The sequence below is a fragment of the Arthrobacter sp. 2RAF6 genome, from assembly GCF_052115205.1.
Lineage (GTDB): Bacteria > Actinomycetota > Actinomycetes > Actinomycetales > Micrococcaceae > Arthrobacter.
Genome location: NZ_JBFRGF010000026.1, coordinates 1 through 57,671, shown reverse-complemented (window position 1 = coordinate 57,671; position 57,671 = coordinate 1). Strand labels below are relative to the sequence as shown.

At 63.5% G+C, this 57,671-nt stretch carries 50 protein-coding genes and 5 pseudogenes (1 of these 55 running past the window's edge); 29 read left to right on the top strand and 26 right to left on the bottom strand.

All coding sequences use genetic code 11. From position 1 onward, the window contains the following. Positions 1-32 carry the 3' end of a S53 family peptidase gene (locus tag AB4Z38_RS17400; protein WP_441430866.1) on the top strand. 1,198 nt of this gene lie to the left of the window's left edge, so the window shows 32 of its 1,230 coding nt (coding positions 1,199-1,230); the start codon falls outside the window, past its left edge; the stop codon is at positions 30-32. A 50-nt stretch (positions 33-82) separates the two neighbouring features. Here the strand turns inward: AB4Z38_RS17400 and AB4Z38_RS17395 are convergent. After that, positions 83-289, bottom strand: a pseudogene (locus AB4Z38_RS17395) (flagellar basal body rod C-terminal domain-containing protein); the annotation flags it as partial. A gap of 326 nt (positions 290-615) precedes the next feature. Here AB4Z38_RS17395 and AB4Z38_RS17390 point away from each other — a divergent pair. Beyond that, on the top strand, positions 616-2,181 hold the full coding sequence (locus AB4Z38_RS17390) for an APC family permease (protein ID WP_441430865.1): 1,566 nt from the start codon (positions 616-618) through the stop codon (positions 2,179-2,181). A gap of 105 nt (positions 2,182-2,286) precedes the next feature. Here the strand turns inward: AB4Z38_RS17390 and AB4Z38_RS17385 are convergent, their stop codons facing one another. Continuing rightward, positions 2,287-2,832 (bottom strand): AMIN-like domain-containing (lipo)protein, encoded by a 546-nt coding sequence (locus AB4Z38_RS17385; protein WP_441430864.1) that lies wholly within the window; start codon positions 2,830-2,832, stop codon positions 2,287-2,289. Positions 2,833-3,198: 366 nt separating this feature from the next. Between AB4Z38_RS17385 and AB4Z38_RS17380 the strand changes: the two are divergent. Continuing rightward, a pseudogene (locus tag AB4Z38_RS17380) lies at positions 3,199-4,757 on the top strand (HNH endonuclease). Between the two features lie 138 nt (positions 4,758-4,895). On the opposite strand, the gene AB4Z38_RS17375 reads toward AB4Z38_RS17380, so the two are convergent. From AB4Z38_RS17375 to AB4Z38_RS17335, 9 genes are all read right to left on the bottom strand, one after another. Further along, positions 4,896-5,198 carry a DUF4193 domain-containing protein gene (locus tag AB4Z38_RS17375; RefSeq protein ID WP_028266109.1) on the bottom strand — a complete coding sequence of 101 codons (303 nt, stop codon included), beginning with the start codon at positions 5,196-5,198 and terminating at the stop codon, positions 4,896-4,898. Positions 5,199-5,341: 143 nt separating this feature from the next. Next, complete coding sequence (locus tag AB4Z38_RS17370) at positions 5,342-5,518, bottom strand: hypothetical protein (protein WP_441430863.1); 177 nt, start codon at positions 5,516-5,518, stop codon at positions 5,342-5,344. A 56-nt stretch (positions 5,519-5,574) separates the two neighbouring features. After that, positions 5,575-6,426, bottom strand: a complete 852-nt coding sequence (locus AB4Z38_RS17365) for a DUF6454 family protein (RefSeq protein WP_441430862.1) — start codon at positions 6,424-6,426, stop codon at positions 5,575-5,577. Beyond that, complete coding sequence (locus AB4Z38_RS17360; protein ID WP_441430861.1) at positions 6,407-7,954, bottom strand: inositol monophosphatase family protein; 1,548 nt, start codon at positions 7,952-7,954, stop codon at positions 6,407-6,409. The genes AB4Z38_RS17365 and AB4Z38_RS17360 overlap by 20 nt, the downstream gene beginning before the upstream one ends. Beyond that, positions 7,951-9,012: an ABC transporter ATP-binding protein gene (locus tag AB4Z38_RS17355; protein ID WP_441430860.1), complete on the bottom strand. Its 1,062-nt coding sequence runs from the start codon at positions 9,010-9,012 to the stop codon at positions 7,951-7,953. The genes AB4Z38_RS17360 and AB4Z38_RS17355 overlap by 4 nt, the downstream gene beginning before the upstream one ends. A gap of 49 nt (positions 9,013-9,061) precedes the next feature. Continuing rightward, positions 9,062-9,925, bottom strand: a complete 864-nt coding sequence (locus tag AB4Z38_RS17350) for an ABC transporter permease (RefSeq protein WP_441430859.1) — start codon at positions 9,923-9,925, stop codon at positions 9,062-9,064. Further along, positions 9,925-10,887 carry an ABC transporter permease gene (locus AB4Z38_RS17345; protein ID WP_441430858.1) on the bottom strand — a complete coding sequence of 321 codons (963 nt, stop codon included), beginning with the start codon at positions 10,885-10,887 and terminating at the stop codon, positions 9,925-9,927. The genes AB4Z38_RS17350 and AB4Z38_RS17345 overlap by 1 nt, the downstream gene beginning before the upstream one ends. After that, positions 10,884-12,044 (bottom strand): extracellular solute-binding protein, encoded by a 1,161-nt coding sequence (locus tag AB4Z38_RS17340; RefSeq protein WP_441430857.1) that lies wholly within the window; start codon positions 12,042-12,044, stop codon positions 10,884-10,886. The genes AB4Z38_RS17345 and AB4Z38_RS17340 overlap by 4 nt, the downstream gene beginning before the upstream one ends. Before the next feature lie 174 nt (positions 12,045-12,218). After that, positions 12,219-13,037, bottom strand: coding sequence for a COG4705 family protein (locus AB4Z38_RS17335; protein WP_441430856.1), 819 nt, complete (start codon positions 13,035-13,037; stop codon positions 12,219-12,221). A gap of 116 nt (positions 13,038-13,153) precedes the next feature. Here AB4Z38_RS17335 and AB4Z38_RS17330 point away from each other — a divergent pair, with 116 nt between their 5' ends. After that, positions 13,154-13,468, top strand: coding sequence for a hypothetical protein (locus AB4Z38_RS17330; RefSeq protein ID WP_307052708.1), 315 nt, complete (start codon positions 13,154-13,156; stop codon positions 13,466-13,468). Positions 13,469-13,488: 20 nt separating this feature from the next. Here AB4Z38_RS17330 and AB4Z38_RS17325 read toward each other — a convergent pair whose 3' ends face one another. The 4 genes from AB4Z38_RS17325 to AB4Z38_RS17310 all read right to left on the bottom strand — a co-directional run bounded on the left by AB4Z38_RS17325 (position 13,489) and on the right by AB4Z38_RS17310 (position 16,693). After that, the gene (locus AB4Z38_RS17325) at positions 13,489-13,806 is read right to left on the bottom strand and encodes an ArsR/SmtB family transcription factor (RefSeq protein WP_441430855.1); all 318 of its coding nucleotides are present in this window, start codon (positions 13,804-13,806) and stop codon (positions 13,489-13,491) included. Then, the gene (locus AB4Z38_RS17320; RefSeq protein WP_441430854.1) at positions 13,803-14,285 is read right to left on the bottom strand and encodes an SRPBCC family protein; all 483 of its coding nucleotides are present in this window, start codon (positions 14,283-14,285) and stop codon (positions 13,803-13,805) included. Before AB4Z38_RS17320 ends, AB4Z38_RS17325 begins: the two co-directional genes overlap by 4 nt. Before the next feature lie 90 nt (positions 14,286-14,375). After that, complete coding sequence (locus AB4Z38_RS17315; RefSeq protein WP_441430853.1) at positions 14,376-15,047, bottom strand: response regulator; 672 nt, start codon at positions 15,045-15,047, stop codon at positions 14,376-14,378. After that, positions 15,044-16,693, bottom strand: coding sequence for an ATP-binding protein (locus tag AB4Z38_RS17310; RefSeq protein WP_441430852.1), 1,650 nt, complete (start codon positions 16,691-16,693; stop codon positions 15,044-15,046). Before AB4Z38_RS17310 ends, AB4Z38_RS17315 begins: the two co-directional genes overlap by 4 nt. 198 nt (positions 16,694-16,891) lie before the next feature. Here AB4Z38_RS17310 and AB4Z38_RS17305 point away from each other — a divergent pair, with 198 nt between their 5' ends. Beyond that, positions 16,892-17,890: an aldo/keto reductase gene (locus AB4Z38_RS17305; RefSeq protein WP_441430851.1), complete on the top strand. Its 999-nt coding sequence runs from the start codon at positions 16,892-16,894 to the stop codon at positions 17,888-17,890. 73 nt (positions 17,891-17,963) lie between these two features. Continuing rightward, a pseudogene (locus AB4Z38_RS17300) lies at positions 17,964-18,406 on the top strand (MmyB family transcriptional regulator); the annotation flags it as partial. Positions 18,407-18,902: 496 nt separating this feature from the next. Here AB4Z38_RS17300 and AB4Z38_RS17295 read toward each other — a convergent pair. Both AB4Z38_RS17295 and AB4Z38_RS17290 read right to left on the bottom strand, forming a co-directional pair. Further along, entirely contained in the window at positions 18,903-19,190 is a 288-nt protein-coding gene (locus AB4Z38_RS17295) for a YciI family protein (RefSeq protein WP_441430850.1), read from the bottom strand. 9 nt (positions 19,191-19,199) lie between these two features. After that, positions 19,200-19,469, bottom strand: coding sequence for an SRPBCC family protein (locus AB4Z38_RS17290; RefSeq protein ID WP_441430849.1), 270 nt, complete (start codon positions 19,467-19,469; stop codon positions 19,200-19,202). A gap of 273 nt (positions 19,470-19,742) precedes the next feature. Here AB4Z38_RS17290 and AB4Z38_RS17285 point away from each other — a divergent pair, with 273 nt between their 5' ends. The 3 genes from AB4Z38_RS17285 (at position 19,743) to AB4Z38_RS17275 (ending at position 22,678) form a co-directional block, all read left to right on the top strand. Then, on the top strand, positions 19,743-20,366 hold the full coding sequence (locus AB4Z38_RS17285; RefSeq protein ID WP_441430848.1) for a PadR family transcriptional regulator: 624 nt from the start codon (positions 19,743-19,745) through the stop codon (positions 20,364-20,366). 165 nt (positions 20,367-20,531) lie between these two features. Further along, a complete protein-coding gene (locus tag AB4Z38_RS17280; protein WP_441430847.1) occupies positions 20,532-21,773 on the top strand; it encodes an amidohydrolase in 1,242 nt (413 codons plus the stop codon). 599 nt (positions 21,774-22,372) lie between these two features. Further along, entirely contained in the window at positions 22,373-22,678 is a 306-nt protein-coding gene (locus AB4Z38_RS17275) for a hypothetical protein (RefSeq protein WP_441430846.1), read from the top strand. A 46-nt stretch (positions 22,679-22,724) separates the two neighbouring features. Here AB4Z38_RS17275 and AB4Z38_RS17270 read toward each other — a convergent pair whose 3' ends face one another. Next, positions 22,725-24,338: a phospholipase D family protein gene (locus AB4Z38_RS17270; RefSeq protein WP_441430845.1), complete on the bottom strand. Its 1,614-nt coding sequence runs from the start codon at positions 24,336-24,338 to the stop codon at positions 22,725-22,727. Positions 24,339-24,446: 108 nt separating this feature from the next. Between AB4Z38_RS17270 and AB4Z38_RS17265 the strand changes: the two genes are divergently transcribed. Both AB4Z38_RS17265 and AB4Z38_RS17260 read left to right on the top strand, forming a co-directional pair. Further along, the gene (locus tag AB4Z38_RS17265; RefSeq protein WP_441430844.1) at positions 24,447-25,304 is read left to right on the top strand and encodes a phosphatase PAP2 family protein; all 858 of its coding nucleotides are present in this window, start codon (positions 24,447-24,449) and stop codon (positions 25,302-25,304) included. Between the two features lie 127 nt (positions 25,305-25,431). Beyond that, positions 25,432-27,492 (top strand): phosphocholine-specific phospholipase C, encoded by a 2,061-nt coding sequence (locus tag AB4Z38_RS17260; protein WP_441430843.1) that lies wholly within the window; start codon positions 25,432-25,434, stop codon positions 27,490-27,492. Positions 27,493-27,825: 333 nt separating this feature from the next. Here the strand turns inward: AB4Z38_RS17260 and AB4Z38_RS17255 are convergent, their stop codons facing one another. Both AB4Z38_RS17255 and AB4Z38_RS17250 read right to left on the bottom strand, forming a co-directional pair. Then, positions 27,826-28,326, bottom strand: coding sequence for a GNAT family N-acetyltransferase (locus AB4Z38_RS17255; protein ID WP_441430842.1), 501 nt, complete (start codon positions 28,324-28,326; stop codon positions 27,826-27,828). After that, positions 28,316-28,555: a GNAT family N-acetyltransferase gene (locus AB4Z38_RS17250; RefSeq protein ID WP_441430841.1), complete on the bottom strand. Its 240-nt coding sequence runs from the start codon at positions 28,553-28,555 to the stop codon at positions 28,316-28,318. Before AB4Z38_RS17250 ends, AB4Z38_RS17255 begins: the two co-directional genes overlap by 11 nt. A gap of 332 nt (positions 28,556-28,887) precedes the next feature. Between AB4Z38_RS17250 and AB4Z38_RS17245 the strand changes: the two genes are divergently transcribed. Next, positions 28,888-30,093, top strand: coding sequence for a hypothetical protein (locus AB4Z38_RS17245; RefSeq protein ID WP_441430840.1), 1,206 nt, complete (start codon positions 28,888-28,890; stop codon positions 30,091-30,093). Between the two features lie 154 nt (positions 30,094-30,247). Here AB4Z38_RS17245 and AB4Z38_RS17240 read toward each other — a convergent pair whose 3' ends face one another. Beyond that, the gene (locus AB4Z38_RS17240; protein WP_441430839.1) at positions 30,248-31,207 is read right to left on the bottom strand and encodes a 2-hydroxyacid dehydrogenase; all 960 of its coding nucleotides are present in this window, start codon (positions 31,205-31,207) and stop codon (positions 30,248-30,250) included. Next, positions 31,204-32,403: a pyridoxal phosphate-dependent aminotransferase gene (locus tag AB4Z38_RS17235; protein WP_441430838.1), complete on the bottom strand. Its 1,200-nt coding sequence runs from the start codon at positions 32,401-32,403 to the stop codon at positions 31,204-31,206. The genes AB4Z38_RS17240 and AB4Z38_RS17235 overlap by 4 nt, the downstream gene beginning before the upstream one ends. Positions 32,404-32,657: 254 nt before the next feature. Between AB4Z38_RS17235 and AB4Z38_RS17230 the strand changes: the two genes are divergently transcribed. Beyond that, positions 32,658-34,814: an amylo-alpha-1,6-glucosidase gene (locus AB4Z38_RS17230; protein ID WP_441430837.1), complete on the top strand. Its 2,157-nt coding sequence runs from the start codon at positions 32,658-32,660 to the stop codon at positions 34,812-34,814. Positions 34,815-34,866: 52 nt separating this feature from the next. On the opposite strand, the gene AB4Z38_RS17225 is transcribed toward AB4Z38_RS17230, so the two are convergent. Then, the gene (locus tag AB4Z38_RS17225; RefSeq protein ID WP_441430836.1) at positions 34,867-35,547 is read right to left on the bottom strand and encodes a GntR family transcriptional regulator; all 681 of its coding nucleotides are present in this window, start codon (positions 35,545-35,547) and stop codon (positions 34,867-34,869) included. 118 nt (positions 35,548-35,665) lie between these two features. Here AB4Z38_RS17225 and purU point away from each other — a divergent pair, with 118 nt between their 5' ends. The 4 genes from purU to AB4Z38_RS17205 all read left to right on the top strand — a co-directional run bounded on the left by purU (position 35,666) and on the right by AB4Z38_RS17205 (position 40,760). Next, positions 35,666-36,580 carry a formyltetrahydrofolate deformylase gene (gene purU, locus AB4Z38_RS17220; RefSeq protein WP_441430835.1) on the top strand — a complete coding sequence of 305 codons (915 nt, stop codon included), beginning with the start codon at positions 35,666-35,668 and terminating at the stop codon, positions 36,578-36,580. Positions 36,581-36,632: 52 nt separating this feature from the next. Continuing rightward, a complete protein-coding gene (locus AB4Z38_RS17215) occupies positions 36,633-39,125 on the top strand; it encodes a GcvT family protein (protein ID WP_441430834.1) in 2,493 nt (830 codons plus the stop codon). 136 nt (positions 39,126-39,261) lie between these two features. After that, on the top strand, positions 39,262-39,888 hold the full coding sequence (locus tag AB4Z38_RS17210; protein ID WP_441430833.1) for a cyclodeaminase/cyclohydrolase family protein: 627 nt from the start codon (positions 39,262-39,264) through the stop codon (positions 39,886-39,888). Then, the gene (locus tag AB4Z38_RS17205; RefSeq protein WP_441430832.1) at positions 39,885-40,760 is read left to right on the top strand and encodes a bifunctional 5,10-methylenetetrahydrofolate dehydrogenase/5,10-methenyltetrahydrofolate cyclohydrolase; all 876 of its coding nucleotides are present in this window, start codon (positions 39,885-39,887) and stop codon (positions 40,758-40,760) included. The genes AB4Z38_RS17210 and AB4Z38_RS17205 overlap by 4 nt, the downstream gene beginning before the upstream one ends. Before the next feature lie 66 nt (positions 40,761-40,826). Here the strand turns inward: AB4Z38_RS17205 and AB4Z38_RS17200 are convergent, their stop codons facing one another. Continuing rightward, positions 40,827-41,492: a GntR family transcriptional regulator gene (locus AB4Z38_RS17200; protein ID WP_441430884.1), complete on the bottom strand. Its 666-nt coding sequence runs from the start codon at positions 41,490-41,492 to the stop codon at positions 40,827-40,829. 199 nt (positions 41,493-41,691) lie between these two features. On the opposite strand from AB4Z38_RS17200, the gene AB4Z38_RS17195 reads away from it, so the two are divergent. From AB4Z38_RS17195 to AB4Z38_RS17175, 5 genes and pseudogenes are all read left to right on the top strand, one after another. After that, positions 41,692-44,031, top strand: coding sequence for an FdhF/YdeP family oxidoreductase (locus AB4Z38_RS17195; RefSeq protein WP_441430831.1), 2,340 nt, complete (start codon positions 41,692-41,694; stop codon positions 44,029-44,031). After that, complete coding sequence (folE, locus tag AB4Z38_RS17190; protein ID WP_441430830.1) at positions 44,024-44,626, top strand: GTP cyclohydrolase I FolE; 603 nt, start codon at positions 44,024-44,026, stop codon at positions 44,624-44,626. Before AB4Z38_RS17195 ends, folE begins: the two co-directional genes overlap by 8 nt. Before the next feature lie 276 nt (positions 44,627-44,902). Beyond that, complete coding sequence (gene fdhA, locus AB4Z38_RS17185; protein ID WP_441430829.1) at positions 44,903-46,120, top strand: formaldehyde dehydrogenase, glutathione-independent; 1,218 nt, start codon at positions 44,903-44,905, stop codon at positions 46,118-46,120. 406 nt (positions 46,121-46,526) lie between these two features. After that, positions 46,527-46,637, top strand: a pseudogene (locus AB4Z38_RS17180) (catalase); the annotation flags it as partial. 168 nt (positions 46,638-46,805) lie between these two features. Continuing rightward, entirely contained in the window at positions 46,806-47,609 is an 804-nt protein-coding gene (locus AB4Z38_RS17175) for an IclR family transcriptional regulator (protein ID WP_441430828.1), read from the top strand. Positions 47,610-47,653: 44 nt separating this feature from the next. Here the strand turns inward: AB4Z38_RS17175 and AB4Z38_RS17170 are convergent, their stop codons facing one another. Continuing rightward, on the bottom strand, positions 47,654-48,790 hold the full coding sequence (locus tag AB4Z38_RS17170) for an aromatic ring-hydroxylating oxygenase subunit alpha (RefSeq protein ID WP_441430827.1): 1,137 nt from the start codon (positions 48,788-48,790) through the stop codon (positions 47,654-47,656). 76 nt (positions 48,791-48,866) lie between these two features. Continuing rightward, positions 48,867-50,066: an NAD(P)/FAD-dependent oxidoreductase gene (locus tag AB4Z38_RS17165; RefSeq protein WP_441430826.1), complete on the bottom strand. Its 1,200-nt coding sequence runs from the start codon at positions 50,064-50,066 to the stop codon at positions 48,867-48,869. A gap of 452 nt (positions 50,067-50,518) precedes the next feature. Here AB4Z38_RS17165 and AB4Z38_RS17160 point away from each other — a divergent pair. The 7 genes and pseudogenes from AB4Z38_RS17160 to AB4Z38_RS17130 all read left to right on the top strand — a co-directional run. After that, a pseudogene (locus AB4Z38_RS17160) lies at positions 50,519-50,823 on the top strand (bifunctional 3-phenylpropionate/cinnamic acid dioxygenase ferredoxin subunit). Positions 50,824-50,900: 77 nt separating this feature from the next. Continuing rightward, entirely contained in the window at positions 50,901-51,998 is a 1,098-nt protein-coding gene (locus AB4Z38_RS17155) for a quaternary amine ABC transporter ATP-binding protein (RefSeq protein WP_441430825.1), read from the top strand. Next, positions 51,995-54,082 (top strand): ABC transporter permease, encoded by a 2,088-nt coding sequence (locus AB4Z38_RS17150; protein WP_441430824.1) that lies wholly within the window; start codon positions 51,995-51,997, stop codon positions 54,080-54,082. The genes AB4Z38_RS17155 and AB4Z38_RS17150 overlap by 4 nt, the downstream gene beginning before the upstream one ends. Positions 54,083-54,137: 55 nt before the next feature. Beyond that, positions 54,138-55,073 (top strand): ABC transporter substrate-binding protein, encoded by a 936-nt coding sequence (locus tag AB4Z38_RS17145; protein WP_441430823.1) that lies wholly within the window; start codon positions 54,138-54,140, stop codon positions 55,071-55,073. Positions 55,074-55,428: 355 nt separating this feature from the next. After that, entirely contained in the window at positions 55,429-56,931 is a 1,503-nt protein-coding gene (locus tag AB4Z38_RS17140; RefSeq protein ID WP_441430822.1) for an MFS transporter, read from the top strand. Between the two features lie 96 nt (positions 56,932-57,027). Next, positions 57,028-57,276, top strand: a complete 249-nt coding sequence (locus AB4Z38_RS17135; protein ID WP_441430821.1) for a hypothetical protein — start codon at positions 57,028-57,030, stop codon at positions 57,274-57,276. Between the two features lie 6 nt (positions 57,277-57,282). Continuing rightward, positions 57,283-57,671, top strand: a 389-nt coding sequence (locus tag AB4Z38_RS17130; protein WP_441430820.1) for a radical SAM protein, incomplete at its 3' end; no start/stop codon positions are given.

Below are 57,671 nucleotides of genomic sequence, written 5' to 3'. Positions count from 1 at the left end.
TCGGCACTCCGAACGGGGTCGCCGGACTCTAACGCATGCCGCAATGACGGATGGGCAGCGTCACGCCAAGCACCCCCAAGCCCTAGTGCTTCAGGTTCGTCAGCTCCTGCAAAACCTTGTCCGAGGTCGTGATGATGCGGGCGTTCGCCTGGAAGCCGCGCTGGGGCACGATGAGGTTGGTGAATTCCTGGGAGAGGTCCACGTTGGACATCTACAGGGCCCAGGCAGTCAAGGTACCGAGTCCGGCGTCGCCCGGGGCGCCCAACTGGGCCGCGCCCGAGTTGGCGGTTGGTGAAGCGCGCAAGGGCCCTATGCGCCAGCCCTTACCCGAACAACACTGGAGGATCTGGGCCCGGACTGGGCTGAGCTCGCAAACACCCTGATAGTGGTCAACCTCGCTCACCTTTGGGCCGTTTCCGGCAGACGCCCGCTCAGATGATCAACCCCGAACCAAAATTGTTTGGGAATAACACTTGCGCCAGGGCTTGTCCGCGTTCATACTAAATGAACGTCATTCATTTAGTGACTCCCGTCTCACTAGAGAACAATCTGCATGACCGGATGCCCCGGCATCACCCAGCGACACCTCTCGGCCATCTAGAAAGAGCCAAGCACATGACTCAAATAACCCGCCCAAGCACAAGGAAGACCGTGGAGGCCCACGATCCCGCCGGCACCGAACACGGCATCAGCGGCAAAGGACTCAAGACGGGGCAGCTGGGGCTCCTCGCCGTCGTCGTCCTTGGTATTTCCTCCGTGGCACCCGCCTACAGCCTGACCAGCTCACTGGGCCCGGCGGTCAACGCGGTGGGCCTGCAACTGCCTGCTATCTTCATCGTCGCCTTCATCCCGATGATCCTCGTGGCATTCGCCTACCGGGAGCTCAACGCAGACTCTCCCGACAGCGGCACCACCTTCACGTGGGCCACCAAGGCCTTCGGCCCGTTCATCGGATGGATGGGCGGCTGGGGGCTGCTGGCCGCCAACATCATCGTCCTTTCCAACCTGGCAGGCGTCGCGGTGGACTTCTTCTACCTCTTCCTCGCCCAGGTTTTCGGCAATCCCGATCTTGCCGACCTCACCACCAACAAGGCCTTGAACATCGCCACATGCCTTGCCTTCGTGGCGCTGGCTGTCTGGGTCAGCTACCGAGGCCTCCACGCCACCAAACTCGTCCAGTACGCCATGGTGGGATTCCAGGTAGTGGTCTTGGGCGTGTTCATCGTCATGGCCCTCACCCACGCCTCCTCCGGCGACACCCCCACGGCAATCGCCTTCAGCTGGGACTGGTTCGACCCCACGAAAATCAGCAGCTTCGAGCAGTTCGCTGCCGGCATGTCCCTGGCGGTCTTCGTCTACTGGGGCTGGGACGTCTGCTTGACGGTCAATGAAGAGACCAAGGGCGGCAAGGGCACTGCCGGCAAGGCCGGAACCACCACGGCGATCGCCGTCCTGGGACTCTACGTCGCAGTGATCGTCGCAACGATGATGGTCGCAGGCGTTGGTGGCGACGGCATCGGCCTCAACAACCCGGACAACCAGTCCAATATCTTCGCCGCGTTGGCTTCCCCCGTCATGGGTCCCTTGGCCATCCTGATGTCATTGGCCGTACTCGCAGGCACCGCGTCGTCCCTGCAGTCCACCATGGCTTCCCCCGCCCGTAGCCTGCTCGCCATGGGTCACTACGGCGCCCTTCCGCAGAAGTTCTCCACCGTGAGCAAGCGCTTCGGTTCTCCGGGCTATGCAACCATCGTTGCCGGGGCTATCTCCGGAGGGTTCTACGCCATCATGAAGGTAGTCAGCGAGAACGTCCTCAATGACACCATCCTTGCCCTGGGCTTGATGATCTGCTTCTACTACGGAATGACCGCTTTTGCCTGCGCTTGGTACTTCCGGCACAGCGTGTTCAGCGGCGTCCGCAACTTCTTCATGCGCCTGCTCTTCCCGGTGATCGGTGGCGTCGTCCTGACCCTCGTCTTCATCCAGACGGCGGTGGACAGCTGGTCTCCGGACTTCGGCAGCGGTTCCGAGATCTTCGGCGTCGGCCTCGTGTTCATCATCGGCGTGGGCATTCTGGCCCTCGGAGCAGTCGTGATGGTGGTCATGGCCCGCGTCCGCCCCGGCTTCTTCCGCGGCGAGACCCTCCGCAAGGACACTCCGGCACTCGTGGTTCCCGAGTAGCCCTCCGCGCGGCAGAAGCCTTCAGTGCCGCAGAAGCCCTGTTCCGGAATCACCCGGAGCAGGGCTTCTGTGGTGTGAAGGGTGGCTTGCGTTCCGGCGGGCCGCTCACCACATGTGGGCGACGTCGATCACCAGGCGCGAACCCGTTCCCGGACCAGCCAACGTGAAGACCCTGAAGGGAAGCCGGGCGCGAAGACCCAGGCCAAGGCTCGTGTATCCCTCGAAGCTGCCCGCGTAAGCCACCTGCCGGAACGTCTTGTAGTCCGAGACGTTCGTCAGCTCGTTCTTGTCGGCCGGGTTATACGTGGCATTGCCGCCGGAGTTGTACGCGGGGGCGTTGACCGTGACTTGCAGGAACGCGTTGCCCCTCAGCTCGACCGGAAGTCCAGAGCCGTCGTGCAGTACCTGCGGAACGTAGCGGATTGAATAGCCGGCAACAGCACCGTTCAGGTCGATCACCAGGCGGTCAAAGCAGATTTGCTGGCCCGTCCTGACATTCACCACTTGTGCCTGGGTCAGCGCCGGGTTGGACTTCGCCAACGATCCCCATACGATCCCGCAATACGGCTCTGCGGACGCCGCCCCCGGAGCCACGAGACCAAGCCCGGCGGCCACTACCAAGGCCGCCAACCACGCATGAAACTTTCTCACCAGGGCCCTCTCCCCTTGAATATTTGAGCGATCCGATACCTCAAGCGTAAGAGCGTCGGGGCCCTTTCAGGAGCTTCGTATCCGCTTCGGCGCCCAACTGTTAGCGGACCTCGCGAAGGGTCACGAGGACGTGATTCAGCCGCCTGGTTTCCGCGGTTTTACAGGGTTTCGGGGCCGTTTCGCGCCTCCGTTCGTTATCACGGATAACGACGCCGGAGCGGTGGCTTCTGCGCGGTGCAAGTACGGACAAACCAGAATCACTATCGATAGCCTGTCCCAACAAATTTCTTCTAATTTTCTAGGTTCTTTCGATCGGGTTGGTTCCTTCGGCCTAATAATGTCGTAGGTCCCTGAAATGCTTGGTTTATGACCGGGAACCGGGGAACACAGCTGATCGGATCGGGCGCGCCCTCGGGCGGCGCTGTTCCGGATGCTGCCGTGCCGGGCATCCGGGTGCGGGATTTGATCGATGCCGTTGCCTCGTTCCGGCCCGAAGCCGGCGGCACCGGACTTGCCGAGCGCGCCGAACTAATTGACCGCACGGAATTGATTGGCCAGTTGCGTGCCCTTGAGGATCTGAAGTCCGCGGCCGCGGGGGCGCAGGCGAGGATCGCCGTCGCGTTCGATGCCGCCCAGCGCAGCGCCGAGAAAGAGCTGGGTGTTCCGGCCGAGGAACGCGGGCGCGGCGTCGGAGCCCAGATTGCCTTGGCCCGGCGGGAATCCCCCGCCCGCGGATCCCGGCTCTTTGGACTGTCGAAGGCCCTCGTCACGGAAATGCCGCACACCCTCGCCGCCCTGGACACCGGGCAGCTGAACGAATGGCGTGCCACGTTATTGGTGAAGGAAACGGCCTGCCTGAACGCCGAAGACCGCTCCGCCGTGGACGAGGAACTCGCCGCCGACACCGGAACCTTCGACGGCGCCGGAGACAAGGCCATCATCGCCGCGGCCCGGACCGCGGCCTACCGGCGGGACCCCCGCTCGGTCACCCAGCGCGCCAGCCACGCCGCCGCCGAACGGCACGTCAGCCTCCGCCCGGCACCGGACACGATGGCCTACCTCACCGCCCTGCTCCCCGTCGCCCAAGGCGTCGCCGTGCACGCGGCCCTGTCTCGGCACGCCGACACCCTCCGCCCCTCCGGGGAGACCCGGTCCCGGGGGCAGGTCATGGCCGACACCCTGGTCGAACGCGTCACCGGCACCCCCGCAGGGATCAGCGGGATCGAGGTTCAGCTCGTCATGACCGACCGCACCCTGTTCCAGGGCGATGCCGAACCGGCCCGGCTCCCCGGCTACGGCATCGTGCCCGCAGCTTGGGCCAGGACACTGCTCGCCCGGAACCACGGCATAGCCGAAGCCGGCCAAGAACTCAAGCTCTGGCTCCGGCGCCTCTACACCGCCCCCGGAACCGGGACCTCGTCGCCGCCGACTCAAGGGCGCGGCTTTTCCCGCCCGCGCTGCGGCGCTTCATCCAAGCCCGCGACGACACCTGCCGCACGCCCTACTGCGACGCACCGATCAGGCACATCGACCACATCATCCCCTGGCACCACGGCGGCACCACCAGCCTGGCCAACGGGACGGGGCTATGCGAAGCCTGCAACCACACCAAAGAACTCCCCGGCTGGACAGCACAAACCCGGACAGCACAAACCCGGACAGCACAAACCCGGACAGCACAAACCGGCCCCGGGACACGGCATGTCCTCGACATCCGCACCCCCACCGGACACACCTACCAATCAACAGCCCCACCCCTACCCGGAACCGGGCCGCCAGGCAGCAATCCACCAGGCACAGGGTCAAGCAGCACAGACCCACCCGATACCGCGGCACCACACTCCAGACAGCACCGGCGCAAACTACGCCACCACGCCAAGGCCCTCAAATACGCCCGCGTCACCGAACTACAAGCCGCCGCGTGAGCACCCACGCGACCACGACCCCGGCGAAGGGCTAGCCGCGTCGCCGGAGCGCTGGCTCCCGCAGGCAAGCAAAAGCCCCGCCCGGCTGGTTTGGTGTTGCTGGATTCCAGTCGGGCGGGGCTGCTTTGCGTGCGGGGTTTAGCCTTCGCAGTCGCGGCAGTACTTGAGGCCGTTCTTTTCCAGTGCGATCTGCGACCGGTGACGGACCAGGAAGCACGATGAACACGTAAATTCATCGGACTGCTCCGGGACAACGATGACAGTCAGTTCTTCGCCGGACAGATCGGCGCCCGGAAGGTCAATGCCCTCGGCTGTGTCGTTCTCGTCGACGTCGATGACAGCAGTCTGGGCACCGGAGCCGCGCGACGCCTGAAGGGCCTCGAGCGATTCGGCGGGAGACTCTTCTTCGGTCTTGCGTGGGGCGTCGTAATCGGTAGCCATTGTTGTGGTTCACTTTCGTTGCTGCATAGTGCCATTTCAGGCACCTCAGTGAAGCAGTTTAGGGCATAGTACACGCCATCAACGAATAGTGTGTTCAACAAGACATTTGGCTAAGTGAAAACCCCGGAATCCCGGGGTTTTAACTACTCCATAGCGCGGATTTTCCTGGCCTGGGCGTCGGCAATGGCCACGCCGCTGAGGGCCGGGAGCCAACCGTACCGGGTGGTTTCAGTGGCTCCGGAAGCCCCCAGCTCGGCGGCGTCGTAGAAGTAGGCAGCTTCGATCCAGGCGCTCACCTTGGACATAATGGATACGATCATGCGGCCACGGTATCGAGGCCCCGTTCAGGACCGGTTTCCGGTCTGTCACGGCCGTGTTAAATGATCCTGTAGCTCAGTATCCGTGTGCCGCCGTCGTCGTCGCCGTCATCCGGCGCCGCGTGAATCAGCAGCCCGGATTCATCTGCGGTGACGGTGACAGGATTGCGTGTGATGACGTGGCCGGCACCGCTGAACGCGCTGATGGGCACGTCCCAAGCGATCCTTTTCCGTAGCGGCTCCACCAGGGCCAGTCCCCCGAGTTCAAGGGCAGTGCCATTGGCCTGCAGCAACAGGGAAATCCCGCTGCACAGCAGGAGGCCCGGACCCAGGAGTTGGGCATCCTGGTAGTCGACGAAGTGGTCGGGGTTCTCCCACTGATCCACCAGGCGGCCGTCCGTATCCCAGGTGAAGAGCTGCCGGGAACCCCAGCTTCCGCCGAACACCAGGTCCAGTCCGGGGTCGCGGAGGATCCAACCGACGTGGTCATCCACGCGGAACCGCTCGCGGACCTCAAAGGTGTCCGGCTCGATCGTATAGACGATGCTTCTGCTCCCGGCGCGGTACTCAGCAACGGAAACCCACACGTGGTCGCCGTCGAAATCGATACCGCCCGGGTGGTAGACGCTGCCCGCGCCAACCGGGATATCGCGGATCAATTCGCCGCCCTCGCCGAGGACGAAGACGTGCCCGCTTCCCCGCCCGGGAGTGCGCCGCGCCGGATCCGCCGCAGGGCGCGGCGCTTCGAGGATCTCAACGGACGACAAGAACGTCAGCCCTCTGGCGAAGGCCATGCCCTGCGGGTGGTGCGTCGGAAAGTCGAGGGGGATCTCCTTAACCAGTCCGAAGCGGCTCCGCCGGTCAAGGCCGGAAATAGAGTCGGCGAGGAGCTCACTTGCCGGCGTCGGCATGTGCCTGGCTCCACAGTTCGTAAAGTTCGGCAGAGTATTCCGGACGGGCAGCAAGCACCCCGCCCTGTTCCGGGAACGTGTCCATCTCGCCTTCGGAATTGAGGACGATGCCCCCGGACTCTTGAACAACGAGCGTCGCGGCCAGGTGGTCGATCGGGCTGAAACTCCCGATGATTGCCCCCGCACCACGTCCGGCCGCTACACCCACCACCGTCATGGTGGCCGAACCCATGATCCGCATGATGCTGTGCCGTTCGCCGAGCTCGGCGAGCAGTTCCAGCATTCCGGGCCACGGCAAGTGCCCGGCGAGTTCGGTCGCCACCACCGTTCCGGCCAGGGCCGCCGTCGAAACTTCCGCAGGAGCCAGCGAAAGCGGCTTTCCGTTCAGCCAGGCACCATGACCGGCCCACCCCTCGAAAATCTCGCCACGCCAGGGATCTGCGACGACGGCCACCGCGGGTTTGCGGTCCACAGCCAAGGCAAGCGAGAACGCCGTCCAGGGAATGTGGTTCACGTAGTTGGTGGTCCCGTCGACGGGATCAAGGTACCAACACGGTGCGCCGGGCACGGCGACTCCGCCCATTTCCTCGCCTACCACCGTGTGGCCGGGAAGTCGGGCGGCAATCACTTCGCGGACATAGCGTTCGACGGCGACATCGACTTCCGTGACCAGATCGGCAGGGTGCGCCTTGGTCGAAACCTGTCCGCGATCGGCGTCGCGCATGTACCCGACGGCCCATTCGGCCAGTTCCAACGCGACTTTCCGGGACTCAAGTACCTCGTCTCCGGCAAGTCCCCCGGGAGCCTGGGCCGAAGCCCACGCCTGCGGGTCTTCAGCGATGGCGCTTTGCAACAAATCCAGTTGGTTGCTCGTAATCGAGTCCACGCCAAGTCCCAAAGCCCAACGCATGGATTCCAGGTCGTCCACGGTCCAGCACGCAACTTTGGCGCCCGCGGCGTGGATCTGTTCGACCATGTCCTTGCTGAGAACCACGTGCTCGGAATTGACGAACTCGGGACTTAGTTCGGTAAACAGCTCTTCGGGCGGAGCGGTCCGTTTGCTCCAGGGCAGCCAGATCCGGGCATCCTGGTCGAGGGCACGGATGGTCCGCATTCCGTCGAGGTTCCCGCACCAGGCCACGTCGATCCCGCTTTGGCGTACGACGGCGGCGGCCGCCTCCGCGGGGCCGGGCTCGTCCATGTCGATGAGCAAGGTTGACCGGCTGCCGCGGAAAAGTTCGAGGGCTTCGGAAAGCAGCGGAATTCGTTCCTCGCCCGCGCCTAGTTGCCTGATCCGGCCATAGTCGACGTCTGACGCGTCGGCATCGAGGCTCCAGATCCTGAGCAACGAGGCATCGTGGAGCAGGATCACCTGCCCGTCCTTCGTTACCCGGACGTCCACTTCCACGAGGTCCGCACCCGCGTCGATGGCTGAGGCGATGGCGGGCAGCGTGTTCTCAAGGTGTTTGCTGGAATCGCCCCGATGGGCCGTGGCGCGGGTCCTTTTGGTGTCAATGGTGTTGCTCAAAGTACGGCACCCGCCTCTGCTACCAGGCGTCCGTCGCGGAAGGTCATGGCCTTGCGGATCCCCGCATATGTCTGTTGACCTGGCTGCATGAGGGCGCCGCTCACAAAGCTGCGGAGCTGGGCGTCGGCCCTGCGCACGTACACTTCCTGGAAGTGCCCGCGGGGGACGACCCTCTCAACGGTCGCCGGGACCGCACCTGCGAAGGGCGCGTCTGCCAGGATGACGTCCTCGGGCCGGATCCCGAGAATGTCCGGGCCCTCGGAGATGAGTCCGTTGTTGAGTGAGCCTTCAATGCGGTTCATGCTGCCGATGAAGGTGGCCACAAACTCGGTTTCCGGGCGGGCATAGAGCGCCTCCGGGGTACTGTATTGCTCGATCTTGCCCGCATTCATCACGGCGATGCGGTCGGACATGGACATTGCCTCTTCCTGGTCGTGCGTGACGATGACGGTGGTGATGCCCAGTTCCTGCTGGATCTTGCGGATGTCTTCACGCACTTTGACGCGCAGTTTCGCGTCCAGGTTGCTCAAGGGTTCGTCGAGGAGCAAGAGCTTCGGCTCCTGGACGAGTGCCCTGGCCAAAGCCACGCGCTGCTGCTCGCCGCCGGAAATGCGGGCGGGCTTGGAATCCTTGTGGTGCAAAAGACTGACCAACTCCAGGACGGCTTCCACCCTGTCCTTGATCTCGGCCTTGGACATCTTGCGGAGCTTCAGCGGGAAGCCGACGTTCTTGGCCACGGTCATGTGAGGCCACAGCGCGTAGTTCTGGAACACCATGGCGCTCGGGCGGTTCTCCGCGCCCAAGTGGGAGACTTCCTGGCCCTCCACCTCGATGGAGCCGGAGTCCGGCTCGAGGAAGCCGGCGATCATGCGCAGCGTCGTTGTCTTGCCGCAGCCGGAGGGCCCCAGCAGGGACACCAATTCGCCCTCCTTTACCGACAGATCGAGGTTGTCGATGATGGTGCGGCCGCCGAGGATCTTGTGGAGGCCGCGGATGGCCAGGCCACCGCCCGACGCCGGAGTTCCCGGCTTTGTTGTGCTGGCGGGTGGTTCAGTCAATGGTTCATGAATTGTCATGGGTTCTCTGTCTGACGTTGAGCGCGGGGCGCTATTTGATCTGGAAGCCTTCGGCGAGCTGGCCGCCGAGGATGTGCTTGTGCGCCGCGAGCATGAGGGCTACGGAGGGGATGGCCAGCAGGATCGAGAAGACGGCAGCCACCTGGGTGGGGTAGTTCAACACGAGGCTGTACATCTGGGTGGGCATGGTCATGAAGGCCGGCGCACCCACCAAGTACGTTCCTTGTGCTTCGTCGAAGGACGCCAGAAAGGACATCACGGCCGCGACGATAATTCCGGGCAGCGCCATGGGGAGCGTCACGGAGGCGAACACGCGCACTTTGGAGGCTCCGGCGTCGCGGGCTGCTTCCTCCAGGTTTCGCGGCACGGCAGCGAACGCTGCCGCCGGAATCCACGTCATGAAGACCACCGTGCCCAGCACGTGCACCACCAGGATTCCCAGCACGGTGTTCATCAAGTTCAAGGCGTAGAAGAGCGCCGCAAGGGTGACGAACAGACCCATCTTGGGAAACGCGTTGGTCGCGAACAGGCTGATCAGGAAGAAGCGGCGTCCGGGGAAATCAAAGCGGGCAAAGGCGTAGGCCGCGGGCAAACAGATGATCGCAGACACAAGCACCGTCAAAGGGGCGAAGAACAAGGAGTTCTGCACTGCGATGCCGAGCGCGCCGTCGTTGACGACAACCTGCCACCAGCGCAACGTCCAGTCGTCGGGAAGGAGATTAGGGAAGGTCCAGTTACCGGCGAAGGCGCGGACGCCCAGCCAGAGCACGGGCCCCAGGATGAAGACGACCATGAGCACCACGAACAGGCCCACCAGCACACGGCGGACAATCGAGTCCAGGGTGAGGGGCCGGCGGGTGCGGGAAGCAGAGGTGGAAGCGGTAGTGATAGCCATCAGACTTTCCCCTGTTCCTTGGCGGAACGGAAGTTTGCCCACACGTAGAGCGCGGCGATTCCGGAGGCAATCAGGAAGACAGTGAAGGCCATGACCGCCGACTGCTGGGGTTGGTTAAAGGCGGAGAAGTAGTTGGACATATCCACTCCGAGCATGTTCGGTGAATTGGGCCCGGTGAAGTACGGAACCGTGAACGATCCAACAATTCCTATTGCCGTAAACGTCGTCGCGATGATGATGGGAACGGCGGCCATGGGAACGATCACTGAGACGATCGTGCGCAAGGAGCCGGCACCGGCGTCGCGGGCTGCTTCGATCATGGCGTTCGGCACGGACTGCAGTCCGGAGGAAATCATGAGCACGGCGAAAGGCAGGGATGTCCAGACCGAGCCGATGATGACCGTGACCATGGTGAACGCCCACACGGGGAAGTCAAGCCCGAAGAGGGCAAAGACGCTCCGCAGGAAACCCGTGCCGGAGTAAAACGTCAGGATCGCCCACGAGGCGATGACCACCGGGATGAAGAGCGGCACGATCGCCAGTCCGGAGAGGAGGCGGGCCATTCGACCACCCTTGAGCTTGAGATAGAGCCCAATGCCTAGGGCCAGGAAGATCACCGTTGCCGTGCTCACCAGAGTCACGATGACCGTGACGAGAAGGTCTCCGAGGAAACGCTTGTTGGTGAACATCTCTTGGTACGCGGCCAGGGTTCCCCACCAGGCGTCTGCCTCGTGCACGTTCTGGCCAATGGTGGCGATGGTGTGGTTCAAGCCGCCGGTCAGGCCGATGCTGAAGCCGAAGGCGAGCACGATCGGGAAGCCGACGAAGAGTGCGATCAGCAGGATCGGCGGGAGGGCCATGAAGAACCCGACGGCGCGCTGGCCCAGTCGCTTGGGGCGGGTGGCACCAGCCGGCGGAACTGTTTGTTTCAGTTCCGCCGGCTTTTGAAGCGTGGTTGTCACTGGCCGGGAACCTTCTGGTCCCAGAGGTTGTTCAGGTCTTTGCCCATCTGGTCGAAGTAGCCCTTGCGCAGGTTGTTGGTGTCTGCGTCCTTGAACTTGTCCTTCACATCAGCCGGCAGTTTGTCCAGGCTGATGGCCGGGAACCCGGACATTTCCTTGATGATCATGGTCTGCGCGTCCGGCGAGAGGACGAAGTTTGCAAGCTTCAGCGCGCCTTCCTGGCGGGGCGAGGACTTGGGAATGCCGAGGTAGGCGGCACCGCCGGTGAAGGACGGGTTGCTGATCTGGGTGGCCTTCACGGTGGACGGGATCTGGCCGTTGGTCAAGCCGGTGATGAACTGGTCAGACCACACCGGGGCCATGGAAATCTGTCCCTTGGCGAGCAGGTCAAGTGTCTGCTGGTTGCCGTTGGGGTAGACACCGCTCTGGAAGACGGACGAGTTGAGGTCCTTCAAGGTCGCGAAGCCCTGGTCCCAGTACTTCTCGAGGTCCTTCTCGTAGCCCACCGCCATCTTGGCGCGGGCGTCGGCGGGAACGAACTTGTCCAAGACGGTGGCAACGAATGCGCCGCCGGACCCTCCCGACTTGGGCGAGTTGTAGGTGAACTTGCCCGGGTTTGCCTTGATCCAGGCGAGCAGATCGTCCAGGGTCTTCGGCGGAGTGGCAACTGTCTTGGTGTCATATGCCAGGAGCACCGCGGAGCCACGGTACGGGATGCCACCCGTGCCGCCGGCCTTGATGACGTCCTGCGGGACATCGTTCAGTGCCGGAATCGTCTGCGAGCTCACGGAGGTCAGCAGATTGGCTGCGGAAGCCTTGGAAACGAATCCGCCATCCACGAGGTCGAAATCAGGTTCCTTGTTCTGCTCCGTGGCGCTGGTCAGTTTCGCCAGGGTCTGGGCATCGTGCTCGCCGTGCAGATCGAGGGTGACCTTCACGTTGTAGCCGGGGTTGGCCTTTTCGAAGGCGGGAACAAGGCTCTTCTCCCACAGGTTCTGGACGTTCGTGTCCCCGCTGATGAAGACGGTGATCGTCTTGTCCGGGGATGCGCTGGCGCCATTGTTCTGGGCAGAAGCGGTACTGCTTTGAGCGCAGCCGGTCACAGCGGTGGCTGCAACAACGGCGACGGCGGCCGCTGCTAGAAAGCGGTTGGTCATGGTGTTCCTTCATCTTGAACCGAAAAGTCCCCCAAGGGCAGGAACTACCATCCAAGGGCAAGATGAAGGTGCGGGACATGGGCCATGAATCCGTGGTTAACCGGAAACAGAATTAACGCAAATATGTCAGGACATACGAACAACAGTACGAAAACTGAGCGGTAACGGATCGCGCTACTTGAGCGCTCGCTTCCAATTGATCGTCATAAACGTGACCAGGACAGCTATCGCCGCGGCGAGGGCCAGGCTGACGGGGCCGGTGCCCCAGTCGAGTCCACCGCGTTCGGGGGAAACAGCGGTCCAATCAGAGAGGGACGCCCCCAGTGGCCGGGTCAGGATGTACGCGCACCAGAACGCCGGGATCGCCGCCAGCGGTCGACGCCAGTGGGCCAGTGCCGGGATAGCGATGACAACCGCGAACATGATGCCTGAGGCGAGGTAGCCCAAGCCCAGCGAGTAGGCAGTCAGGTCTCCGGTAGCCGTGCCGAGCGCGAAGGTTGTCAGCACCGCGGCCCAGTAGAAGGACTCCCGACGCCGGGTGGTGATGCTGTGGATGGAAAGGGTCTTCTCGCTCCGGTGCCAAAGCAGGAAAACGACGGCGAGCGCCACGGTGAAGAAAAGGGTCGACGCCAGGTAGGGGACGCCAAGCCCGACGTGAACGGCGTCCGCAGCCATGGTTCCAAACACGCTGACCATCGCGACGGCGGTCCAATACACCCAGGGGATGTAGCGGCGGACCCGGAACTGCAGGACCAACGAGATCACCAATGCCGCGAGCCCGAGGCCCAAAGCGATCTCGGGTTCGAATCGGTGGACAAGGAAATCGGACGTAGTTTCGCCCATCCCGGTGGTGAGGATTTTCACTACCCAGAACAGGACGGTCACCTCGGGCACTTTCGAGGCGGAGCCTCGGGAGACTGCGTTTTGCCGTTGCTCGCCAACAGCTACGGTGTCCTTGGTCCGCGGGCTAGCGGTCAGTTCTTCGGGCATCATGGCCCCATTGTTCAGGGCTTTCCCGAGCGTTTCCCGAATATGACACCCGGGGCCGCGCCCTGACACGCCAACGAAGCCCCCGAGCAACCCCTCCCCATTCGCGGGATAATGGAACCATGGCCGATCAGGATCAGGATCCTTGGGATGAGTTCGACAGGCTCAAGCCCGCGGGACACGATCGCGTCCAGGGCTATCCGGGAGGAGAACCCTTGGGTTTTGGCTTCCAGACGGGCGTGCGGAGCGCAAGGGTGGCCTTTGGTTTCGCCGTCTACACGCTGGTCCTCGGAACCGTTCTCGTCCTCGTCGGAATCATCGACTTCATCGGCACCGGCGAGTTGCTGTGGCTCGGACTGATGGTGCTCATCGAGGCCGCCTTCATCTACGGATTCATCCAGCTGGCGCACCAAGCGCGCAACCGACGCTCAACTTAGGCGCGCCCGTTGTCGAAGAATTACAGTCCCTCCGCGATGCGCTTGATCGCGGCCAGGCGGCGGTCCCACTCGGCGCCGATGCGGTCAAGGCTGCGCGCAGTTTCGCTCAGCTGCGAGCCGAGCACCCTGTAGCGCAGTTCGCGGCCGACGCGCAGCGATTCAACGAGTCCGGCCTCCTGCAGCACGGCGAGGTGCTTGGCGATCGCTTGCCGGGTGACCGGGAGCCGCCCGGCGAGGGCCGACGCCGATGCGTCGCCCTCGCCGAGGGCAGCCAGAATGCTCCACCTCGTCTCGTCTCCGAGCGCGGCGAACACTGGAACCAGGGTGCTCGTCGTCACGACCCACCCTCGACATAAGCAGCCAGTTCGTCGAGTTCCGAGTCCCAGCCCTGGCGGTGGCTCTCCATGTTGAACGCGGGATCGCTCGTCGTGTCGAAGCCGGTCTCGACGACGGTGAGCTGCGTTCCGCCGTCGAGCGCTTCAAGCGTGAAGCGGAATACGGTCGAGCGATCAGGATCGACTTCGGCGGGCTGGATGCCGCGCGCGTCGTCGTTGCTCCAGCGGTAGGCGATCATTCGCGGTGGGTCGAGCTCCTCGATCCGCACAGGGAAGGCGCCGTATCCCTCGAAAGAGAAGACACCGCCGGCGCCGACCGCGACGTCGTCGAGGACGGCGGTCTGTCCGAACCACCGCGCGATGTGCTCGGCCTCGGTGATCGCGGCCCAGACCTTCTCGATGGGTGCGGCGATGGTGATGGTGCGCCTCACGGTGAATTCGCCGGCATCGACGACGGAGGCCTGGTTTGCAGTCATAGTCATGATTCTGTTCCTTTCAGTCAGTTACTGCAACTACAGGGTTGCATTAACGTTCCGAAAGAGCAACCCTTAGGTTGCAGATCGAGCCGGTCCTCAACCCTTGCGCGGCAGGTAGGTATTCACCGGCCGCCCGGTGGCGCCGTAGGCCAAATGCAGGTCGACAAGTCCTTTGCGTTCGAGTTCGCTGAGATAGCGCTGGGCCGTGGGGCGGCTGATGCCGACGCTGCCCGCAATCTCCGATGCGCCCAAGGGTTCCGTGGAGTGAACCACCATATCGAGGACTTTTTGCATGGTGGGTGGCAGGCGCCGGGGTCCTTTGGCAGGCGGAGCCGTCCGGCGCAGGCTGAAGAGCTGGTCCACGGTCGCCTGGTCGGCCACGGTCCGTGACTCGGCTTCCTCCCGCCAGCGCCGATAGGCCTCGAGCTGGGTTTGCAACTGCTCGAAGCCAAACGGTTTGACGAGGTAGTACACCGCTCCCCCGCGCATGGCGGCCCGCACGGTCTCGAGGTCCCGGGCGGCGGTGATCATGACGGCGTCGAGCTTTTCGCCGGCTCCCTGAAGGGATCTCAACAGACTGATTCCGTCTTCATCGGGAAGGTAGACATCGAGGAGAAGCAGGTCTGGTTTGAGCCGCTGCACGGCTTCCCTGGCCTCCGCCGCGGTGTGGGCCTCGCCGACGCATTCGTATCCCTCGATTTTGGCCACGCGGCTGGCATGGATGCGCGCTACGCGGAAGTCGTCGTCGACCACCAAGGTCCGGATCATTCGATTGATTTTCCTGTCATGACCGGGGTGTCGGATTCAATGTGCGGTTCCGGCAACCAGATTTCAAAGCGTCCCCCGGGGCCCGGGAAAACATCCATGGTGCCCCCTGCACGGTGAACGATCCTGCTCACCAGCGCAAGGCCTATCCCACGACGCATTCCCGGCCGCGGTTCCTTGGTGGTGAACCCGTCGGCGGTGATCGTGCCCACCAATTCTGCAGGAACGCCGGGCCCATTGTCGGTCACGCAAATGAAAATGCCCGAGGAATCGTCCAGCTGGATGGTCACCTCACGGGGCGCAGGTTGCTCGGCGAGGATCTCGACGGCGTTGTCCAGGAGGTTCCCAACGATCGTCAGCAGCGCTTGCGTTTCGAGGAACGGTTGGCGCAGCTGCGAGTCGTCCGTCACCGAGATTTCGACATCCTGCTCGGCAGCCACGGTGATTTTGGCGAGCAGCAGGGCCGCGAGCTCCGGCGGCTCGATCCGCGAGCGCAAGCCCTCGCCGAGCGAGCGCGAGGTGTCCGAAATCCGCGATACGAAATTCCGTGCCTGGTCCACGTCTCCGAGTTCCAGGAGCCCGTCCACCACGTGGAGGCGGTTGGCGTACTCGTGCTCCTGCGCGCGCAAGGCCTCCATCAGGCCTTCGACAGAGCGAAGGTCACGCACCAGGCCCTCAACCTCGGTGCGGTCCCGCAGTGTGACCACGGAACCTATGCTCCTCCCGGCCAAGGCAACGGACATCCGGTTCACCACCAGCAAGGCGTCCTCGGTGATGACGATCTGGTCGGTACCGCTGATCTGGCCGGTCAGCAGGGAACGAAGCCTCCCGGCGGGCAGGAGATCCTCGATCTTCTCTCCGAGCACGTTTTCCTCCAGGTGCAGCAGGGTGCGCGCCTCGGAGTTGATGACGGTGACCCGGCCGTCGTCGTCGAACCCGATCATCGCTTCCCGGATACCGTGCAGCAAGGCTTCGCGCTCCTGCAACAGGGACGCGATCTCCACCGGCTCGAGATCGAAGGTGACCCGCTTGATCCTGCGCGCCAGGAGCGCTGAACCCATGGCGCTGATCACGAGCACGACGGCTGAATAGCCGGCAATCAGCAACACCTGTTTGGCGAGCTCGCTGCTTTCCGTGGTCTCCAGGATTCCCACCGAGACCTGCCCGACGACGGTCCCGTCGGCCGCGCGCACCGGCGCCTTGGCGTTGACTGAGTCACCGAGGCTGCCTTTGTCGATTCCGACATGGGTCTGCCCGTCAAGGACCGCTACGGGTTCTTCCAAGGTCTGCCCGATGAGGTTTGGATTCGGGTGGGAGTACCGGACACCTTTCCGGTCGGTGACGACGACGTAGTCCGGCTGTGCCTGGGACTGGACTTTTGTCGCAATCGCCTGGATCGAATGCGTCGGGTCTCCGTTGCCCAGCGACGTCACGATTTCCGGCATTTGCGCCACCGTCGTCGCGATCCCCAGCGCCCGGAGCCTGTACTGGTCTTCAAGGGTCTGGTTGCTGATCTGGGTGTAGAGAAGCGCGCCCAAAGTCACTGTCACAAAGAGGATGCAGAGCAACCACACCAGGATCTGGGAGGCAAGGGGCCGCGCCTTCCAACGCGCGCCGAAAAATCGCAAGCCACGCAACTCTGGATGCACCGCCAACCTCTTCCTACTCCCTTAGTAGCTTATGTGACAAAGTTCACGGCCACTATCTCTCGCCCGACGGCGGCGGACCGCCGTCGTCGGGATCTCCGTCCCGAGAGAGGTACTGACAGGGACTCCCTGACCGCACCGACGCATCCCTAGTGTTGACGGCAAGGCCGGACCTTGTTTCACAACACAGGAGGACGAACGATGGAAAAGCGCACACTAGGCACCAACGGTTTGGAGGTCTCCGCCGTCGGGCTGGGCTGCATGAGCATGACCGGTGGATACAGCGACAAGCCGGACAGGCAGGAAATGATCTCGCTGATCCGCGCGGCCGTAGACCGGGGCGTGACCTTCTTCGACACTGCCGAAATCTATGGGCCGTACGCCAACGAGGAGCTCGTGGGCGAAGCCCTCGCCCCCTACAGGGGCCAAGTGGTGATCGCTACCAAGTTCGGGTGGGACATCGATCCCGCCGAACGCAAACCGAGCGGGCGCGTGAGTAGCCGCCCCGAGGTCATCAAGGACGTCGTGGACGGCTCCCTGCGCCGGCTCGGCGTCGAGGCCATCGACCTTTACTATCAGCACCGGGTGGATCCCGACGTTCCCATCGAAGACGTCGCGGGTGCGGTCAAGGAACTGATCGAGGCCGGAAAGGTGAAGCACTTCGGCATGTCTGAAGCGTCCGCGGGAACAATTCGCCGGGCGCATGCCGTCCAGACCGTGAGCGCCGTCCAAAGCGAATACTCCCTCTGGTGGCGCCGTCCCGAGGAGGAAGTGCTGGCCGCGTGCGAGGAACTGGGAATCGGTTTTGTCCCCTACAGCCCGCTCGGCAAGGGCTTCCTGACGGGCACCATTACCGCGGCCACCAGCTTCGATGCCGGCAACGACATCCGCAGTACCATCCCCCGGTTCGCGCCGGACGCGCTCCAGCACAATGCCGCCGTCGTCGAGCTGCTCGCGAACATCGCACAACGCAAGGGAGCGACGCCGGGTCAGATCGCCTTGGCCTGGCTCCTGGCGCAGAAGCCCTGGATCGTCCCGATCCCCGGCACACGCAAGCTGCACCGCTTGGAGGAAAATATCGGTGCCTCCGTCGTCGAATTGTCCGCCGCGGAACTGGGCGAAATCGAGGACGCCGCCTCCAGGATCCAGGTGCAGGGTGGTCGCTACAACGACGCCGCAGAACGGATGACCAACCTTTAGGCGTCCGCGTGGTGCCACGCATCCGGATCCTGTGAGCCAGGCGGAATTGACACAGTTCAGGCACAGCACAGGTAGCGTGGACTACTACGCGCGGCTGGAACGCGGCAACCTCACAGGCGTCTCCGACGAAGTGCTCGAATCGATTGCCCACGCCCTCAGGCTGGACGAAGCCGAAATCGCCCACTTGTTCGATCTCGCCCGTGCCGCGCAACCCGGGCCGGCCCGCCGCCGTCGGGCAGTCACGCCAGCGCAGCAGGTCCGCCCGAGCCTCCGGCGATTCATGGACGCGATTACGGGTGCCCCGACCTGGGTGCGGAACGAGCGCATGGATCTCATCACCGCCAACCCGCGCGGCCGCGACCTTTACTCGCCCGCAGCTACGCCGGAAGGCAGCCGCACAACAAGGGCCTAAGCGATCTGGTCGGCGAACTCGCCACCCGAAGCGAGGAATTCCGCACACGCTGGGCCGCCCACAACGTCCGCTTCCACCGAACCGGCACCAAGCGCCTCGGCCACCACCGCAAGCGAACTGGCTGCGCCGGCGTCGATCTCCGACTGAGCGTTAAGGGCCGCTGTTTGCCGCGCGCGCTGAGGGTAGGCCCGTCAGTCCTAGGAAAAGCAGGGAGCGGCACAGCTGCTGACAGCGTCTTCCGGAGCGCTTAGCGTCTTTAACAGAACCTTGAACGACGGCGGTTCCGCCTTTGGGTATTCGGGTTTCTTCCAGCCGCTAACTGATTTACCAGTTCAGGGCTCCACGTTTAGATGAGAAGAAGATGACTATGGATTTTTCGTTGATGATGGCTTGCGCAGTCATCAGCATCGTGAACAATGACAGCCGCAGTGCGTTGCCGGGGGCACCGGTTGTTCCAGCACGTCCGGCAAGACGCCTGCGGCTGGCTCGACTGCGGGGTTGGATCGCGACAGCTTTACACCGGGCCGCGTGGAGAATCGAGCCCGAGCCGCAGCCTGTTATGGAGACTTGCCGGTGAGGTGCGCGGAAGTTGTCCGAATGTCAGGCGGGACCCTGTGAGCTGAACATGACTGCGTTCCATTCCTGGATCTCGCTGGGTACGGCAAGCCCTTCCAGGACGAAAGGATCGCTTGCGATGAACTGCTCCGCCCTTTCCTTGCTGGTGAAGATGCCCATCGAACCGTTCACGCCGGGATTGTTGAAAGTCCCAATCCCGATCAGGCCGCCCTCGGCGGCGAACGCCTGCATATATTCGACGTGCCTGGGGTAGACGGCCTGGAGCCCCGGAAGTGCCGAAGGATCCGAGCTGTAGAAAACGACGAATTGCATTGTTTGCCCTTAGCTGTCGGGTTGGGCGCTGTCGGATTCGGCGCCGTCGAGTTCGTCCAGGGTCTGACCGAGCTGCGGGAGCACATGGTTTCGCCATCCGCCGCTCATGATGCGGTGCGATGCCACGTGGCTCGGTTCGTCGGGATTGAATCCGTCGTGGACGAGGGACAGCCGGGTGCCGGTGTCCTCCGCGGTGATTGACCAGGTCACCGTGCTGTTGAGGCTCTTTCCGGAGTGTGCGTCCCGCCACGAAATACGCAGTAGCTTCTCCGCTTCCACGGCCAGACCTTGGCAGGCGAATGCGGCAGGAATTCTTCGACCTCGATGGTCTTAAGTTGTTCGCTCATTAGTTGTCCTCAATCTCGTTCATGACCAGCCTAAATTCCGATAGAGCCATCGGCGGAGCGATGGGGTATCCCGGGGCGGCGTCGCAGCCCAGCCCGCGCAAAATCGGGTCTTGTTTAACGACAGTCAGCGATATATCGTTAAGTATCGCAGAACAAACTGCGAGCCTCAGGGCAACCCACACAGCATTGAAAGGACGATGCCGTTATGAAAGGCATTCACGACAACAAGCACACAGATTGCGGGCCAGACATGGAACGCTTCGGACGCGGCCGGAGCCGTCGCGGACCCCACGGACACGGCGGATTCGGACCTGGCCGCGGGTTTGGGCCAGGCCGCGGTTTCGGACCGGGCTTCGGGCCGGGGTTTGGTCCCGGCTTTGGTCCCGGGGGCCCGCGTCGGGCCAACAAGGGTGACGTTCGTTTCGCTATCCTCTCCCTGCTGGCCGAAGCGCCGTCCAACGGATACGGACTCATCAAGACAATCGCCGAGAAGACGTCCGGATCGTGGCGCCCGAGCCCGGGTTCCGTCTATCCGACGCTGCAGCAGCTCGTTGACGAGGAGCTCATTGCACCCGTCGGCGAAGGCCGGCGCACCGAATTCACACTCACCGACGCCGGGAAGGCATATGTAGCGGAGCACGCCGAGGAGCTGGAAAATGCGTGGAACATCGATCCAGAGGGATCAGGACCCGCGTTTCACCAGAGCGTGGCAAAGCTCATGGGCGTTATCCACCAATTCCGCTTCGCCGCAACCGACGAACAGCGCACGGCCGCCATGGAAAAGATCGACGAAACCCGGCGAGCGCTGTACCACATCCTCGCTGACTAGTACCGAAGCCCCGACGCGGAGTAGCCTGCTCGCGGCTTCGGAAACGAAGAACCTCCCACTGGGACTGAACAGCACTCCCCTGGTTCGGTCTCCGGGTCTATGCTGGGTTTCGCGGTTGCGCCGGCACGCCCAGGCGCTCCGATCTGCTACTGAGAGCGATGGTCCATGAGCGGTTGCGAAGCAGTCTTGGCAAGCCTTGGAGCAGAGCTCGGTTGGATCCGGGATACGTACATCGATCTGCATAGGCACCCCGAGCTGAGCCTCGAGGAGCATAGGACATCGACGCTCGTCGAGGGGAAACTCGCGGCGTTCGGTTATGCCGTAACCCGCATCGGGGGCACCGGCGTCGTCGGTATCCTCGCAAACGGGGACGGCCCAACAGTGCTTGCCCGCGCGGACATGGATGCGCTACCGGTCACCGAGGCTACCGGGCTGCCTTATGCGTCGGCCGTCGACGGGGTCATGCACGCGTGCGGGCACGACCTGCACGTCGCTGCGCTACTGGGCGCCGCCAAGCTCATGGCCGATGGGCGAAGAGCCTGGTCCGGGACGTACCTCGCGTTGTTCCAGCCCGGTGAAGAGATCGGGGCCGGATCCCGGGCAATGGTCGACGACGGACTCGTCGCCAAAGTGCCGCGGCCCGACGTCGCCTTCGCCCAGCATGTGATGCCGATCCCGGCGGGGAGGATCGCCACCACGGACGGCCCAGTCCTCTCAGCCGCGGACTCGCTCAAGATCACCGTGTACGGGAAGGGCGCGCACGGCTCGATGCCGCACATGTCCGTTGACCCGGTGGTGTTGGCCTCCTCGATCGTGCTCAGGCTTCAGTCCATCGTCTCCCGGGAGACCAAGCCGGGCGACTTCGCGGTGGTCACTGTGGGGGCGCTCAACGCCGGAGCGACGTCGAACATCATCCCCGACCGGGCCACCCTCCTGCTCAACATCCGCACTTACGACACCCAGGTCCGTGCGTCCGTCCTCTCGGCCATTGAGCGGATAGTCAGGGGCGAGTGTTCCGCCGCCGGATCACCGCAAGACCCTGATTTCGAGTACTACGACCAATTCCCGCTCACCACCAACGACGCGGCCGTGACGCAGAAGGTCCGGGCCGCATTCTCCGCCCACTTCGGGCAGGACTCCGTGCGCCAGGCCACACCACAGACCGCTTCCGAGGACTTCAGCCGCATTCCGGACGCTTTCGGTGTGCCGTACACGTTCTGGTTCCTGGGCGGTGTGGATCCCGAAACCTACCGCGCCGCCGTCGAACGCGGGACAGTAGCCCAGGACATAGCGGCAAACCACTCCCCGCTCTTCGCGCCGGTGATCGACCCGTCTCTGTCCACGGGCGTCCAGACCCACATAGTCGCAGCACTGTCTTACCTGTCCAAGGATGGCGCAACACCGTGAGCGCGGACGACGGCGGGGCATCCCGCCGTCGTTCCATGCGTTAAGCGACGCGGTTCAGGAGTACCACTGCCACTCAGGCGGTGCCCAGCCTGAGGGAACCTGATGGTTGTCCTTAGTACCGCATCTTGCACAGCTATAGCTTGCCGACGGCGGCCGCAATCCGCTTCCGTCGGCCGCATAGACAGCGGGAACATATTCATGGAAGGTCAAAGGAAACCCAGGACCGCACTGCCCACAGGCCGGCACCCTGGGCGGCGCTGCGGGAACACAGGGACGATACGTGGCCATTCGATGTCCAGCACGGGCAACCGTCATGTTTCTCCCTCACGTCTTCATCGGTCGGGAATCGGCGTCGGCCAGATCCCGCGTTCAAAGTTCATGCCCGGACGCCCACATCGTTCATATGAACCCAATGGGGCAGCCAGCGGGTAGTGGGTCAAACCCTATGTCAGGATTCCCTTAAGGGCCATGGGCAAGCCGGAAGAGATGGTTCGCACTCAGTTAAGCCGCTTACGGAGGTAACTGTTGCCTGCGTCACATCCTCCGTTTAGTCTTTGTTCCGGGCCGCAGCGTCGCGGTTCCTGATCGGAAGAGGACTCATGACCGAAAAAATCCGGCTTCTCGTAAAAATGGACATCGATGGTGCCCAGGTCCGCATCACAGCCCATGGACGGCTAACCTCCCGGAGCCTCCACGCCCTTTATGTAGTCGCGAGGCGGGCCAACGCCCTCATGCATGGTCTGGCCCTTGAAATCGACGTCAGCGGGGCCAGCGTCGACCCGGCGGCCATGGAAGCGCTCCGCCGCTGCTCGCAATCCCGCCGCCTTCCGGCCCTGATCGATCCCCAACAGTCAGATGTCAACATCTCAGTCCGGTCATCCGCCGTCGCTGTGATGGCCGCCTGAGTCCGGGGGGCCACGAACGCGCTGGGAGCGCTTCGACCATGCCTACCTAGAATTGGGTGGTGCCGCGCAGCCGGCGGGGACGGCCGTCCGGATCCACGACGAAGTGGCTGAGCGGATCCGCCCAGAGACGTTGGAGGGACGATACGGGTTCCGGGGTGTGGTGCCGCACGTTTCCGGTGGGGCGGGGCGAGCGGCGCCCGGTTTCATGCCAGCGGTCGAGAACGCCGGCTGCGGCGTTCCAAAGCTTGAGCCCCGCCGCCTGGTCGTGGAGTCGGGAATCGTCCTGGTCCAAGCCCAGGTGTTCGGCCCAGAGTTGGAGCCGGAGCCCGCGGGCCAGAGACCCGGATGCGTCGTGCCCGGTGTCAGCGCCGGGCGGCTCCCCGTTGTCGGCAACGGCGTCGACGACGGCGCAGGTGAGCTCGCTGTCGGTGGTCCAGGACCGGCGGTTGAAATTGTCCGAGCCGCAGGTGAACCAAACATCGTCGATGATGCAGATCTTGGCGTGGACGTAGATCGGAGTCCCGGAGCTGTTCTCCAGGTCGAACACGCCGACCCTATCGGGTGCGACCCGGCGCAACATCCTGAGGGCACGAAGTTGACCAATCCGGCTTGCCGGCCCCGTAAGAGGGCCATCGGAGTCGGGGTAGCGGGGCACGACGGCGATCACGTTCAAGTCGGGATTCCGTTCGAGGGCCGCTGCGATTCCGGCTGCGACTTCCGTCGACCACAGGTACTGGTCCTCGATATAGATCAGCGAGCGGGCGCGGGCGAAGGCTTTCGCATAGCCGCGGGCAACGCTGCGTTCCCCTTCTGGAGCGAACGGGAACGGGGGACGTTTCACCCCGTAAGTGCGCAGCAACTGCACCGCATGGGGGCCGGCCGCGGGTGGCGGCGGTGCAGCGGCCGGGAGCGGTTCGGGGTGCCGGGGCATGCGCGCCAGGCGTTGCAGCAGCATCCGGTACGGGGTGCGCCGGTCCAGTGGTTGGGGGTCGTTCCACCTTTCGGCGAACACTGCCAGCACATCCGCAACCACAGGGCCACGCAGTTCGAGCGCGGCATCGTGCCACGGGGGACGCTTCCCATACCGAGGATCCATGGTCACCGCTTGCGGGTCTCCCGCATGGTCGGCGTCGTCCCGTCGGCTGTGGGAAAGGTCGAGCCCGCCAATGAACGCGACGTCCCGCGACGGATCCTCACGACGGCGGATGACGAACATTTTCTGGTGATGGGAGCCGAACAGGCGAACACGCTGATCCAACAGCACCTCTCCGCCGGCGTCGTTGATCTTGCGGCTAAGGAGCTCGTTGGAACGGCCGCTCATCGGAGCCGATACCCGCTCTCCGTGGGATCTCCAGACAAGGCCCCGCACTTCCACCCCCGCGCGGGCCAACCCCGCGAGCAAGTCCCCGATCGTCGGTCCGTCCGCCAGCAGCCGCTCGTCGGCGTCCCCGCGCCAGTCCGTGAACCACACACGGTCCCCCGCCTGAAGGGCACTCAACTCCTCATGCAGTCGGGCAAAATAGCTCGCTCCATGAACCAGGGGCCGCACAAGGTTGCCCTCCGACCACGCCGGAGACCCGGCACCGCCCGCGTGCACATCCGTGGCCAGATTCCCCCGCTCAGCGCGACTCAGGAACCACGTGCCAGCATCACTGTCCACTCAGTGCTCCTTCCGGGGGTCGAGGCCAATCCTCTGGTGTCCGGTCATCAAACAGCCTAGAAGGTAACCTTACTGATCAAATCCATCCACGATGTGAGGCGGAAGACAATGGGCGTTCACCCCCAAGGCACGTCGGACGACGAGTCAGCCGGAGGCAAAGGCGAGCTCACCGACGACCGGTTCGTCGGTGACACTGACTTGGCCCGGTGGAAGACCCCCGCCGGTAGGTGGCTCGCCTCCCGCGCACAACGCCTCAGTGCCCGCCTCGGCCCGTACGGTGCGCTGATCCTGATCCTCGCTGCCGGAGCGGTAGCGGCATCGCTGCTGGCCTTCGCGACCGGCGGGGTGTACGAGGCGGTGACAGAAGCAGATGGGGTGGGCGCCCTGGACCACCCGGTCTTGGAGGCAGCGATGACCTTGCGCAGCCCCGCACTGGACGCCGCCGCCACTGCCTACACCGATCTGGGCGGAGGAATCGGGATGCCGATCCTGGCCGCGATCGCCACCGCCGTGCTGGTCCTCCGGCGCCGCTCGTGGACCCCTGCAATCCTCATTGTGACCGCCGCGGCCGGCTCCCTGCTCATGACAATCGCCGGCAAGCAGCTCATTGGCCGTGCCCGGCCCCCGCTCAGCGACGCCGTGCCGCCCTACGAGTATTCCGCCTCGTTTCCGAGCGGGCATTCGCTGAACTCGTTCGTGATCGCCGGAATCGTCGCCTACCTGGTCATCCTGCGTTGCCGCTCCCGCCGGGCCCGTGCCTTGACAGTGACCGCCGCGGCCCTCTTCGCCCTGACCATCGGACTCAGCCGGGTGTTCCTGGGCCACCACTGGCTCACGGATGTCTTGGCGGCCTGGACCCTCGGTGCCGCCTGGCTGGTCCTGGTCATCACCGCCCACCGTCTTTACCTCACCGCCCGAAAGACTGAAAAACTCAACCACTCCAGGGGCGGAACTCCAGGCAGATGAAAGCCACCTCCGGCGCAGCGGCCGCATGTTGCCCCAAAATTTGCCTTTCCTGCACTTAGCCTTTGCCTGGTGCTGAAAGAGTCGATCGGGGGTTTTCGTCAGCAAATCCAAGCACTGGGAGCAGCTCATGTCAGGTCTGAACCGTCGGCGTTTTCTACAACTATCAGGGGCTAGCGCGGCCACCACCGCAATCGCGGAGATGCTCGGCGAGAGCATCGCGCGCGCCGCGACCATCCCGGCCAACCGTGCCACCGGCTCGATCAAGGACGTCGAGCATGTGATCGTCTTTATGCAGGAGAACCGTGCCTTCGACCATTATTTCGGCACGCTCAAGGGCGTACGCGGGTTCGGTGATCCGCATCCGGCCATCCTCCCGAGCGGGAAGGACGCGTTCGCGCAGAACAACGGAACTCGGGACGTCCTCCCCTACCACCCAACCGCACCGAATCTTGGCATGCAGTTCATGGAAGACCTCGACCACTCGTGGAAGCTCACCCACGAGGCCTTTAACGTGGGCAGGTACGACAAGTGGCTCCCCGCCAAGTCCGAGGCCACCATGGCGTTCTACGAGCGAGGCGACGTCCCGTTCCATTTCGCCCTCGCTGACGCGTTCACGATCTGCGACCAATACCACTGCTCGCTCCTCGGCCCCACGGACCCCAACCGCTACTACATGTTCACGGGCTGGGACGGCAACGACTACAAGGCCGGCGGCCCCGACCTGTGGAACGCCGAGGTCGGCTACTCGTGGAGTTCGTACCCCGAAGAGCTTGAGAAGGCCGGCGTGAGCTGGAAGGTGTACCAGGACGCCGGCGACGGCCTCACTGCTGCGGGCTCCTGGGGCTGGACGGGCGACGCATACATCGGCAACTACGGCGACAACGCGCTCCTGTACCTTAAGCAGTACCAGAACTCGAAGCCCGGCAGCCCGCTCTACGAGAAGGCGCTGAGCGGAACGAACGCGAAGGCCGGCGACGACCTGTTCCGGATCTTCCGCGAGGACGTCGCGGGCGGGACGCTCCCGCAGGTCTCCTACGTCGTGGCCCCCGAGGCTTACACAGAGCACTCAAACTGGCCGCCGAACTTCGGCGCCTGGTACACGGCGAACATCCTCAACATCCTCACGTCCAACCCGGACGTCTGGAGCAAGACGGCTGTGTTCTTCATGTACGACGAGAACGACGGCTTCTTCGACCACGTCGTCCCGCCGCACCCGAACACCCCACAGATCCCGGGCGCATCCACGGTCTCGACCGAGGGCGAGTGGTACGACGGCCGGATGACTTTCTCCGGCATCGCCGACGTCCCGGGCCACTACGGTCTCGGCGTGCGCGTGCCGATGCTCGTCGTCTCGCCGTGGAGCATGGGCGGGTGGGTCTGCTCGGAGACGTTCGACCACACGTCGATCGTGCGCTTCCTCGAGTCGCGCTTCGGCGTGAAGTCCCCCAACATCTCGCCATGGCGCCGCGCGGTGTGTGGCGACCTCACGAGCGCGTTCGACTTCTCGGCGAACAGGGGCGCGGCCCCGGCCCTGCCCGACACCTCTGCATTCGAGCCCGCGGACCACAATCGGCACCCGAGCTACGTGCCGACGCCCCCCGCAGTCAACTCGATGCCGGCCCAGGAGAAGGGCACGCGCCCGTCGCGCCCGCTTGGGTACGCGCTTGACGTCGCGGTCTCGGTGGCGGCCGGCAAGCTCTCTGCCCGCTGGTCGAACGCCGGGGCGCTCGGCGCACACGTGCAGGTCCGCTCGAATCTCCTTCCGGCGGGCCCGTACTCGTACACGATCGGCGCGGGCGCGACCCTCGACGCGTCGTGGGCGCTCGGCGCAGAGTACGACGCGCAGATGCACGGCCCGGCGGGCTGGTACCGCCGTTACGCGGGCACGACGGCGGCCGCGGACATCCGCGCGACCGTCACCCGCGACGGCAGGTCCGGCCACGCGCAGTTCCGGATCGAGAACCCTGGCCCTGCCGCGGCCGCCCTCACACTCATGGACGCATACGGCGCCGGGTCGCAGGTGCTCGCTCTCAACCCGGGCCAGGCCAAGACTGTGGTGATCCCGACGCAGGGCGGCTGGTACGACCTCAAAATCACCGCCGCGGCGGATCCGAAGCTCGTGCGAGTCCTCGCAGGGCGCCTCGACGACGGCCGGGCGCTCACGTCCGATCCCCTGCTGGGCCGATGACCGGGCCGTCGCCCGCCGTCGCCCGCAGTTTTTCATCCCTCTGAAAGGCCGCAAGGCCGGAACCCGGCGTCACCCACCCGAGCCTCCCGGCCAGACCACTGTCGACCAGCTCGAGAACAAGGGACTGAGCTGGAAGGCATACATGGAGAACGAAGACGACTAAGTCCAGCATCGTCCTGGCCTGGGACGACGACGACTACTCGGGCTCCACGGGTGGCCCGGGCAGCCCGGTCGGACAGAACGGCGCGGTCCTGGGCGGCGGCCACGCACCAATGATCGTGATCAACTCGGCTGAAGGCCCGCATAAGACCCGTAGTCAACGAACCCAATCGCTTAACGGGACGCCACGAAGAGAATGAGCTCGGACCGACCGTCTTCCGCGGTGACTCCGCGAATCTCCGAGAATCGGGCGACCGGCCGGAAGCCGAGAGCCTCGTGCAAATTGATGGATGAGGTGTTGTGTTCGTTTGCGAAGTAGTGAGCGACCGAGGCCCGCGACCAGATCCATTCCAACCTCGCCCGGGTGAGGGCAGAACCGACCCCTCGTCGACGGAACCGCGGAGAAACCACCAGGCCCCCGAGATAGTGGCCTGCGGGCGAGCTGCCTTCGGGATCCGGGTGGAAATGCGTCTTCGCTACGCCAATGACCTCGCCTTGTGTGACGGCCACCAATACGACTCGATCGCTTCTGGGGGCGATCATCTCGTTGGTCCAACGTGTCCGGCCGCCGGCATCACAGACCGCATTCACCTGTCCCAGGTCACCGAGGGTGCATTCACGAAGCTGCATGGCGATAGCGTACTGGCTCAGTTCGTGGACGGTTCTAGTCGTCAAGGACCACTTGGTAGAGGTAGTGGTCCTGCCATTTTCCGGCAATCTGCAGGTATCGCGGTGCCATACCAATCTGCTGGAACCCGGCCTTCAGCAGCACCCGCTGCGAGGCCGCGTTGTGCAGAAGGGTGCTCGCCTCGATGCGGTGGAGTCCGAGTTCGTCGCGCGCCATTTCGACTATCGCCTGGACTGCCGCCGACGCCAGCCCGCAGCCTGCATAAGCGCCGTCCACCCAGTAACCGAGCCCCGCGCTCTGGAAGGGCCCGCGGCGCGGACTGCCAATCTACGGTGTAGTACTCCTCGGGCCGTGCTGGCTCCCAGGGTGAAAGGTACGCACGGTTGCGCACATATGCGGCGGCGAGCGCTGCAATCTCCAACGCGATCGAGGTCAAAACGCCCGAATCCGCCGGGTGGCACGAGGTTCCGCGTCGTGGGGCTTCGGGGCCCCGACTATGCGATAGTTTGCCGTAAGAACGGGGACGCGGCGCAGGGAAACCAAATGACCGACATCTGTAGACACAACTCGTCTCGGGCTGCAGGCGACGTTCCTACCGACGTGCCCGCATGAAGTCGGGCACTCTCCGGGAGTCGATGATGGAAGCGGCCGCTGACCGCTGGCTCAGCGCCTCCGACTTAGTCGCCGTCGCAAGGAGCACTGGTGTTCTTTCGGATCATCGACGGGCCAGGGAACTCACCCTCGAAACGATCAAAGAGCTGGTTTCCGAAGATTTATTGGTTCCGGGGGCATTCGGAACCGGCCGATATATGCCCTGGACGATGACAGGCACGGACGCGGAACGCAAGGTCGAGAGCGAGTGGAACACGAGCGCCATGTCCCGCACATGGTTCACGGCAAGGACCAACCTGAAATCGTCGGAGCTCGGCAATCTTCCACGGAGAACCCCTCGCCACTCAGCACGCGAACCCATCGATGCTCCCTCGGCGGTCACGGGCAGCGAGGCGACGGGACCATGGGTCCAGTTCACCAGGGAAACCCGCATAGCGGCCACGATACCGCCAGACTCCGCACCTCCGACGTGGAAGGGCAGCTGGCTTCGCAGGAGGCTCTGGCTCAAACGCGCCGCTGCTGTCATCGCCATCGCATCGGTCTCAGGCTGGCTCGGATGGGCCGTCATCGAGGGGATCAACCACGCATTCGCCAGTTACACCAAGATCGACGGGACGGTCACGGCACAAACAGATATCTCGGCACGCCGCGATTCCTCGTGCCAGCTGGACGTGGACTACACCGTCAACGGCCGCCAACTGCACAGCGTCGCCAAAGTCAACGCGAATTGCAAGACTCTGCCCGGGCCGGGGTTCCGGGCAACTATCGACGTCGACACAGCCGATCCCCACGACGTTTCGATCCATGGCGCCGACGACGCGAACCATCCCAATCCCCTGACCATGGGCGTATTTCTGCTAATTTTCCCGACCGCAATCGCCCTCGTCCTCAGGAACGAGCTACGAGACTACGGCGGAATCCGGAAACTGCTCGCCTCCGGAACCCAGTGGCGCCAGGTCGAGGTCACGATCGCCCGGAAGAACACCGGCCGTAACGGCGTCACGATCCGCCTCGAAGCGAAGGACCCCGCAGGAAACCCGCGCTCGTTCTATATCTTCTACCGGCTCGTAAGCCCGATCGGCCCCACACGGAAAGGCGACAAAGTCAGCCTTAAACTACTCGCAGACGGCAAACGCCGGGCACTCATCCAGAGGCCCGACAACGGCCGAATATACGTGGCAAGCATCAGCAGAGCCAGTTAGCCACACGGTTGGGGGCGGCCGACCATTGCTCGGGCACACCCCGCGACTTCCGCCTGTCCAGCATGAACGCCCGGTGCAGCCGACACCGGTGTTCCGCACGCAGCGTGATGGGGCGGACATGCTCCGTCTGCCCCATCACGTCGGTGGATTGCCACTAATTGATCGGAGCGGGCGGTTGTTCATCGCTGAGCACGGCGAGGGCGTTGTCCGCGGCGAGCATCGCCATCGCTGTGCGCGTCTCCACTGTGGCGGAGCCCAGATGCGGCACTAGCACGACGTTCTCGAGCCCGAGCAATCCGGGGTGCACACTGGGCTCATGCTCGAAGACGTCCAGCCCGGCGCCGGCGAGGACGCCGTCGCGGAGCGCAGCAGCGAGGGCCGCTTCGTCGACGATCGGTCCGCGCGCGGTGTTGACGAGGTACGCCGAGCTCTTCATCGCCGCGAGTTGTTCCGCGCCGATCAGATGATGCGTGGCAGGCCCGTAGGGGCAGTGCAGTGAAACGACGTCGGAAACGGCCAGCAACTCGTCGAGGTCTACCCGCCGGGCGCCCAGTTCCGCGGCAATTGCGGGGTCGGTCTCGCTGCGCGACTGGTAGACGATTTCCATGCCGAAGGCCTTGGCCCGGCGCGCGGTCGCCTGCCCGATACCCCCCATGCCGACGACGCCGAGGATCTTGCCCTGCAGGCTGGACCCGAGCAGGAAGAACATGCCCCACTTCCAGGCCTGGCCGGAGCGGATGAGCCTCTCCCCCTCGCCGAGCCGGCGGGTCGCCATGAGGACGAGGCCCATTGCGATGTCGGCTGTGGCGTCCGTGAGCACCCCTGGGGTGTTGGTGGCCACGATGCTTCGTTCGGTGCAGGCCGGCACGTCGATGTTGTCATAGCCCACGGCGACGTTCGCGACGACTTTGAGCTGCGGGCCGGCGGCGTCGAGCAGTTCGCCGTCGATGCGCTCGGTGAGCAGGCTTACGACGGCGTCCGCCCCGGCCACACGGCGCAGGAGCTCCTCGCGGCCAATCGAATCCGAACCCGTCCACGCATCGACCTCGTGCTCGGCGCGAAGCTTCTCGATTGCGGTTTCGGGTATACGTCCCGTGACGACGACCCGGCTCATGCCGTCTCGATCCACTCGCGCAGGAGGCCGAGGCCCTCGCTGATATCCGGCACCTCGATGCCCGAGTAGGCGAGCCGGATGTACTGCCTGTCCTCCCCGGGGAGGCGGCGGCCGAAGTGCTCACGCGTGCAGAAGGAGACGCCGGTCTTGTACAGGGCATCGGTGGCGAAGTCCCCGACTGCCGTATAGCCCATGCGCTCCATCGCGTCGGTGACGTCGGGGAACAGGTAGAACGTCGATTGCGGCACGGCGACGCGCATGCCCGGGATGGAGTTCACGAGCTCGCAGGCGGTGTCCCGACGCTTCTGCAGGACGTCGAGCATCTGCTGCACGGATTCCTGGGGGCCGCGGAGCGCTTCGATGCCGGCCCACTGCACGTAGTGTGTCGTGCAGGACTCATCATTGGTGTTGAGCGTGCTGAGCACCTTGGCGATCTCGAGCGGCGCGACGGCGCAGCCGAGGCGTGAGCCGGTCATGGCGAACTTCTTGCTGAACGTGTAGAGGATGACGGTCCGCTCGGCCATGCCGGGAAGAGATGCGATCGAGCTGGAGACCCCCTCGTAGCGCGTTTCGAAGTAGGCCTCGTCGGAGAGCACCCACAGGTCGTTTTCTATCGCGAGCTGTGCGATGGCCTCGCGCTCGGCCGCCGTCGACTCGGCCGAGATGGGGTTCTGCAGGTCGTTGTAGATGATGGCGACGGTGTTCGGGGTGATTGATGAGCGCACCTGGTCGAGGTCGATCGCGAAGCCCGTGCTCGTGGGCAGGTAGCGGTAGGGCACGGCAGTGCCGCCAAGGTACTCGATCTGCGATTCGTAGATCGGGAAGCCAGGGTTCGGGTAGAGCACTTCCTGGCCGGGGTTCATGACCGCCTGCAGGAACTTCGTGATGACGGGTTTGCCGCCCGTCATCACGACGACATTGTCAGGGGAGAAGTCGATGCCACGGCGCGAGCCGAGGTCCTCGGCGAGGGCTTCACGCAGCTGCGGGATGCCGGAGCCGGGGCAGTAGCCCGTGTAGCCGTCCGTGATTGCCCGGTTCATCGCCTCGACGATATGCGGGGCCGTCGGAATGTTGATATCGCCAAGATGGAAGGGGAACACACGGTTGCCCTTCGCTTTCCAGGCGGCTGCGGCCTGGGCGACGCTGAAGGCGGTTTCGGTGCCCAGACGTTCGAGCCGGTGCGCGAGTTGCTGCATACTGTTCCACTCCTCGTTGAGTTGACGATCGATTCTCCGGCGAATTCAGATCAAGTTCAAGACTAATATATCAAACCACGAATTAAGATATACGAACAGCCTTAGCGGGAACAAAGCTTCTTCTTGACGGGTCTACTCGTCCTCTGGCGTGAGGTCTAAGACGGGCGTAGCGTCGGTTACATCCACACGGGAGCAGCGAAAGTCAGCCGGCACCCCGCGCGGCCCGTAAGTGCGTTCGTTTGAAGGAGCCGGCAGTGGCTGGATGGAATGCGGACACGGCGGCTGGACCGTTGGGGTCAGGCACAGTGACTTTGATTGAAGGATCATCATTCTGCATTTCATCGGCCAATGGAGACATTCATCCCGAACTTCCGCATGGGGTCTTTCACCTGGATTCCCGCATCCTGTCCCGCTGGAATCTGACTATTAACGGCCAGCCCCTCGAACCCTTGGCTGCTGAGACGAAGGAACCGTATCGGGCCCTATTCGCAGGCCGTCTGCAGCTCTCGGATGGCTATTCGGACAGTCCATTGATCGTGGAACGGCTGCGTGAGGTGGGGGCAGGGATCCGGGAGCGGATCACCATCCGCAACTACTCGGCGGAGCCCGCTGAGTGCAAAATAGTGCTCGCCGTTGAAGCAGATTTCGCCGACTTGTTCGAAGTGAAAGAGGCACGAATCCAGCGGCGATGGGCGGAGACCCGCGATCTGGACGGCGACTCGGTGGAAATCCAGGCCATGTGGCACGACGTCCGGAAGGGCGTCATCGTCAAGGCGGATGGGGCCAATGCCACAGACGAAGGGCTGACTTTTGAGATAGTGGTCCCGCCCTATGGGCATTGGAGTACTCGATTGAATGTTGCGCCCACGGACAATGGCGCACGTCCCGACGCGCCATTTGTTCATCCGGCTCCTGGCGAAATGTCTCCGAGTGACCGGCGCCGTCAAGAGTGGGTGGCGAAGATTCCGGCCCTGCAGATGGGCAACCGTTCCATCCAGCGGACGCTGCGGCGCAGCTACGACGACTTGGGAGCGCTGAGAATCGAGGACCCTGAGCATCCGGAGCGGGTGGTCGTCGCTGCCGGAGCGCCATGGTTCATGACTCTGTTCGGTCGTGATTCGCTGTGGGCTTCGGAAATGTCGCTTCCAGTGGATCCTTCCCTGGCACTGGGCACTCTGAAGACCCTCGCTGACCGCCAAGGCAGCGTCGTGGACGTGATGAGCGAAGAGGAACCGGGCAAGATCCTGCACGAGGTAAGGCTCGACGTTTCCAGCGGGCTGGCGCTGGGCGGCAAATCCGCCTACTACGGAAGCGTCGACGCAACTCCGCTGTTCGTGGTCGTGCTGGGTTCCGTCAGTCGCTGGGGTTTTGACAAAGAGACCATCGCCGCCCTGTTGCCCAACGCTGACCGCGCCTTGGAGTGGATCCGCGAATACGGGGACCGGGACGGGGACGGATTTGTCGAGTATCAGCGCCTCAACGATCATGGGTTGGTCAACCAGGGATGGAAGGACTCCTGGGACGGCATCAACTTCGCCGATGGCGTCTTGGCTGAAACTCCGATCGCCCTGTGCGAGGTCCAGGCCTACGTCCACGGCGCATACGTGGCGCGCTCCTGGATGGCGTACGACGCCGGCGACCTCGCCTTGGCAGCCGAGCTTCGAGACCGGGCCGCGAAACTGAAGCAGCAGTTTAACGAACAGTTCTGGCTCCCCGACAAGGGCTACTACGCCGTCGCGCTTGACCGCGATAAGCGGCCGGTGGACGCCTGCGCGTCCAATATGGGCCACTGCCTCTGGTTTGGTCTCGTGGATGAGGACAAGGCCCCACAAATGGTCGAGCGCCTGATGTCCCCGGAGATGTTCAGCGGGTGGGGAGTGCGGACCCTCGCCAGCGACATGCGGGCCTATAACCCCGCCAGCTATCACAACGGGTCGGTCTGGCCCCACGACAATGCGCTCATTGTGGCAGGGCTGCTCCGGTATGGGTTTGTGGAAGAGGCACAGCGGATAGCCACCGCACTGCTGGAGGCGGCCGAATACTCGGGCGGTCGGCTGCCCGAGCTATTCTGCGGCTTCAGCCGCGACCAGTTTGCCGAACCCGTACCCTACCCCACGGCCTGTTCTCCACAGGCCTGGGCCGCGACCACACCAATCCTGCTGGTGACCAGCCTGATGCGCTACGACGCACACATTTCCCAAGGGGGGCTATGGCTAGACCCTGTGCTTCCGGATTCCTACGGCGAACTGCACATCACGAACGCGCCCATGGGCTCTGGCCGGATCACCATCGACATATCCGGTTCGAACGCCTCCGTTCAGGGCGTGCCGGAGGGCTTGGCGCTCCACCGCGGGCAACGGCCTTGGATAACCGATCTCGTGGAGCACGCCAAACTGCGTCCGGAAAAATAGCGAATGGAGGACGGGATCGATCGGCCTGTTCCTGGAGGAGAATGGTCTTCTTTTACGCCGCAAACAGCGCTGAACGGACGGCCTTTTCGAAGCCGTCGACGTGAATTCGCGCCAGCTCCGCAGCCCTGGCCTCGTCGCCGTCGATCACCGCGCCGAGGAGATCGAGGTGTTCATGAACGTGGCGTGAAAGATCAGGCAGGCGATCGAGGACCATGCACCAGATCCGGGTGGCGAGGTTGTCGTAGCGGATCAGCACATCTTCCAGATGCGGATTTGCCGCTGCCGCATAGATCCCCTGGTGTACGCGGGCATCAAGGCGGAGCGTCTCCACCACGGAGGCGCCGTTGACCTCGAATGACTCCACTGCACGCATCACGGAGCGCAAGTGCTCCCTGGCTGCCGGCGTCGCAACCCGCGCCGCCCGGGCGGCCGCCAGCGGCTCAAGCTGGGCGCGAATCTCCGATATATACGCCAGATCAGTCACTTCAACGCGCGTGGCGAAGGTTCCCCTTCGCGGATAGCTGATGACCAGACGGTCAAGTTCGAGGCGCTTCAACGCTTCCCGCACCGGGGTGCGCCCGATGCCAAGATCCCTCGCCAGCACGTCGTCGTTCAACAAGTCGCCCGGCTTGATGTCCAGCGTCAGGAGCCTGTCGCGGATCCGCTCGTAGGCCACTTCGGCCAGGGACCTCGGACCGGTGGCGTCCACCTCCGCCAGCGCTTCAAATACCACGGTACCGACCTTTCGCGTCCAGCCAACGGACTATTGACCTCACTCGAACTCCAGTATACGCTATATCCCAGTCTGATATATCAGTTACTGAATTGAAAATATATCTTAAGGAGGAGACATGACGCTCGTGGAGACGACTCCAATAAAAAGCACACTTCCGCAGGCGAGTGCCTCTGAAGACGACCGTTCCCGGAGGTTCGTGCTCACCCTGTCGTGCATTGAACGCGCCGGCATCGTGCAGGCGGTCACGACATTCCTGTTTGAACGAGGATTCAACATCGAGGAGCACCAGCAGTTCGACGACGGACTCCGCCAGACGCTGCACTTGCGCACAGCGTTTTCCGGATCCCCGGAGTACTCACCGGAAAGGCTCGAAGAAGAGTTCCGGGCGATCGCTGAGCGTTTTGACATGAAGTTCGGTTTTTATGACGAGACCAAGCAGCGCGTCCTGGTCATGGTGTCAAAGTTCGGGCACTGCCTGAACGACCTGATTTTCCGCTGGCGTGGGGGCAGCCTGGGCGGAGACCTGGCTCTGGTAGTTTCCAACCACGAAACCCACCGGGCCATGGCCGAGGCAGCCGGGCTTCCCTTCATACATATTCCGGTGACCCCGGACACCAAGGCAGACGCGGAGCGCCGCCTGCTCGAACTGGTTGACGAGTACAACATCGATTTGGTGGTTCTCGCCCGGTATATGCAGGTTCTATCCGACGACCTGAGCCGCGCCCTTGAGGGCAGAGCGATCAACATCCACCACTCATTCCTGCCAGGCTTCAAGGGTGCGCGCCCTTACCACCAGGCCTACGACCGCGGCGTCAAACTGGTAGGCGCCACGGCACACTATGTCACCGCAGACCTTGATGAGGGACCGATCATCGAACAGGAAGTCATCCGTGTAGACCACAGCTACGGGCCGACTGCACTTTCCACAGTCGGGCAGGACGCCGAAGCGCTCGCACTGTCCCGCGCCGTCCGCTGGCATTGCGAGCACCGCGTGCTGCTGAACCAAACCAGCACCGTAGTCTTCCGCTAACCGACGCCAAACAACAAGCAGCCCACCCACGAGAAATAGCAGGAGAAACCACATGGCATCGACGCCACGCATAGTCATCATCGGAGCTGGGATCGTCGGCACCAACCTGGCCGATGAACTGGTAGCCCGCGGCTGGAACAACATCACAGTCCTGGACCAGGGACCGTTGAACATGCCCGGGGGCTCCACGTCCCACGCCCCGGGGCTGGTCTTCCAGACCAACGCTTCCAAAACCATGGCAACATTCGCCAAATACACCGTCGAAAAGCTCCTGTCCCTCACCGAGGACGGCGTCAGCTGCTTCAACCAGGTAGGCGGCCTCGAAGTCGCCACCACCGATACCCGGCTGGCCGACCTAAAGCGTAAGCTCGGCTACGCTGCATCCTGGGGAATCGAAGGCAAGATCCTTTCCCGCGAAGAGTGCAAGGAGCTCTACCCGCTCATCAACGAGGAAGACATCCTGGGCGGACTCCATGTCCCCAGCGACGGGCTGGCCCTCGCCGCCCGCGCAGTCCAATTGCTGATCAAGCGCACCGAGGCAGCCGGGGTGGAGTACCGTGGCTCCACGACCGTGACCGGGATCGAGCAGTCCGGCCGCCGCGTCACCGGCGTCCGCACCTCCGAAGGCGTCATCCCTGCGGACATCGTTGTCTCCTGCGCCGGCTTCTGGGGTGCCAAGATCGGCGAAATGATCGGCATGTCCGTTCCCCTCCTGCCTTTGGCCCACCAATACGTCAAGACAACTCCGGTGCCGGCGCAGAAGGGCCGCAACGAACTACCCAACGGCGCTTCCCTGCCGATCCTGCGCCACCAGGACCAGGACCTCTACTACCGCGAGCACGGCGACCGCTACGGCATCGGCTCCTACGCCCACCGCCCCATGCCTGTGGACGTCGAGGAACTCGGAACCTACACGCCCAGTGCGATCAACGAGCACAACATGCCTTCCCGACTGGACTTCACCCTGGAGGACTTCCTCCCGGCTTGGGAGGCGACCAAGCAGCTGCTTCCGGCCCTGGCCGAAAGCGACATCGAAGACGGCTTCAATGGCATCTTCTCCTTCACCCCCGACGGCGGCCCGCTGGTGGGCGAATCCAAAGAACTCGATGGCTTCTTCGTCGCCGAAGCCGTGTGGGTGACCCACTCCGCCGGCATTGCCCGCGCTGTCGCCGAACTGCTGACCACGGGCAAGTCCCGGATCGACCTGGGCGAATGCGACATCCACCGCTTCGAGGAAGTCCACCTCACCCCCGAATACGTCAGCGAAACGTCCCAGCAGAACTTCGTGGAAATCTACGACGTGCTACATCCGCTCCAGCCCAAGCTCTCCCCCCGCAACCTCCGCGTCAGCCCTTTCCATGCCCGCCACAAGCAGCTGGGAGGGTTCTTCCTCGAGTCCGGCGGCTGGGAACGCCCCTACTGGTTCGAGGCCAACGCCGAACTGCTGAAGGAGATGCCGGCCGAATGGCAGCCCCCGGCCCGTGATGCCTGGTCCGGGATGTTCAGCTCGCCCATCGCCGCCGCCGAAGCATGGAAGACCCGCACCGCGGTGGCAATGTACGACATGACTCCGCTCAAGCGCCTTGAGGTCTCGGGACCCGGAGCACTGAAGCTGCTCCAGGAACTGACCACGGCGGACCTGGACAAGAAGCCAGGTGCAGTGACCTACACCCTCCTGCTGGACCACGCAGGAGGTATCCGAAGCGACATCACGGTGGCCCGCCTGAGCGAAGACAGGTTCCAGCTCGGGGCCAACGGAAACATCGACACCGCATACTTTGACCGGGCCGCGCGCCACCAGACCGAAAGCGGCTCCGCGAGCGACTGGGTCCAGGTGCGTGACACGACGGGCGGCACCTGCTGCATCGGTCTCTGGGGCCCCCTCGCCCGGGACCTCATCAGCACGGTCAGCAGCGACGATTTCTCCAACGACGGCCTGCGCTACTTCCGGGCCAAGAATGTCGTCATCGGCGGAGTCAACGTCACTGCCATGCGGCTGTCCTATGTCGGCGAGCTGGGCTGGGAGCTTTACACCAGCGCGGACAACGGCCAGCGCCTCTGGGATGCGCTGTGGAAGGCGGGGCAGCCCTTCGGTGTCATCGCGGCCGGCCGGGCCGCCTTCAGCTCGCTCCGGCTTGAAAAGGGTTACCGCTCCTGGGGCACCGACATGACCACGGAGCACGACCCCCTCGAAGCGGGCCTCGGATTCGCCGTGAAGATGGCCAAGGACAACTTCGTGGGCAAGGCCGCTTTGGAAGGCCGCACCGAGGAAAACTCCGCCCGCCGCTTGCGCTGCCTGACCGTCGACGACGGACGCAGCATCGTCCTGGGCAAGGAACCGGTCTTCTACAAGGACCAGGCAGTCGGCTACGTAACCAGCGCCGCCTACGGTTACACCGTCGCCAAGCCGATCGCCTATGCGTACCTCCCGGCCGCCGTCTCCCTCGGTGACTCCGTCGAGATCGAGTACTTCGGACGACGCATCCAGGCTACGGTCACGGCCGATCCGCTGTACGACCCGACGATGACCAGGCTCCGCGGCTAGCGCACTGCGGGCCATCCAAAGGCATCGCGGCCCGGACTCATCCTCGCAACCAGAGTCCGGGCCGCTGTCTTTCCGATTCTTCTCCAGCCCCAGCCCGCCAAGACGCAGCGCAGGAACACACAGCCCAGGAAGACCCATGATCAGTTCAGAAACAATCAACAATTACCTCACCAGGCTTGCTTCACGGCAGCCCACCCCCGGCGGAGGCGCAGCCGCTGCGGTTCACGCCGCCCAAGGTGCCGCCCTCGTTGCAATGGTCGCCAGGTACACCACGGGCGCCAAATACGAGCAACACGCTGCACTGGTCTCAAGGATCATCGCGGCCGCCGACGAACTTGTGGACGAAGCCCTGCGACTTGCGGACGCCGACGAACTAGCCTTCCAGGGGGTCATCGATTCCTACAAGCTGCCCTCCGGGACCGAGGCCCTCAACGAAGCGCGGTCGGCGGCCATCCAGGATGCGCTCATTCACGCTGCACAGACCCCGGCACAGCTGATCAGGGTCTCAGGATCCGTCGTCGATCTGGCCACTGAACTGTTCGACGCCGCAAACGCCAACGTGATCAGCGACGTCGCAGCCGCCGCGGACGCCGCTCGCGCGGCCGCCACCACGGCGAGGGTCAACATCGACATCAACATTGTGGCCATCAAGGACTGCTCTACACGTGCCCGGCTTGCCGAGCAGACCGACCGGATCGAAGAGAAGGTCGTCTTGGCGGCAGACTCGCTCGCTAAGCGCGTACGCGAAAGGATCCTCGGTTGAACGCCACCCTGCTTTCCGGCAAGCCGTTGGCGGCGCTCATCCAGCAAAGGGCCCGGGATGAGGCACGGAACCTCGAAAACGACGGAGTACGCCCGGTCCTCGCGGTGGTCGTGGCAACCGACGACGAGTCCACGCATTGGTACGTCCGCTCCATTGAGCGCGCGGCCGAACGCGCGGGAATCGGCTGCCGGATCCTCGACCTTGGCCACGACGCCACAGAGCAAGTCCTGGCCAGCGTCCTGAGACACCTCAGCGCGGAACCGTCCGTCAACGGAATCATCCTGCAGACGCCCCTGCCCGCCGGGGTCAGGACCGATGCCTTGGTCAGCCACATCGCACCGGAGAAGGACATCGACGGCGCGAACCCCCTCAGCCTCGGCCGGCTGGCCGTGGGGCAACCCGCCTTCGCACCTGCCACTGCCCGGGCCGTCGTCGAGATCCTCGACCACTACGACATCCCGGTGGCGGGCCGGAACGTCGTCGTCATCGGCCGTTCCGCCGTCGTGGGCAAACCACTGTCCCTGCTGCTGCTGGAACGCGATGCCACCATCACCGCCTGCCACTCCCGGTCAGGTCCGCTGGAGAAATACACCAAGAGGGCCGACGTCGTCGTCGTCGCGGCCGGGCGGACGGGCCTGCTCACCGGCGCCCATGTTTCCTCCGAGTCGGTAGTGATCGACGTCGGCACGAACGTCCTTCCCGACGGATCCCTCGTGGGAGACGTGGACGAAGCCAGCGTGCTAGGCGTCGCCGCAGCACTGACGCCCGTTCCCGGCGGCGTCGGCACTGTCACCACATCGTTGCTGCTCCTGCACACAACCGAAGCCGCAAGGGAACAGTCCCGCTCGTTGATCGCTGGACCGGTCGGCTGACGTAAGGGCAAAACCATGCCCGGCGCCGAGGGCGACGGTGCCGGGCATCCGGGACGCTCAATTTTGCTAGAGGACCGCCCGGATCAGGTTCTCGAAGTCGGTCACGTGCTTGGCGGTCAGCCCTGCGGCCGCTTCTGCCTCGCCATCCGCAATGCACTCAAGCAGTTCCACGTGCTGGGCAATGTGTTCGGAAACCGGCGGGAGCTTCTCCAGCACAAGACTCCAGATGCGGGTCGCCAGATTGTCGCAGCGGATCAGGACATCCTCCAGATGCCGGCTGCCAGTCGCCCGGTAGATGCTGCGGTGTACTCTCATGTCCAGGCGCATGAGGTCCCGCTGTGCAAGGTGGCCGGCCAAAAGCTGTCCAATCTCCCGGGCAAGGTCCCTTAGCTCCTGCCGCGTCCGGTCCGAGGCCATTCGAGCGGCACGTGCTGATGCCGCAGGCTCCAAAAGCTGACGAATCTCGGAGATTTCAGCAAGGTCCGTAATATCCACGCCCGCGGCAAAGGTTCCCCTGCGTGGATAGGCCACCACCAAGTGATCGCTCTCCAGTCTCTTCATGGCTTCCCTAATAGGCGTTCTTCCGACACCAAGCCGACGGGAGATCAGATCATCATTCAAGGGCTCGCCGGGCTTGATATCAAGAACGATAAGCTCATCACACAGCACCCGGTACGCATACTCGGCGTAGGACTCATCATCCTGCCTCGCAGGCAGCTCCGACTCCCCCATGACAACCGATAATTTGCCGCTGCTCTCCACGTCTGACCCTTCCCGTTCCGTGACGGCGCCTTGACTCGCCGGCCCCGTGAACATAGTATCCCTACAACTGATATATCAATACTCTGAGGATAAGAATGTCAAGAACTTCGCCGTCCTCTGACAAAGGTTTGGCGCCGCTCTATCCGGCCAAGATCTGAAGGAAAAGCCGATGGCCTCGAAAGCCCCCCGTGAAAATATCGACGAGTCAAAGCTGACTGTCACCAAACCCAAGTCAAAGGCCGTGGGCCTCCCGGCTGTTGCTAACGCTCTGAAGATCTCCCTCGAGCAGATGGGTCCATTGCGCAGCGTCCAAACATTGCTGGCGGTCAACCAAGTAGACGGGTTCGACTGCATGGGCTGCGCCTGGCCGGAACACGACAAACGCCATACGGCCGAGTTCTGCGAGAACGGCGCCAAGGCCGTCGCGGAAGAAGCCACACGCCGCCGCGTCACGCCGGAGTTTTTCTCCTCGCATTCCATAGCCGAGTTGAAGACACGGGACGACTATTGGCTGGGGCAGCAGGGGCGGTTGACGCATCCGATGCTCCTGGACGAAGGTGCAACACACTACAGGCCCGTCGAGTGGGATGATGCCTTGGAACTGATCGCGCAGGAGATTAGGGACATGGATAACCCGGACCAGGCGGTGTTTTACACCTCCGGCCGGACGTCAAACGAGGCGGCTTTCGCCTACCAGCTCCTTGTGCGCGGGGTGGGGACCAACAATCTTCCGGACTGTTCCAACATGTGCCACGAGTCCTCCGGTTCGGCCCTCGTCGAGACCATCGGCATCGGTAAGGGCTCCGTGAGCCTCAAAGACGTGGAAACAGCGTCGCTGATCTTCGTTGCGGGCCAAAATCCAGGCACGAACCACCCGCGCATGCTCAGCTCACTGGAGAAGGCCAAGAAGAACGGTGCGGTCATCGTTTCCGTGAATCCGCTTCCCGAAGCCGGGCTGCTCAGATTCGAAAATCCGCAGAACGTCGTTGGCATGGTGGTTGGCACCGAACTGACGGACGACTTCCTGCAGATCAGGGCCGGGGGCGACCAGGCGCTCTTCCAGGGACTGGGCAAATACCTGCTGGAGGCCGAAGGCGCGGGAAGGACCAGCCCGGGCCTGCCCACCGTGCTCGACCATGACTTCATCAACAATCACACCGTCGGCCTCGAAGCGTACGTGAAGCAACTGGAAGATGTGGCGTGGGAGGGCATCCTCGAAGCGACCGGACTGACGATGGACCAGATCAAGGCCACCGGTGAGCGCCTGCTGGCTTCGAAGGCAACCATTGTCTGCTGGGCCATGGGCCTGACACAGCACAAGCATTCTGTGCCCACGCTCCGCGACGTCGTCAATGTCCTCCTTCTCCAGGGCAACATCGGCAAGCCCGGGGCCGGAGTCTGCCCCGTCCGCGGACATTCCAATGTCCAGGGCGACCGCACCATGGGCATCTTCGAGCAAATGCCGGAGAAATTCCACGACAGGCTGGACCACGAGTTCCAGTTCCTCTCCCCCCGGGCCCATGGCTACGATACCGTCGCGGCCATCCGGGCGATGCGGGACCGCAAGGTCCGGGTTTTCATCGGGATGGGCGGCAACTTTGTACGGGCGGCCCCGGACTCTGAAACCACGGAGCAATCCTTGGCCAACACCCGTCTTACGGTCCAGATCTCCACAAAATTGAACCATTCCCACTTGGCAACGGGGCGGCGCGCCCTGATCCTACCCACGCTCGGACGCACCGAGAGGGATACGCAGCGAACCGGTGACCAAAGGGTAACCGTGGAGGATTCCATGAGTGCCGTCCATGCGTCCCGTGGACGCCTCAAGCCCGCGAGCGAGCACTTGATGTCCGAAGTGGCGATCGTCTGCAACCTGGCCCACCGGCTCTTCACGGACAGTGACGGCCAGCTCCTGCCCAACACACCCAAGGCCGCCTGGCTCGCGCTCAGGGATGACTATTCACTGATCAGGAAACACATCGAAGCGGTACTCGACGGTTTCGAAAATTTTGAGGAAAAGATCCAGAATCCGGGAGGCTTCGTCCTCCCCCACCGGCCCCGGGATGCCAGGGAATTCGACACGGCTTCCGGCAAGGCCCACTTTACGGCGAACGACTTGGAGTACCTCCGCGTCCCGGAGGGCCGCCTCATCCTCCAAACGCTGCGCTCCCACGACCAGTACAACACCACCATCTACGGCAAGGACGACCGCTACCGTGGCATTCACGGCGGTCGCCGGGTGGTCCTCGTGAACGAAGCCGATGTGGCCGAACTGGGTTTCGAGAACGGCGACATGGTTCACCTGATATCCGAATTCCGGGGCACCGAGCGACGGGCCGAGAATTTCCGCATCGTTTCCTATTCGACACCGAAGGGCTGCGCCGCCGCCTACTACCCGGAGACCAACGTCCTCGTGCCGCTGGACTCGGTAGCCGACGTCAGCGGAACCCCGACGTCAAAGTCAGTCATTATCCGCCTCGAACCGGCAGGCGCAGGCAGCCATGGGTGACAGCCGGGGCGCGGTTGCGGTGTCCTCCCCAGGGGTTGACCGTCCGCGGGTGGAACGGGCCGTCCGGGAATTCCTCCTGGCTATTGGCGAAGACCCGGACAGGCCAGGCCTGGTTGAGACCCCCGCGCGCGTCGCCCGCGCTGCGGAGGAAATGTACGGCGGCCTCCGCGAAGACCCCCTCGCCGTGCTGGACAAGACGTTTGACCTTGGCCATGAAGAACTCGTCATCGTCAAGGACATACCCTTCTACTCAACCTGCGAGCATCATCTGGTCCCGTTCCACGGCGTAGCCCACGTCGGATACATCCCCTCCCCGGATGGATTCGTCACAGGGCTGAGCAAACTTGCCCGGCTGGTGGACATCTTCGCTCGGAGGCCCCAAGTTCAGGAGCGGCTCACGACGCAGGTGGTTGACGCCCTGGTCGCTTCGCTTCGACCCCTCGGTGCGATCGTCGTCGTCGAGTGTGAACATCTGTGCATGTCCATGCGCGGGGTCAGAAAACCGGGGGCAAAGACCATCACCTCCGCGGTGCGGGGCGAGCTCCGGCTGCCGGCGGCCCGCGCAGAAGCATTGAGCCTGATACTCGGCCGCTGAAAACCTCTGGACATGACGCAGTCAGGTGACGTAACATATTTCTGATATATCTTTAATGAGAGATCAACATATCAGCGTAGACCACGCCGTCGGCTAAGGTCTCTCATTCGCAACAGAGATGACATGTCGCGTTTCCCGTCAGCGGTGCTTCGGTGTTTTGAATGCCTGGGGAGGTAGCGCCGAAGCACCTCTTGCGGGAAACGGGCAAGCCGGCATGCCTTCAAGGAATGCCCAACCGCTGAATCAAAACACCATGAAATGACCTATAGGAGTGTCATGTCAGGAAACAGAGCAGTCGCGTACAAAGAACCGGGCGTAGTCGAGATCATCGATACCAACTACCCGACGTTCGAGCTTAAGGACGGCCCGGGCGTCAACCCCGCAAACGTCGGCCGGAAGGTGACCCACGGAGCAATCCTGCGCACCGTAACGACAAATATTTGCGGCTCCGACCAGCACATGGTGCGCGGCCGCACCACAGCCCCGCGGGATCTGGTCCTAGGTCATGAGATCACCGGCGAAGTTGTGGAAGTTGGGCCAGATGTGGAGTTCATCAAGGTCGGCGATATCGTATCGGTGCCGTTCAACATCTCCTGCGGTCGCTGCCGGAACTGCAAGGAACGCAAGACCGGCATCTGCCTGAACGTCAATCCTGACCGGCCCGGCAGCGCCTACGGCTACGTCGATATGGGCGGCTGGGTCGGAGGACAGGCCGAATATGTGCTGGTACCGTACGCGGACTGGAACTTGCTGAAGTTCCCGGACCGTGACCAGGCCCTGGAAAAGATCATGGACTTGACCATGCTGTCGGACATTTTCCCCACAGGCTTCCACGGAGCAGTCACGGCCGGGGTCGGCGTCGGCTCCACCGTCTATATCGCAGGCGCAGGTCCGGTCGGCCTGGCGGCGGCCGTCGGCGCGCAACTGCTCGGCGCGGCGGTCGTCATCGTCGGTGACATAAACGAAGACCGCCTCGCCCAGGCTAGGTCATTCGGCTGTGAAACCGTCAATGTCTCCAAGGGCGACCCCAAAGACCAGATCGAGCAGATCCTTGGCGTGCCCGAAGTGGACTCCGGCGTAGACGCCGTCGGATTCGAAGCCCGCGGACACGGCAAGGACGCCTCGCACGAAGCGCCGGCGACTGTGCTGAATTCCCTCATGGACATCACCGCCGCTGGAGGGGCCCTGGGCATCCCCGGCCTATACGTCACCGGTGACCCGGGCGGAATCGACGAGGCAGCCCAGCACGGTTCCCTCTCGCTGTCGCTGGGCACCGGATGGGCCAAATCCCTGTCCTTCACCACTGGCCAGTGCCCCGTGATGAAGTACAACCGGCAACTGATGATGGCGATCCTGCATGACAAAGTCCAGATCGCCAAGGCCGTCAACGCCAAGGCCATCTCACTGGAGGACGCTCCCCGCGGGTACGCCGAGTTCGACGCGGGAGCCGCCACCAAGTACGTGCTGAACCCGAACGGTTACGTCAAGGCGTAGCCCGCCGCGACTGATAGGCCGGACCTGGTCTGGCTCGCTCTCCGAGGAGACGGCGATAAGGCCGCAAGAAAGGTGCCTTATCGCCGCCTCCGGGAAGAACGCCTCATTCGGGAAGCCTTCAGATAAGGGGGCAGCTTTGCCTGCTCAAGCTGACCCTCGGCTCCGAGGCAACGCCCGGCGAACCGCGAAGCGACCAACATATCCGCAAAGCAGGATCCTGTTGACAGGCTCGGAAGTGGTGACCTCCAGGGTGCCCGCGGCCGGCTGATGGTGTCTTGGCCGTGCCTCCGCAGGGAGCCCAGCCGGGGGACCTGGTTACCGCGCTGCCGCTCCCGTGGGCTCAAACCCTGACCGCAATCTTCGGCGCAAGATCCGATGGAGGCCCGGCTTGGATGTCCCCATCTGCCCCGCTCACCGCTACCGCGAAGGCACCAACCACGCCCGGATCCCGGTGAACCAGCCGAAGAACCAGGTCAACAACTACAGCCAGGACGGAGAGGGACGCTACCTGTTCAACGGCGACTTCGTCCAGGCCGGCGCGCTGTACCGCGTACTCAACCTCAGGTGACGTCCACGGACGGCGTACCGGGAATTGCGGGGCAGCAGCTATTCCGGTCTAGGATCAGAGAAACAAGAGGGAGGTTTCAGCCTCTTGTTTGGCCGCAGAAAGATGTAGGTATGGCTCATGGCCAGGATTGACTTTGACTCCGAAAAAGGCGGAAACGGGCAGCCCGGTGGCGTGCAGTCTGTTGACCGTGCCCTCCAGATCCTCGAAATCCTGTCCCGTGACGGACACGCGGGCGTGAGCGAAATTGCCGAGGAAATTGGCATCCACAAGTCCTCGGTCTTCCGACTGCTGGGCTCGTTGGTGAGCAGGGAGATGGTCCACCAGAACAGCGACCGGGGAAAGTACCAGCTGGGCTTCGGCATCCTGCGGCTGGCCAGCTCCATTCCTGGCCGGCTCAGCTTGGTCCGCGAGGCCCGGTCCGTGTTGGAGAGCCTCGCGGACGAGTTCAAGGAAACTGTGAACCTTGCTGTCCTGCGCTCGAACTATGCCGTTAACGTGGATCAAGCCATGGGACCGTCTTCGTTGGCAACCTATGACTGGGTGGGCGGCCTGACGCCGCTCCACGCCACATCGAGCGGGAAGGTTTTGTTGGCCGCACTGTCCGCCGACGAACGGGACCGCATCCTGAAGGAAACGGGGTTTCATGCCAGGACTCCCCGCACTATCACCAATCGGGAAGACCTGGAGACGCAGCTGATCGATGTGGCCCACGACGGTTATGCAGAGACGCGTGAGGAACTCGAGATCGGCCTGAACGCAGTTGCTGTTCCGGTGTACAACCACTTGGGAGCCGTCATTGGAGCCGTCAGCATCTCCGGGCCCGCGTTCCGGTTCGACCCGCAAAAGACCCCCGGACTTATTGACGCCCTGCGTCAGGCCGGAATCCAGATTAGCGTGCAAATGGGCTACACACACCGGTGACCCCGTGCCCTGGTAGCACGGGGTCACCGGTGCAGGGTCAGAGCTCAGGAGGACGAAATGACGTCTCCGACTTTTTCCTGGATCCAGTCGTGGAAGACGCTGATGTGGTGCTCACTGGGAACGAGCACGCCGCCCTTGGCGTAGATCCTGGAGCCCATGGCTGGCTGGCACCGTTCGCAAGCGTCGAAGTCCTGCTGGTTGACCCGGTGGAACAATTCCACTGAGGCGGAGACGTCCTTGCCGCTTTCCACGACGCTGGGCAGGTACAGCCAGTCGCACTCTACGATGGTGTGGTCGGCGGCCATGGGGAACATGCGGTGGATGATGACGTGGTCCGGGACCAGGTTGACGAACACCGTGGGCTTGATGGTGATGGCGTAGTACCGCCGGTCCTGCTCCTCGCTCACCCCGGGGATGTGGTCCAGGCCTTCGGAACCGTCAATGGTGAAGCCCTTGATGTCCTCACCGAATTCGGCGCCGTGACCCACGAAATACTGGGCGGCGAGTCCATCGGCGAACTCGGGCAGGACCTCCGTGAGTTCGGGGTGGATGGTGGCGCAGTGGTAGCACTCCATGAAGTTCTCGATGATGAGCTTCCAGTTTGCCTTCACGTCGTACCGGATGCGGCGTCCCAGGCTCAGGTGGGCGACGTCATAGCCATCGATGGCGTGAACATCGCCGAGACGCTCCTCGATGGCGCCCATGACATCTTCTTCGAAGGACGGCGGCTCATCGGCCAGACACACCCATACGTAACCCAGGTACTCACGGATGTGCACTCTGACAAGGCCGTATTCGTCGCGGTCGATGTCCGGCATCTTCGTCAGGTTTGGGGCAGCGATGAGCTTGCCCTCGAAGTCGTACGTCCAGGCGTGGTAAGGACACTGGAAGTTCCGGGCGGCTTCGCCCTGGTCTTCCATGCAGAGCTTCACGCCGCGGTGCCGGCAGATGTTGTAGAACGCGCGGACCTCTCCCTTGCGGGTGCGGTTTATCAGGACACTCTCCCGTCCCACCTGCACTGTCCTCCAGGCACCGGGCTTGTCCAAGTCAACCGATCGGATGGCACAGAACCACATTTGCTCAAAAATGCGTTCCTGCTCGGCGCGGAATACGGCTTCGTCCACGTACGTGGAGCCCGGCAGGGTGGGAATCAGGCTCGGGGTGGTTACTTCAGTGGTCAATGTTCCTCCTAAAAAGAGCACTGGGAAGTGCGTACGACGTGTGGGTTGTGAAATTCAGATTGTGCTAGTGGGGCGGTTACGGCACAACCGCAACCAGCCCTGTTGGCTCAGGTTTGCTGGCCGGAGACGCTATAGTGCGGCGCCACTTGGTGAACAACCTGGGCTGGTTCATGCCAAGAACGGCCACCGGGGCCTCGCCGCGGTAGTAGACCGCAAGGAAGCTGTGGTCTTCGGTGTCTCCGGCCTCAATCTCTAGTCGGTCGTGGCCTGTGGAGTGCCCAGCGAACTGGATCTTGACGCCGTGCTGGTCCGACCAGAAGTAAGGTGGCTTGAGCGGTTGCTGCGGCGCGTTTTCATCAAGCAACGCCTGAATGGCGAGGGCAGCACGCTCCAGGGCTCCCGTCCAGTGTTCGATACGGCGGTGTGCTCCAACTGTGCCGTCGAACCACGCGGCGCAGTCGCCGACGGCGACGATTCCAGTGACGTTGGTTCGACCCATCGAGTCACAGAGCACGCCTCCTCCGAGCTGTACTCCTGAGCCTTCCAGCCATTCGATGTTGGGCTCGGCGCCGATGCCGACGACCACGACATCAGAGGCCAGCTGACGACCGTCGGCGAGGCGGATTCCGCGCACCTCGTTGTCCCCGCTGAAGAATTCGTCGATGACGGCACCGGAAATCAGGTCGACGCCGTTGGCCACATGAAGCTTCGCCACAACAGCTCCCATATCCTGCCCAAGCTGTGCGGTGAACGGCACCGGCGTGTTGTTGATCATAGTGACCTCCATGCCGCGGGATGCGGCTGCGGATGCGACTTCGGCACCGATAAAGCCTGCTCCTACAACTGTCATCCGCGCCCCCGGGACCAGTTTCGGGGCCAGTCTCTGCGCGTCTGCCATTGTCCGCAAATAGAAGACGTTGGTCATACCCGCCAGCACCGGAAGCTGCCTGGCCCGGACGCCCGTGGCGATGACAATTCCGTCAGCGGTAACGCTCTGTCCGTCTTTGAGCCGGATGGTGCGTGTTGCCCCGTCCATACTTATGGCACCTCCCCCAAGGATCCATTCCGCATGCAGTCCGTCGTCATCCGACTCCAACGACAGGTCTTCGGCCGTGATGGACCCGAGGAGGAAGTCCTTGGAAAGGGGCGGCCTGTCATAGGGACGGTGATGTTCATCGCCGATGATGACGAGCCGGCCCGCGAAGCCTTGAGCGCGGGCAGCCCGAGCGGCCGACAGGCCTGCCAAGGAGGCTCCCACAATCGCAAGCGTGTCCATACTCACTCTTAATCACTCACTTCTAAGTCGCTTGGTTCGTTCTAAATCGCACATCTTAATCGCTTAGTACGCAACAATAATCGCTATACGCAACAGCGTGACCCACGCCACCCCTCATGTCAAGAGGGCGACGAGACTCATTTACAATGCTCGCGAAACGGGGTGCACTGCCTCATTTGGAAAACAGCTCGAGACCTTCGGGCAACTCGACGCGAAGCGGCCCACCCATCCCGCGCGAGCACAAACGGATGAGGCACGGGAACTCATTTCGCGAGCATCTTGACCTGAGGCATTACTGAAGGGGTGCAATCAACGAAGACTCTTGACACCGAGTGTGAGCCAGCGCACTCTGTTGCTTATTACGAATTCTGTTGATTGTGGCGGAACGAAAGGGTGATTGCGTAGACAGCCTCCGCGCATTCCATCACTCCCAGCTGGCGCCCGGGGACGCGATGCGCCTCGAGACGCGGCCACCGATCGCGCTGTTCCACACGGAGGAGGGGGAGCTCTTCGCCATTGACGACACCTGCACCCACCAGGACGCGTCGCTCGCCGACGGCTACGTAGAAGACTGCGAGGTCGAATGCCCGCTGCACGCCTCGAAGTTCAACCTCCGCACCGGAATGGTTGACGCCCCGCCGGCCAAGCTGCCGGTCCGCGTACACGCTGTCGAGGTGCGCGACGGAGACATCTACCTCCAAGAATCCGACGAGACCCCAATCTCCCGCCGGGTATCACAGTGGACGGCCATGCCTAGGAGCCAAGCGTGACAGACAAGCACTGCGGATGCATCATCAATACAGGGGGCAGCGACAGCGGAAAGAGCAGGACATCATGGGCACCCACACCGCGACCGATAAGACCCTCAATTCCAAGGCGACGGAGACCGCGCTCAAAGTCGATGGACTGTGGAAGATCTTCGGCCAGAAGGCTGACGGGATCATCGGAACCCCGGACGAGCACCTCTCTCGCAAGGAGCTCCAAAGCAAGACCGGCTGCGTCGCGGCCGTCAAGAACGTCTCGTTCGAGGTGGCCCCGGGCGAGGTCTTCGTGGTCATGGGCCTCTCCGGCTCCGGCAAATCGACGCTCGTGCGTCTGCTCACACGGCTCATCGAGCCGACGGCGGGAAGCGTCACGATCGGCGGCGAGGACGTCATCCGCGCGAGCAAGGCCCGACTCCGGGCGATGCGCCGGAACCATATGGCGATGGTATTCCAGCAGTTCGGCCTGCTCCCGCACCGGAAGGTGATCGACAACGTCGCTTACGGACTCGAGGTCCGCGGCGAGGGCAAATCCCAGCGCCGCGCACGCGCCCAGGACATGGTGGACCTCGTTGGCCTGACCGGGTATGAGAATTCGTTCCCGGACCAACTCTCTGGCGGCATGCAGCAGCGCGTGGGCCTGGCCCGGGCACTCGCGGTGGACCCGCAGGTTCTGCTGTTCGACGAGCCGTTCTCCGCCCTCGACCCACTGATCCGCCGTGACATGCAGAACGAGGTATGCCGCCTGCACGAGGAAGTGGGGAAGACGATGGTCTTCATCACCCACGACCTTCAGGAAGCCCTCAAGCTCGGCGACCGCATCCTCATCATGCGCGATGGCGAGGTCGTCCAGATCGGAACTCCCGCCGATGTCGTGGCAAACCCTGCTGACGACTACGTACGCGACTTCGTCTCAGACGTCCCGCGCTCGCACGTGCTCACGCTGCGCTATGTCGTGCGGGCCCCACGCGAGGGAGAGGCCCTCGACGGGCCTGTGATGCAGGCCGACCGGATCGTGCGTGAAGCTGCCCGGCAGGTCCTCCATTCGGCACTTCCCGTGCGGGTGTACGACGGCGAGCAGTTCCTCGGCCTCGTCGACGACGAGGATATCCTCCGAGTGGTCGTCGCCGAAGAGCCCTCCCCGACATCCCGGCAAGGTCATGCCTCGTGAGCCTCGAGACAGAGCGCGCCAATCGTCGACGACGGGCCGGCACGGAGCGTCCCGAAACTCCAGGAGGACGAACCCCCGCCACCTCCTCCAGCGGCCGGGCTATCTTTGAACTCTGCCGACGTCATTGGCGCCCAGTCTCGATCGTGGGCATCGTCGTCGCCTGGTTGGTACTCTGGGCAACGCTCAGGGGTCTGGACACCCTTGAGCTGGGCGGCGCCGAGGAGACGGACTTCCAGCTCTGGCTGAACAGCGTGCGCGACGCCTTCGACGCGGCCCGCACCAACTCATTCGTGTTCCAGCACATAGTCCAGCCGATCACGGACGGAGTCAACGGTCTCGTTACCTATCTCCAAGGCATCTTCAGTCAGGCCTCGGCAGGGCGCCCGGTGCCGGAGGTGGGCTGGCTCGGTGTCGTCGTGCTGCTCGTTTGGCTGGCCCTGGCATTCGCCGGCGTGCGCGCTATGCTCCTCGTCGGCGCGTGCGTGCTGCTCTTCGGTTTCTTCGGCTACTGGGCACAGAGCATCGACACGCTCATCGTCACTTTCTTCGCCGTCGGCATCTGTACCATCCTCGGACTCCCGCTCGGCATCCTCATGGCCCGGAGCCGCCGGGTCTCGGCCGCGGTCTCACCCGTGCTTGACCTCATGCAGACCCTGCCGTCGTTCGCCTATCTGGCCCCGCTCGCGCTCGTCTTCGGCATCGGCCCGGCGGCAGCGATTGTCACGACGATCATCTACTCGCTCCCGCCGCTCGTGCGCATCACCGGGCACGGCATCCGAGGGGTCTTGCCGGCCACCCTTGAGGCCGCGACGTCCATGGGCAGCACGCCCTGGCAGACCCTCGTCAAAGTGCAGCTTCCCATGGCCCGGCGCACGATCGTGGTCGGCATCAACCAGTGCACGATGGCAGCACTCTCCATGGCGACGATCGCCGCGCTCATCAACGGCCCGGGGCTCGGCATCCCGGTGCTGCAGGCGCTCCAGTCGCTCGACGTCGGCTCGGCGTTTGTCTCCGGTCTTGCCATCGTGCTCATGGCGATCATGCTCGACCGCACTACGACGGCGGCCTCCGAACGCTCGGGCATCGAGGCGCGCATACAGCGCGGGTCCGGAGCCCGCCGGGCAGGCACCTTGCGTGGCCCGCGGCTGCGCCGGACCAGCATCATCGCAGGCGCCGTCGTCACGGCCGTGGCTATCTACCTCTCGCACACCTATCTCGCACTCGCGAAGTTCCCGGCATCGCCCGACCTCGGCACCCCACTGGCGAAGGCCGTCTCTGCCGCCGCCGACTGGACGGTCGGCACGTTCTCGGGCTTCACGGAATGGCTCAAGAACACCGTCACGGCGATTCTCGTCGACCCACTCCAGTCGGTGCTCGCACAGTCGCCGTGGTGGGCCATGGCGCTCGTGCTGCTCGGAATCGCGTTCGTGCTCGCCGGCCGGCGGGCCGTCATAATCACGATCGTGTGCGAGGCCGTGATCTTCGGAACCGGACTGTGGAACGAGAGCATGAAGACGCTCGCGACCACGCTCGTAGCCGCATTCGTCGTGGTCCTCGTCGCCGTCTGCCTGGGTGTTTGGATGGGGCGTAGCAAGCCTGCTGACTCGGTCATCCGACCCGTGCTCGATGCCTTCCAGACCATCCCGTCCTTCGTGTACCTCGTGCCGGCCCTCGCCCTCTTCGGACCCACGCGCTTCACGGCGATCGTCGCTGCGTTCGCCTACGGCGTCCCGATCGCCACGAAGCTCGTCGCCGACGGGATCCGCGGTGTTTCCCCGGTTGCCGTCGAGGCGGCGGAATCGCTCGGGACTACCTCCTGGCAGATGGTCGCGAAGGTCCAACTCCCCATGGCCCGCGCGGCAGTAGTCCTCGCCGCCAACCAGGGCTTGCTCTACGTCCTGTCCATGGTCGTCGTCGGCGGACTCGTCGGCGGTGGAGGACTCGGCTATCTCGTGGTCGCCGGATTCTCCCAAAGCCAGCTCTTCGGAAAGGGTCTTGCCGCCGGCATCGCCATCACCGCACTCGGAGTCATGCTCGACCGCATCACCCAACACGCCGCTGCCCGCTTCGGCAGCACCCGATAGAGGAAAAACCGTGAAGAAATCACTTAGGGACCTTGCCCCAAATAGCAGCAGGAGAGTGTCCGCCGCAATTGTCCTCACTGCGGTCCTCGCGCTCACGGCCTGCGCCGGGGATATCCCTAGCGCAACTCCGCCAAGCGGAAAGAGTGCATGCGGCGCATTCAACGTCGCCGTAAACCCTTGGGTCGGCTACGAGGCGGACGCCTATGTCGTAGGCACCGTCGCCAAGGAAAAGCTCGGCTGCACCGTAAATTACAAGACCCTCAAGGAAGAGGTGTCTTGGCAGGGCTTCGGCAGCGGCGAGGTGGACACCGTCCTCGAGAACTGGGGCCACCCCGATCTCGTCGACAAATACATCAAACAGCAGAAGACCGCCGTCGATGCCGGACCTACCGGCAATACAGGAGTGATCGGCTGGTACGTTCCGCCGTGGATGGCCAAGCAGTATCCGGACATCACGGACTCCAAGAACCTGAACAAGTACGCCGACTTGTTCAAGACCTCCGAGTCCGGAGGCCAGGGCCAGCTCCTCGACGGCGACCCGTCCTTTGTCACCAACGACGCGGCCCTCGTGAAGAACCTTGACCTCAACTTCAAGGTTGTGTACGCGGGCAGCGAGCCGGCGCTCATCCAGGCCTTCCGGCAAGCCGAACAGAACAAGACCCCGCTGATCGGCTACTTCTACGATCCGCAATGGTTCATGGCAGAGGTCCCGCTCGTCAAGGTCAACCTCCCGGCCTACACGCCCGGCTGCGACGCCAACGCTGCCAAGGTTGCCTGCGACTACCCCAAGTACGACCTCAACAAGGTGGTCTCCACCAAGTTCGCCAACTCGGGTAGTCCCGCGTATTCCCTCGTCAAGAATTTCAAGTGGACGAACCAGGACCAGAACACGGTGGCCGGTTACATTGCCAAGGACAACATGAGTCCGGAGGCCGCCGCCCAGAAGTGGATCGACGCGAACCCGGACAAGGTCTCGGCCTGGCTCAAGTAGCCGTGCACGCGGGGGTGCACGGGCCAAGGCTGCCGAAGGTCTGGCCGAGATTGCGTGCCCTACATCCGTGCAACAAGACTCACAATAAGCAACAGTTGACAGAAAACCCTTGACAACGATTGTGATCTGACGCACTCTGTTGCTTATGGCGAATTCTGTTGTTTCATGCGGAACGATCAAGAATTGGCGCCTACCGGTACTCGCGAATCCCTTCCTGAACGAAGGAAAGGTGCTTCATGCCCAAGGCCCTCCCAGGGAAGCACTACGCCTATCCGCCGACGAACCGAACCTGTCACAGGGTGCCGGCCGACGGCCACATATGAGCCAATTGCAACATTGAGCAAAAGGAACCATTATGACCCAGCAACCGAAGCTCCTCAGACACAGGCGGCTAGAGGTGTCCGACGTCAACGTCGTCAACCAGCCGATGCTCAAGAAGGCACTCGGCGGCACGATCGTCGGCAACACCATGGAGTGGTACGACGTCGGCGTTTTCGGCTACCTCATCACGACCATGGGTCCTGTCTTCCTCCCGGAAGCTGACAGATCCGTCCAAACCCTATTCCTGCTCGGCACCTTCGCTGCAACATTCATCGCCCGCCCGCTGGGCGGTGTCATCTTCGGTTGGCTCGGCGACAAGATAGGCCGCCAGAAGGTGCTGGCGGCGACGCTCCTGCTGATGGCGGCAAGTACCTTCGCCGTCGGGCTCCTTCCTGGCTACGCTCAGATCGGCGTATGGGCCGCCGCCCTGTTGGTCATCCTGAAACTCGTCCAGGGCTTTTCCACCGGCGGCGAGTACGCAGGCGCCACTACCTTCGTCTGCGAATATGCCCCCGACAAGCGGCGCGGCTTCTTCGCGAGCTTCCTGGACATGGGCTCGTATCTCGGCTTCGCGTTGGGAGCTGCGATCGTGTCCGTGCTGCAACTGTCTCTGGGCCAAGCGGCCATGGAAGAATGGGGCTGGAGGGTGCCATTCCTGATCGCCGGGCCGCTCGGTGCGATCGCCGTCTACTTCCGGAACAAGATCGAGGAATCCCCGCAGTTCCAGGCAACCCTCGACGCCCAGCAAGCACTTTCTGCAGATGCTGCCGCAGCCGACAAAGCCGTGGCCAAGGGACCTCTGCCCATCATCAAGGCATACTGGCGCCAAATTATCCTCGCCATGATCCTCGCCGCCGCTGCCAACACTGTAGGTTATGTCTTGACGTCCTACATGCCTACATACCTGACCGAATCCAAAGGCTACGACCCCATCCACGGCACGTTGCTAACCATCCCCGTGATGGTGATGATGGCAGTCTGCATCCCGCTGACAGGCAAGCTCTCCGACCGCATCGGCCGCCGTCCTGTCCTCTGGATCGGCGCCGGAAGCACCATCGTGTTCGCTGTCCCGGCATTCCTGCTGATCGGCGTCGGCAATGTCTGGTCCACGCTGGCTGGACTTGCCCTTGTCGCCTTCCCCGTGACGTTCTATGTCGCCAACCTCGCCTCGGCGCTCCCCGCGCAGTTCCCGACGGCGGGCCGCTATAGCAGCATGGGCATTGCCTACAACTTCTCCATGGCGCTCTTCGGCGGCACAACGCCATTCATCGTCCAAGGCCTGATCGAGGCTACGCACAATGACATGGCCCCGGCCTACTACCTCATGGGCACTTCCATCATCGGTGCGGTCGGCATCTATTTCCTCCGCGAATCCGCCCGACGGCCGCTGCCCGGCTCCATGCCCAGCGTGGACACGCAGGCCGAGGCCCGTGAACTGGTAGCGACCCAGGATGAGAACCCGCTGATCGACCTGGACGGTATGCCGTTCCTGGACGACATCGCGCTCGAGAGTGCGGCCCGACCTTCAGGGGGCTGATCCCCAAGGCCCCCCTTGACGCGGATATTCCCTTGACCTGCTCAGGAGCCACCGTTTCCGTGCCTCGCCTGCAACCCCAAAAAGAAAGAAACCAAAATGAAAGATTCCCAGCCACGGGAAAACGTGCTTCGCATCTCAGGTGCCGGCAGCGATCCGATCATCGTCAACTTCGAAGCTTCCGAATCCGTCACTGTCCGGTTACAAATCGATGCCAAGTGCGACTGCCAAGACCAAGGTAGTGCCGCCATCCGCCCGGGTTCCTACGTCTACACTGATCCGGCGGGCCGAAAGGAGCCAAGCAGCGTTATCGGTGCTCCATCACGGCCTGAAAACATGAGTGTTTAGCTGGACATGCCCCCGCCGCGGAGCAGAAACGATGACGCGGGGTCGCCGATGCTGAGACGGCCGTCCGGCACTCCCCCGGGCCTGTTCGACCGTTACGGACGCCGGGCCACCGATATGCGTTTGTCCCTGACAGACAAGTGCAATCTCCGCTGCACGTACTGCATGCCGGCCGAGGGCCTTGAGTGGTTGTCCAAACAAGCCGTCATGACCGCCGCCGAGATTGTCCGGTTGGTGCGGATCGGTGTGGAGCAACTCGGGGTCCGCGAACTTCGCCTCACGGGAGGCGAGCCCTTGGTGCGTGCCGACCTGGTGGACATCATCGCCGCCCTCCGCGAGGCGCACCCCGACCTGCCGATCTCCATGACCACCAACGGCGTCGGACTCGACAAGAAAGC

Bases quoted from the DNA above. Each gene is read 5' to 3' on its own strand.
- AB4Z38_RS17390 (WP_441430865.1), top strand. From the start codon at position 616: ATGACTCAAATAACCCGCCCAAGCACAAGGAAGACCGTGGAGGCCCAC.
- AB4Z38_RS17375 (WP_028266109.1), bottom strand. From the start codon at position 5,198: ATGGCTACCGATTACGACGCCCCACGCAAGACCGAAGAAGAGTCTCCC.
- AB4Z38_RS17370 (WP_441430863.1), bottom strand. From the start codon at position 5,518: ATGATCGTATCCATTATGTCCAAGGTGAGCGCCTGGATCGAAGCTGCC.
- AB4Z38_RS17365 (WP_441430862.1), bottom strand. From the start codon at position 6,426: ATGCCGACGCCGGCAAGTGAGCTCCTCGCCGACTCTATTTCCGGCCTT.
- AB4Z38_RS17350 (WP_441430859.1), bottom strand. From the start codon at position 9,925: ATGGCTATCACTACCGCTTCCACCTCTGCTTCCCGCACCCGCCGGCCC.
- AB4Z38_RS17340 (WP_441430857.1), bottom strand. From the start codon at position 12,044: ATGACCAACCGCTTTCTAGCAGCGGCCGCCGTCGCCGTTGTTGCAGCC.
- AB4Z38_RS17335 (WP_441430856.1), bottom strand. From the start codon at position 13,037: ATGATGCCCGAAGAACTGACCGCTAGCCCGCGGACCAAGGACACCGTA.
- AB4Z38_RS17330 (WP_307052708.1), top strand. From the start codon at position 13,154: ATGGCCGATCAGGATCAGGATCCTTGGGATGAGTTCGACAGGCTCAAG.
- AB4Z38_RS17320 (WP_441430854.1), bottom strand. From the start codon at position 14,285: ATGACTATGACTGCAAACCAGGCCTCCGTCGTCGATGCCGGCGAATTC.
- AB4Z38_RS17315 (WP_441430853.1), bottom strand. From the start codon at position 15,047: ATGATCCGGACCTTGGTGGTCGACGACGACTTCCGCGTAGCGCGCATC.
- AB4Z38_RS17305 (WP_441430851.1), top strand. From the start codon at position 16,892: ATGGAAAAGCGCACACTAGGCACCAACGGTTTGGAGGTCTCCGCCGTC.
- AB4Z38_RS17295 (WP_441430850.1), bottom strand. From the start codon at position 19,190: ATGCAATTCGTCGTTTTCTACAGCTCGGATCCTTCGGCACTTCCGGGG.
- AB4Z38_RS17285 (WP_441430848.1), top strand. From the start codon at position 19,743: ATGAAAGGCATTCACGACAACAAGCACACAGATTGCGGGCCAGACATG.
- AB4Z38_RS17280 (WP_441430847.1), top strand. From the start codon at position 20,532: ATGAGCGGTTGCGAAGCAGTCTTGGCAAGCCTTGGAGCAGAGCTCGGT.
- AB4Z38_RS17275 (WP_441430846.1), top strand. From the start codon at position 22,373: ATGACCGAAAAAATCCGGCTTCTCGTAAAAATGGACATCGATGGTGCC.
- AB4Z38_RS17265 (WP_441430844.1), top strand. From the start codon at position 24,447: ATGGGCGTTCACCCCCAAGGCACGTCGGACGACGAGTCAGCCGGAGGC.
- AB4Z38_RS17260 (WP_441430843.1), top strand. From the start codon at position 25,432: ATGTCAGGTCTGAACCGTCGGCGTTTTCTACAACTATCAGGGGCTAGC.
- AB4Z38_RS17245 (WP_441430840.1), top strand. From the start codon at position 28,888: ATGAAGTCGGGCACTCTCCGGGAGTCGATGATGGAAGCGGCCGCTGAC.
- AB4Z38_RS17240 (WP_441430839.1), bottom strand. From the start codon at position 31,207: ATGAGCCGGGTCGTCGTCACGGGACGTATACCCGAAACCGCAATCGAG.
- AB4Z38_RS17235 (WP_441430838.1), bottom strand. From the start codon at position 32,403: ATGCAGCAACTCGCGCACCGGCTCGAACGTCTGGGCACCGAAACCGCC.
- purU (WP_441430835.1), top strand. From the start codon at position 35,666: ATGACGCTCGTGGAGACGACTCCAATAAAAAGCACACTTCCGCAGGCG.
- AB4Z38_RS17215 (WP_441430834.1), top strand. From the start codon at position 36,633: ATGGCATCGACGCCACGCATAGTCATCATCGGAGCTGGGATCGTCGGC.
- AB4Z38_RS17210 (WP_441430833.1), top strand. From the start codon at position 39,262: ATGATCAGTTCAGAAACAATCAACAATTACCTCACCAGGCTTGCTTCA.
- AB4Z38_RS17200 (WP_441430884.1), bottom strand. From the start codon at position 41,492: ATGGGGGAGTCGGAGCTGCCTGCGAGGCAGGATGATGAGTCCTACGCC.
- AB4Z38_RS17195 (WP_441430831.1), top strand. From the start codon at position 41,692: ATGGCCTCGAAAGCCCCCCGTGAAAATATCGACGAGTCAAAGCTGACT.
- folE (WP_441430830.1), top strand. From the start codon at position 44,024: ATGGGTGACAGCCGGGGCGCGGTTGCGGTGTCCTCCCCAGGGGTTGAC.
- fdhA (WP_441430829.1), top strand. From the start codon at position 44,903: ATGTCAGGAAACAGAGCAGTCGCGTACAAAGAACCGGGCGTAGTCGAG.
- AB4Z38_RS17175 (WP_441430828.1), top strand. From the start codon at position 46,806: ATGGCCAGGATTGACTTTGACTCCGAAAAAGGCGGAAACGGGCAGCCC.
- AB4Z38_RS17165 (WP_441430826.1), bottom strand. From the start codon at position 50,066: ATGGACACGCTTGCGATTGTGGGAGCCTCCTTGGCAGGCCTGTCGGCC.
- AB4Z38_RS17155 (WP_441430825.1), top strand. From the start codon at position 50,901: ATGGGCACCCACACCGCGACCGATAAGACCCTCAATTCCAAGGCGACG.
- AB4Z38_RS17140 (WP_441430822.1), top strand. From the start codon at position 55,429: ATGACCCAGCAACCGAAGCTCCTCAGACACAGGCGGCTAGAGGTGTCC.
- AB4Z38_RS17135 (WP_441430821.1), top strand. From the start codon at position 57,028: ATGAAAGATTCCCAGCCACGGGAAAACGTGCTTCGCATCTCAGGTGCC.